Annotated in this window: 45 protein-coding genes; 30 read left to right on the forward strand and 15 right to left on the reverse strand. The window is 58.8% G+C overall.

The features are described 5' to 3' along the window. Positions 1 to 116: 116 nt before the first annotated feature. The gene (locus ACMX25_RS34635) at positions 117 to 443 is read right to left on the reverse strand and encodes a hypothetical protein (protein WP_414954395.1); all 327 of its coding nucleotides are present in this window, start codon (positions 441 to 443) and stop codon (positions 117 to 119) included. On the opposite strand from ACMX25_RS34635, the gene ACMX25_RS34640 reads away from it, so the two are divergent. From ACMX25_RS34640 to ACMX25_RS34650, 3 genes are all read left to right on the forward strand, one after another. Next, positions 442 to 1,689: an ISL3 family transposase gene (locus ACMX25_RS34640; RefSeq protein ID WP_414948675.1), complete on the forward strand. Its 1,248-nt coding sequence runs from the start codon at positions 442 to 444 to the stop codon at positions 1,687 to 1,689. The two genes, ACMX25_RS34635 and ACMX25_RS34640, sit on opposite strands and share 2 nt — an antisense overlap. Positions 1,690 to 1,716: 27 nt before the next feature. Beyond that, complete coding sequence (locus tag ACMX25_RS34645; RefSeq protein ID WP_414954396.1) at positions 1,717 to 2,580, forward strand: SDR family oxidoreductase; 864 nt, start codon at positions 1,717 to 1,719, stop codon at positions 2,578 to 2,580. Positions 2,581 to 2,669: 89 nt separating this feature from the next. Then, positions 2,670 to 3,635: an alpha/beta hydrolase gene (locus ACMX25_RS34650; protein ID WP_414954397.1), complete on the forward strand. Its 966-nt coding sequence runs from the start codon at positions 2,670 to 2,672 to the stop codon at positions 3,633 to 3,635. Positions 3,636 to 3,678: 43 nt separating this feature from the next. Here the strand turns inward: ACMX25_RS34650 and ACMX25_RS34655 are convergent, their stop codons facing one another. Beyond that, positions 3,679 to 4,509 (reverse strand): NRDE family protein, encoded by an 831-nt coding sequence (locus ACMX25_RS34655; protein ID WP_414954398.1) that lies wholly within the window; start codon positions 4,507 to 4,509, stop codon positions 3,679 to 3,681. 21 nt (positions 4,510 to 4,530) lie between these two features. Continuing rightward, on the reverse strand, positions 4,531 to 5,517 hold the full coding sequence (ygfZ, locus tag ACMX25_RS34660) for a CAF17-like 4Fe-4S cluster assembly/insertion protein YgfZ (protein ID WP_414954399.1): 987 nt from the start codon (positions 5,515 to 5,517) through the stop codon (positions 4,531 to 4,533). A gap of 61 nt (positions 5,518 to 5,578) precedes the next feature. Here ygfZ and mltG point away from each other — a divergent pair, with 61 nt between their 5' ends. The 10 genes from mltG to ACMX25_RS34710 all read left to right on the forward strand — a co-directional run bounded on the left by mltG (position 5,579) and on the right by ACMX25_RS34710 (position 15,823). Continuing rightward, on the forward strand, positions 5,579 to 6,595 hold the full coding sequence (gene mltG, locus ACMX25_RS34665) for an endolytic transglycosylase MltG (RefSeq protein ID WP_414954400.1): 1,017 nt from the start codon (positions 5,579 to 5,581) through the stop codon (positions 6,593 to 6,595). Then, positions 6,595 to 7,215, forward strand: a complete 621-nt coding sequence (gene tmk / locus ACMX25_RS34670) for a dTMP kinase (protein WP_414954433.1) — start codon at positions 6,595 to 6,597, stop codon at positions 7,213 to 7,215. Before mltG ends, tmk begins: the two co-directional genes overlap by 1 nt. Before the next feature lie 213 nt (positions 7,216 to 7,428). Next, a complete protein-coding gene (locus tag ACMX25_RS34675) occupies positions 7,429 to 8,451 on the forward strand; it encodes a DNA polymerase III subunit delta' (RefSeq protein ID WP_414954401.1) in 1,023 nt (340 codons plus the stop codon). A gap of 34 nt (positions 8,452 to 8,485) precedes the next feature. Next, positions 8,486 to 8,983: a GNAT family N-acetyltransferase gene (locus ACMX25_RS34680; protein WP_414954402.1), complete on the forward strand. Its 498-nt coding sequence runs from the start codon at positions 8,486 to 8,488 to the stop codon at positions 8,981 to 8,983. 51 nt (positions 8,984 to 9,034) lie between these two features. Continuing rightward, the gene (locus ACMX25_RS34685) at positions 9,035 to 9,832 is read left to right on the forward strand and encodes a TatD family hydrolase (RefSeq protein WP_414954403.1); all 798 of its coding nucleotides are present in this window, start codon (positions 9,035 to 9,037) and stop codon (positions 9,830 to 9,832) included. An 88-nt stretch (positions 9,833 to 9,920) separates the two neighbouring features. Then, entirely contained in the window at positions 9,921 to 10,679 is a 759-nt protein-coding gene (locus ACMX25_RS34690; protein ID WP_414954404.1) for an ankyrin repeat domain-containing protein, read from the forward strand. A 220-nt stretch (positions 10,680 to 10,899) separates the two neighbouring features. Continuing rightward, positions 10,900 to 11,256 carry a Rap1a/Tai family immunity protein gene (locus ACMX25_RS34695; RefSeq protein ID WP_031359334.1) on the forward strand — a complete coding sequence of 119 codons (357 nt, stop codon included), beginning with the start codon at positions 10,900 to 10,902 and terminating at the stop codon, positions 11,254 to 11,256. A 236-nt stretch (positions 11,257 to 11,492) separates the two neighbouring features. Next, the gene (locus tag ACMX25_RS34700) at positions 11,493 to 12,803 is read left to right on the forward strand and encodes a mechanosensitive ion channel family protein (RefSeq protein WP_414954405.1); all 1,311 of its coding nucleotides are present in this window, start codon (positions 11,493 to 11,495) and stop codon (positions 12,801 to 12,803) included. 268 nt (positions 12,804 to 13,071) lie between these two features. Then, positions 13,072 to 14,490: an alpha,alpha-trehalose-phosphate synthase (UDP-forming) gene (gene otsA, locus ACMX25_RS34705; RefSeq protein WP_414954406.1), complete on the forward strand. Its 1,419-nt coding sequence runs from the start codon at positions 13,072 to 13,074 to the stop codon at positions 14,488 to 14,490. Positions 14,491 to 14,755: 265 nt separating this feature from the next. After that, the gene (locus ACMX25_RS34710; protein WP_414954407.1) at positions 14,756 to 15,823 is read left to right on the forward strand and encodes a glycosyltransferase family 4 protein; all 1,068 of its coding nucleotides are present in this window, start codon (positions 14,756 to 14,758) and stop codon (positions 15,821 to 15,823) included. A 148-nt stretch (positions 15,824 to 15,971) separates the two neighbouring features. On the opposite strand, the gene ACMX25_RS34715 is transcribed toward ACMX25_RS34710, so the two are convergent. The 3 genes from ACMX25_RS34715 to ACMX25_RS34725 all read right to left on the reverse strand — a co-directional run bounded on the left by ACMX25_RS34715 (position 15,972) and on the right by ACMX25_RS34725 (position 18,012). Continuing rightward, positions 15,972 to 16,562 carry a BPSL1445 family SYLF domain-containing lipoprotein gene (locus ACMX25_RS34715; protein ID WP_414954408.1) on the reverse strand — a complete coding sequence of 197 codons (591 nt, stop codon included), beginning with the start codon at positions 16,560 to 16,562 and terminating at the stop codon, positions 15,972 to 15,974. Between the two features lie 380 nt (positions 16,563 to 16,942). Continuing rightward, the gene (locus tag ACMX25_RS34720) at positions 16,943 to 17,419 is read right to left on the reverse strand and encodes a hypothetical protein (RefSeq protein WP_414954409.1); all 477 of its coding nucleotides are present in this window, start codon (positions 17,417 to 17,419) and stop codon (positions 16,943 to 16,945) included. Positions 17,420 to 17,706: 287 nt separating this feature from the next. Continuing rightward, positions 17,707 to 18,012, reverse strand: a complete 306-nt coding sequence (locus tag ACMX25_RS34725; RefSeq protein WP_414954410.1) for a PsiF family protein — start codon at positions 18,010 to 18,012, stop codon at positions 17,707 to 17,709. Between the two features lie 619 nt (positions 18,013 to 18,631). Here ACMX25_RS34725 and ACMX25_RS34730 point away from each other — a divergent pair. The 9 genes from ACMX25_RS34730 (at position 18,632) to ACMX25_RS34770 (ending at position 32,858) form a co-directional block, all read left to right on the forward strand. Beyond that, positions 18,632 to 18,913, forward strand: a complete 282-nt coding sequence (locus tag ACMX25_RS34730; protein WP_414954411.1) for a hypothetical protein — start codon at positions 18,632 to 18,634, stop codon at positions 18,911 to 18,913. A 326-nt stretch (positions 18,914 to 19,239) separates the two neighbouring features. Beyond that, complete coding sequence (locus tag ACMX25_RS34735) at positions 19,240 to 20,232, forward strand: sugar ABC transporter substrate-binding protein (protein WP_414954412.1); 993 nt, start codon at positions 19,240 to 19,242, stop codon at positions 20,230 to 20,232. Positions 20,233 to 20,563: 331 nt separating this feature from the next. Next, on the forward strand, positions 20,564 to 22,198 hold the full coding sequence (locus ACMX25_RS34740; protein WP_414954413.1) for a sugar ABC transporter ATP-binding protein: 1,635 nt from the start codon (positions 20,564 to 20,566) through the stop codon (positions 22,196 to 22,198). Positions 22,199 to 22,484: 286 nt separating this feature from the next. After that, positions 22,485 to 23,582, forward strand: coding sequence for a LacI family DNA-binding transcriptional regulator (locus ACMX25_RS34745; protein ID WP_414954414.1), 1,098 nt, complete (start codon positions 22,485 to 22,487; stop codon positions 23,580 to 23,582). A gap of 455 nt (positions 23,583 to 24,037) precedes the next feature. After that, on the forward strand, positions 24,038 to 25,819 hold the full coding sequence (locus ACMX25_RS34750) for a methyl-accepting chemotaxis protein (protein WP_414954415.1): 1,782 nt from the start codon (positions 24,038 to 24,040) through the stop codon (positions 25,817 to 25,819). A 399-nt stretch (positions 25,820 to 26,218) separates the two neighbouring features. After that, positions 26,219 to 26,980, forward strand: coding sequence for a 2-keto-4-pentenoate hydratase (locus ACMX25_RS34755; RefSeq protein ID WP_414954416.1), 762 nt, complete (start codon positions 26,219 to 26,221; stop codon positions 26,978 to 26,980). 772 nt (positions 26,981 to 27,752) lie between these two features. After that, complete coding sequence (locus tag ACMX25_RS34760; RefSeq protein WP_299704361.1) at positions 27,753 to 29,675, forward strand: PrkA family serine protein kinase; 1,923 nt, start codon at positions 27,753 to 27,755, stop codon at positions 29,673 to 29,675. Positions 29,676 to 29,943: 268 nt separating this feature from the next. After that, positions 29,944 to 31,209 (forward strand): YeaH/YhbH family protein, encoded by a 1,266-nt coding sequence (locus tag ACMX25_RS34765; protein ID WP_299704364.1) that lies wholly within the window; start codon positions 29,944 to 29,946, stop codon positions 31,207 to 31,209. A gap of 128 nt (positions 31,210 to 31,337) precedes the next feature. Further along, a complete protein-coding gene (locus ACMX25_RS34770) occupies positions 31,338 to 32,858 on the forward strand; it encodes a SpoVR family protein (protein ID WP_414954417.1) in 1,521 nt (506 codons plus the stop codon). A gap of 84 nt (positions 32,859 to 32,942) precedes the next feature. On the opposite strand, the gene ACMX25_RS34775 is transcribed toward ACMX25_RS34770, so the two are convergent. Further along, the gene (locus tag ACMX25_RS34775; protein ID WP_414954418.1) at positions 32,943 to 34,010 is read right to left on the reverse strand and encodes an AI-2E family transporter; all 1,068 of its coding nucleotides are present in this window, start codon (positions 34,008 to 34,010) and stop codon (positions 32,943 to 32,945) included. A gap of 234 nt (positions 34,011 to 34,244) precedes the next feature. On the opposite strand from ACMX25_RS34775, the gene ACMX25_RS34780 reads away from it, so the two are divergent. From ACMX25_RS34780 to ACMX25_RS34790, 3 genes are all read left to right on the forward strand, one after another. After that, complete coding sequence (locus ACMX25_RS34780) at positions 34,245 to 34,829, forward strand: TetR/AcrR family transcriptional regulator (protein WP_414954419.1); 585 nt, start codon at positions 34,245 to 34,247, stop codon at positions 34,827 to 34,829. A gap of 95 nt (positions 34,830 to 34,924) precedes the next feature. Next, a complete protein-coding gene (locus tag ACMX25_RS34785; RefSeq protein WP_414954420.1) occupies positions 34,925 to 35,854 on the forward strand; it encodes an SDR family oxidoreductase in 930 nt (309 codons plus the stop codon). After that, entirely contained in the window at positions 35,851 to 36,510 is a 660-nt protein-coding gene (locus tag ACMX25_RS34790; protein ID WP_414954421.1) for an NAD-dependent epimerase/dehydratase family protein, read from the forward strand. Before ACMX25_RS34785 ends, ACMX25_RS34790 begins: the two co-directional genes overlap by 4 nt. 11 nt (positions 36,511 to 36,521) lie before the next feature. Here ACMX25_RS34790 and ACMX25_RS34795 read toward each other — a convergent pair whose 3' ends face one another. Both ACMX25_RS34795 and ACMX25_RS34800 read right to left on the reverse strand, forming a co-directional pair. Next, positions 36,522 to 37,526 (reverse strand): aldo/keto reductase, encoded by a 1,005-nt coding sequence (locus tag ACMX25_RS34795; RefSeq protein ID WP_414954422.1) that lies wholly within the window; start codon positions 37,524 to 37,526, stop codon positions 36,522 to 36,524. Positions 37,527 to 37,595: 69 nt separating this feature from the next. Then, positions 37,596 to 38,981, reverse strand: a complete 1,386-nt coding sequence (locus ACMX25_RS34800; protein WP_414954423.1) for a DHA2 family efflux MFS transporter permease subunit — start codon at positions 38,979 to 38,981, stop codon at positions 37,596 to 37,598. A gap of 124 nt (positions 38,982 to 39,105) precedes the next feature. Between ACMX25_RS34800 and ACMX25_RS34805 the strand changes: the two genes are divergently transcribed. Both ACMX25_RS34805 and ACMX25_RS34810 read left to right on the forward strand, forming a co-directional pair. Then, positions 39,106 to 39,966 (forward strand): LysR family transcriptional regulator, encoded by an 861-nt coding sequence (locus ACMX25_RS34805; RefSeq protein WP_414954424.1) that lies wholly within the window; start codon positions 39,106 to 39,108, stop codon positions 39,964 to 39,966. 289 nt (positions 39,967 to 40,255) lie between these two features. Then, on the forward strand, positions 40,256 to 41,899 hold the full coding sequence (locus tag ACMX25_RS34810; RefSeq protein WP_414954425.1) for a tannase/feruloyl esterase family alpha/beta hydrolase: 1,644 nt from the start codon (positions 40,256 to 40,258) through the stop codon (positions 41,897 to 41,899). 13 nt (positions 41,900 to 41,912) lie between these two features. Here ACMX25_RS34810 and ACMX25_RS34815 read toward each other — a convergent pair whose 3' ends face one another. After that, positions 41,913 to 42,311, reverse strand: coding sequence for a DUF3331 domain-containing protein (locus tag ACMX25_RS34815; protein ID WP_414954426.1), 399 nt, complete (start codon positions 42,309 to 42,311; stop codon positions 41,913 to 41,915). A 252-nt stretch (positions 42,312 to 42,563) separates the two neighbouring features. On the opposite strand from ACMX25_RS34815, the gene ACMX25_RS34820 reads away from it, so the two are divergent. After that, a complete protein-coding gene (locus ACMX25_RS34820) occupies positions 42,564 to 43,220 on the forward strand; it encodes a TetR/AcrR family transcriptional regulator (RefSeq protein ID WP_414954427.1) in 657 nt (218 codons plus the stop codon). Here ACMX25_RS34820 and deoA read toward each other — a convergent pair. Beyond that, positions 43,217 to 44,545: a thymidine phosphorylase gene (gene deoA, locus ACMX25_RS34825; protein WP_414954428.1), complete on the reverse strand. Its 1,329-nt coding sequence runs from the start codon at positions 44,543 to 44,545 to the stop codon at positions 43,217 to 43,219. The two genes, ACMX25_RS34820 and deoA, sit on opposite strands and share 4 nt — an antisense overlap. A 40-nt stretch (positions 44,546 to 44,585) precedes the next feature. Continuing rightward, positions 44,586 to 45,506 (reverse strand): LysR substrate-binding domain-containing protein, encoded by a 921-nt coding sequence (locus ACMX25_RS34830; protein ID WP_414954429.1) that lies wholly within the window; start codon positions 45,504 to 45,506, stop codon positions 44,586 to 44,588. 183 nt (positions 45,507 to 45,689) lie between these two features. Between ACMX25_RS34830 and ACMX25_RS34835 the strand changes: the two genes are divergently transcribed. Together ACMX25_RS34835 and ampC are read left to right on the forward strand one after the other, a co-directional pair. After that, entirely contained in the window at positions 45,690 to 46,094 is a 405-nt protein-coding gene (locus ACMX25_RS34835) for a cupin domain-containing protein (protein WP_414954430.1), read from the forward strand. 102 nt (positions 46,095 to 46,196) lie between these two features. Beyond that, positions 46,197 to 47,381, forward strand: a complete 1,185-nt coding sequence (gene ampC / locus ACMX25_RS34840) for a class C beta-lactamase (RefSeq protein ID WP_414954431.1) — start codon at positions 46,197 to 46,199, stop codon at positions 47,379 to 47,381. A 731-nt stretch (positions 47,382 to 48,112) separates the two neighbouring features. Here the strand turns inward: ampC and ACMX25_RS34845 are convergent. From ACMX25_RS34845 to ACMX25_RS34855, 3 genes are all read right to left on the reverse strand, one after another. Beyond that, entirely contained in the window at positions 48,113 to 48,607 is a 495-nt protein-coding gene (locus ACMX25_RS34845) for a hypothetical protein (RefSeq protein WP_414954432.1), read from the reverse strand. 172 nt (positions 48,608 to 48,779) lie between these two features. Beyond that, the gene (locus ACMX25_RS34850) at positions 48,780 to 49,805 is read right to left on the reverse strand and encodes a DNA-binding protein (protein ID WP_414954434.1); all 1,026 of its coding nucleotides are present in this window, start codon (positions 49,803 to 49,805) and stop codon (positions 48,780 to 48,782) included. 367 nt (positions 49,806 to 50,172) lie between these two features. Next, on the reverse strand, positions 50,173 to 51,429 hold a 1,257-nt coding region (locus ACMX25_RS34855; protein WP_414950301.1), incomplete at its 5' end, for an ISL3 family transposase.

Here is a 51,429-nt window from a genome sequence, read left to right on the forward strand (position 1 = left end):
TGTGGGTGAAATCGATGGATTCAGGCGGCGTTGAGGAAACGGCATAGCTTTCGGCAGGTGGCATCGAAGAGGCCTTGCTCGCGCTCAGAGCGGTCATCCAGGAGCGGGCCACCGTCTTACTCGTCGATATACCGTAACAGTATTGAGCGGGCGTCCAGCTTCCTGAGTTCGCGGTAAAGCTGCCGCTCTTCAACGAGACGACCACCGAGCATCCAGATGAAGTCCCGATGCTGGCGCAGGGTTTTCCGGCTGTAACCGCTGTCCAGAAGATGCAGGAGATACGGGGTGAATATCTTGACGAGATCCTGTCCGAACGGAATGTCCTGTTCCTCAAAGCTCCAGGACTTGGGCCAGTTTTGCAGGTCGGGAACGACTCGTTCAAGATCGCTTGATTCGGGTGTGACAATGGCGGTATTACCGACGATTTTTCGCTTGCTAGCCATGCTTTTGACCCGCTTGCTCAATTCCTGTCATCATTTCCGCGGTTTCGTTTATGAAGGGGCGCGGCTGTGCGAAAGGTCGCAGACCATTGAGATTGACGTGCGCCCACGTAAAGGATCCAAACCAGTTTGTTCGTGCTGCAACGAGCGCGCAAGCGGCTACGATACGCTCGGAGAACGTCGCTTCGAGTTCATCCCGATCTGGGGTTTTGCCGTCATCCTGCTGTATTCGATGCGTCGTGTCGATTGCCGTCAGTGCGGCGTAAAGGTTGAGACAGTACCGTGGGCCATCGGCAAGCATACGTTGACCAAGGCATACATGCTGTTTCTGGCCCAGTGGGCTCGTAAGCTGTCGTGCAAAGAAACCGCGCTGAGTTTCAGGACCAGTTGGGAGAAGGTCTTCAATGCCGTGGAATGGGTCGTCGACTGGGGGCTGAACCATCGTGAGCTCGGGACGATTCGCGCTTTCGGCGTTGACGAGATCCAGTATGGCCGAGGGCACCAGTACCTCACGCTCGTCTACCAGATCGAGGCCGGCTGCACGCGACTGCTCTGGGTCGGACAGGAACGTACTAAGGAAAGCTTCGCGAAGTTCTTTGACTTGATCGGCAAGCCGCTGTGCGAGAGGGTCGAATTCGTGTGTTCCGACATGTGGAAGCCCTATCTCGAAATGATTGCGCGTCATTGCCCGAACGCCCTGAACATCCTCGACCGTTTCCACATCGTTGCCAAGATGAACAAAGCGATCGATGAGGTGCGAGCCGATGAGGCCCGGCGCATGACGCGTGATGGCTATGAGCCTGTTCTCAAAAAATCCCGCTGGTGCCTGCTCGCGCGACGCGAGAACCTTACTAGCAAACAACGTGTTCGCCTGCGTGAGCTGCTCCAGTACAACTTACGTAGCGTACGTGCCTATCTGCTCAAAGAAGAATTCCAGCAACTCTGGGACTACATCTCTCCTGTCTGGGCGGGCAAGTTCCTCGACCAGTGGTGCAAGCAGGTGATGCGCTCACGCATCGAGCCGATGAAGAAGTTTGCCTGGACCGTGCGCTCGCACCGAGAGCTGATCCTCAACTACTTCCGTGCCAGAAAGCAATTCTCCAGCGGCGTCATCGAGGGGCTGAACAACAAGGCCAAAGTCACTATGAGAAAAGCGTACGGCTTCCGAACCTTCCGAGCCACAGAAATCGCGCTCTATCATGCACTTGGCAAGCTTCCCGAGCCTCCATCCACCCACACTTTTTACTGACGAACCAGAAAAAAGAAAGGAGACAGCGTGGATCAGCTCGACGGCAAAGTGGCCGTAATCACGGGTGCCGGCAGCGGCTTCGGCCGCGAGTTCGCACTGAAGGGCGCGGCGCTGGGCATGAAGCTCGTGCTCGCTGATGTCGATGTAAAAGGCCTCGTCGAAACCGTCGAGATGGCGCGCGGTTTGGGCGTCGAAGCGCTCGGCGTGCCGACTGATGTCTCCGATGCAGCGCAAGTCGATGCGCTCGCTCGGGCGACTATCGATACCTACGGCGCCGTGCATCTGCTCTTCAACAACGCAGGTGTTGGTACAGGTGGCTTTGTCTGGGAAAACAGCGCGAACGACTGGGCGTGGGTGTTTGGCGTCAACGTGATGGGCGTAGCGAACGGCGTGCGCGCGTTCACGCCGTTGATGCTCGCGCAGCAAGAGCCGGCGCATATTGTCAACACGGCGTCGGTGGCGGGCTTGCTGTCGGCGCCGGGAATGGGCGTCTATAACGCATCGAAGCACGCGGTCGTCGCGTTGACGGAAACGCTGTATCACGACTTGAAGATCACTGGTGGCCAGGTCGATTGTTCCTTGCTTTGCCCGGCATTCGTGCCAACGGGCATTGCGAACGCCGAGCGCGCGCGGCCGGAGGGTTTGCGCAATGATCAGCCTGTCACGACCTCCCAGCGCATGGCCTCCAGGCAGCTCACGAAGGCGGTGGAGAGCGGGAAGCTGAACGCGAAACAGGTGGCGGAACTGACCTTCGATGCAGTTCGCGAACGGCGGTTTTACGTGCTGACGCATCCGAAGATTCTGGCCTCGGTGCAACTGCGTTTCGATGACGTCGCGCAGCGGCGCAATCCGACCGATCCGTTGTCGTTGAAGCCGGAGGTGAAGGGGTAGGGTGCGAGGTTAGCGAACCAAATCGCATCGAATTCGCGGTGCCATGTCATCATTGCGGACTTCCAACGCTCGCAAATTCCCTGCTCCCCATGCCGCTGAATCCGACCATTGCACAGGTCCTTGAACTCATCGCGAAGGCCAAGCGGCCGCCGTTCCACACGCTTTCAGCTTCTGCCGCGCGCGCGTCCTACGAACGCAGCGCGCTGATTCTCGACATCGCGCCGGCCGCGATGTTCGACGTCCACGAGCTCACGATACCCACGCGCGATCAAGCGTCCATCCGTGCCCGCCTATATCACCCGGTCGAACCGAACTGGGCCGCCCCAACACCCATGCTGGTCTACTTTCACGGCGGTGGTTTTGTGATCGGCAGTATCGATACCCACGACTCCCTCTGCCGGCGCCTCGCCGCCGATTCAGGCTGCGCGGTGGCGTCGGTCGATTACCGGCTCGCGCCCGAGCATAAATTTCCAACCGCCGTGCACGATGCCTTCGACGCCCTCACGTGGCTTCACGCGCAAGCCGCGTCGCTGGGACTCGACGGCACGCGCTTCGCGGTTGGCGGCGACAGCGCGGGCGGCACGCTCGCCACGGTGTGCGCATTGCTCGCACGCGATGCCGGCATCCCGCTGCTCCTGCAACTGCTAATCTATCCCGGCGTCAGCGCGCGGCAGGACACGCCATCGTATGCGCGATTTGCCGAGGGATTCGTGTTGTCGGCGAAGACGGTCCAGTGGTTCTTCGCGCAGTATCTTCGTGACGATAAAGATCGCGACGACTGGCGTTTCGCTCCACTGGATGCGCGCGGGTCGGTGCCTGATTTCACCGGCGTTGCCCCTGCATGGATCGCCGCGGCGGATCACGATCCCCTCTTCGACGAAGACATTGCGTACGCGGCCAAGCTTGAAAAAGCGGACGTCCCGGTTGAACTGATCCGCTATGAAGGCATGACGCACGAGTTCTTCAAGATGGGCGGTTTTGTGCCAGAAGTGGCGAAAGCGCATGCGGACGCAGCAGATGCATTGCGTCGACATATGAACGTCGCAGAGGGATAAGAACCGGCGTCGAAAACTTTACGCGCACAAAGTTTCGGTTGCCTTAGGCAACTCGCACAATCGTGAACGCATCGCTTCGTTCGAACGTGCCGGGGCGGCTGATCTGATGTGAACCATCGTCGTCGCTGAGTTCCTTGATTTGCAGCGTCAGGACACCATCGACCGCCGTTACCCGCAAGGCCGTCGTACTGCGCGTGCCGTATCCCTCGGACTCGATAAAAGCCGCCGACAACACCCGCTCGCGCTCAAGCGAGAGTCCGGTAGACGGCAGCAGATGATCATCTGCGAGTTGGGGATTGCGCATGGTCTCGATCAGGCTATCGAGCGACGGCTGTTCATCGACGTGAAGCAGATCGCGCAATGCGTCGCGTTGCGCGACGAGCTTCGGCCAGGGTGTGTCGAGCAGACTATTCGACAACCCGTGAATGCCGGGGTCAAGCAGCGAAGGCGGGGCATCGGCACGATTGCCGTACCACGCAAGTTCGCGCCGCGTGAAGTCGCCCACAACCAGATTGAAGCCGTTGTACCTATGCCCATCGCGGGCGACCGCATCCAGATAAGCCATCGGCGCGACCGGTGTTCCAAGCAAAAAGTCACTGACCAGCGTACCGCGAGTCGGCGCATTGGGCTTCATTTCCGCCGGCGCCCGATAGTTCGTCAACGCGGCAAAACGGCCATCGCGCGTGACGCCGAGCCACGTTCCGCCGCCGGTCAGATCGCGTCCGGCGAGGACCTCCGGCGCGTTGTCCCACCAGTGCAAGGGCTCGGTTTCACGATGAAAAAACTCATCGCGATTGGCCGCGAGCGTGAGCAACGGGCGCTCAGCGTCAGACGCGGTCGCGTCCGGTTGCCAGTCGAAGACAATCAGGCACATGAGCGAACCGTCCGCAATAAATCAGACTTCAGTTGGCAATGTATAGGGCAACGGAGAGAACTTTAACGCGGGCCCCTCCGCCGAACCCACGTGCACGGAACCCTGTTCAAGCGCCGCGAGCTTGATTTCAACAAGCGCGTCGACGCCGCCATTAGGCGCAGGCGCCACGTTGACCACGAGGCCGCATGGCTGGCCGGGGTCATCGGAGTGGAATAGTTCGTCGCCAGGCTTGGCCGTTTCGGCGTAGGCCAGCGACGTGCGCCGCTTGATCGTGCCGCGATATTGGCTGCGCGCGACCACTTCCTGCCCGGGATAACACCCCTTCTTGAAGTTGACGCCGCCGAGGACGTCGAAATTGACCATCTGCGGGACGAATTGCTCGGACGTCGGCTGCGTAATGCGCGGTTCGCCCGCGTGAATGTCAAGCCAGTCCCATAACTCGGCCGGAGCGCGCGTGAGCTGCTTTTCGATATCGGCGAGGCGCGCTTCGACTTCGGCCTTCGGGCCAACCCACAGGAAACGCGGCCGGCCGGCGGCATCGGGAACGCGAATCAGCGAGCCGAGCGGACCGTCCACTTTCACATGCACGCCGTCGGGCATGGCGTCGAAGAGATGGGACAGCGTCTTGCGCACATCGCCGGCAAAACCCACGGCGGCGAGCGACGGCGTGGCATCGACGAGCTTCGCTTTCGCGCGCATCACGAACATCGACAAGCGTTTTTGCACCGATGCCTGGATGTCGGCGGCGAGCATCAGACGCACGGCTTCACCACATCGCCACATTAAAAACGACGCCAGCAAGCGGCCCTTCGGCGAGCAATAACCGGCGAGACGCGCACTCGATGCGTCCAGATGCTGGACGTCGCTCGTCAGTTGCGTGTGAAGAAAAGCAGCGGCGTCGTCGCCGGTGGTATCGATAATCCCGAACTGCGTCAGCGGCACGAATACGCCGGCGTGGAGGACAGCGTCGAAGGGGGAGGAAAGCGATGAGGCGGTCGAAGAATTCATGGACCTGACTTGGGCGATGGCGAACTTGTATTATATGGGTCTTACTTAGAGCGTGTTTCGCATGTCCCTTTTGAAGAAATGTTTGACCGTGGCTGTCGTCGCGGTCGTGGTTGCCGGTGCACTCGTTGGGGGCATGTTCAAGTGGGCGAATAGCCCGGTCGAGCTGACCTCACCCGAACTCGACATCACCATCAAATCCCATAGCACCTTACGCAGCGTGGCCCTCCAGCTGGACCGCGGCGGGGCGCACGTCCAGCAGCAGTTGTTCGTGCTGATGACGCGCGCGCTTGGTCTTTCGTCGCAGCTCAAGTCCGGTAATTACGCATTCAAGGAGGGCATCACGCCCTACGAGATGCTGCAGAAAATAGCCCGCGGCGACGTCAATGAATACGTGGCCACGGTGATCGAAGGGTGGACGTTCCAGAAAATGCGCAATGAACTGGACGGCAATCCGGCGCTGCAGCACGACACGGCCGGCATGACCGATACCGATTTGCTCAAGGCCATCGGCGCGCCGGACGCCGTGATTGCGCGGGCGAGCGCGGAGGGCCTGTTCTTCCCCGACACCTATCTCTTCGACAAAGGCACGAGCGACATCGCCGTCTACAAACGGGCGTACAAGCTGATGCAGCAACGTCTCGACGAAGCCTGGGCTACCCGTGCGCAGAATTTGCCGTACAAGACGCCTTACGACGCGCTGATCATGGCGTCGATAGTCGAAAAGGAAACGGGGCGCGCCGCCGACCGGCCGCTGGTCGCCGCCGTGTTCACGAACCGGCTGCGCATTGGCATGCCGCTGCAAACGGACCCCTCGGTGATCTACGGGCTCGGTTCGGCCTACGCTGGCCGGTTGCGTAAAAAAGACCTGCAAACCGACACTCCGTACAATACCTACACGCGCATGGGCCTTCCGCCCGGTCCGATCGCGCTGCCGGGCGTGGCGGCCCTCGCGGCGACGGTCAATCCTGCATCGAGCACGGCACTGTATTTTGTGTCGCGCGGCGACGGCAGCAGCTTCTTTTCAGACAATCTCGGCGACCACAATCGGGCCGTCGACAAGTACATTCGGGGACAATGATGGTGCGCGGCAAATTCATCACGTTTGAAGGCATCGACGGCGCGGGTAAGACGACGCACCTCGCGTGGTTTCGTCAGCGCCTGGAGGACAAGATTGCCGCCACGGGCCGCTCGGTCGTGGTCACGCGGGAGCCCGGCGGTACGACGCTGGGCGAAAGCCTGCGAGACCTGCTGCTCAACCAGCCGATGGACCTCGAAACCGAAGCATTGCTGATGTTTGCCGCACGCCGGGAACATCTGGCGCAAATTATTGAACCGGCGCTGGCCCGGGGCGACTGGGTTTTGTCGGACCGTTTCTCCGATGCCACCTTCGCGTATCAAGGCGGTGGGCGCGGTTTGCCGCGTGACAAGCTGGAAGCGCTCGAGCGCTGGGTGCAGGGCGGTTTTCAGCCGGACCTGACGGTGCTCTTTGACGTGCCGACGAACGTAGCCAGCGAACGGCGCGGCGCGGTTCGCTCACCGGACAAGTTCGAAAGCGAATCGGATTCGTTTTTCGGCCGCACGCGGGCTGAGTATTTGCGCCGGGCCGCGGAATCGCCGGAGCGATTTGTGATAATCGACGCAACGCATTCGATCGCCAATATTCAGAAACAACTTGAAGCAGTGATCACAAATATTTGATTTATCTATGAAATTAGAATCAAGAATTTACTTTAAGTCGCGCTGGGTGGCGGTTCTGGCCGCTGACGTTCATCGATCCCGCATCAGCTTAATAGTCGAAAAAGCTTCAATTATTGTCAATAACCAGTTGAATTTATTGAACTTTGCCGCTTACCTAAAGTAAATTAAGACTCGCAAGATTGCTTCGCAACCACCTGATCCAAAAGACTTTTCATGATCTATCCGTGGCAAACCGATGACTGGACCCGTCTTGAACAACTGCGTGCAAGCTGGCCGCACGCGTTGCTCCTGCACGGTCGCGCGGGCATCGGTAAATTGCAGTTCGCCCAGCATCTTGCCCAGAGCCTGCTCTGCGAAACCCCGACCGAGACTCGTGAACCGTGCGGCAAGTGCGTCGCCTGCCTGTGGTTCAGCCAGGGCAACCATCCCGACTATCGCGCGGTGTTGCCGGAAGCGCTCGCCGGGGAATTGATCAGTGACGACAAGGCCGATAAAGCAGACGAGGACGGCAAGAAAACGAAGGTGCTGAGCAAGGAGATCAAGATCGATCAAGTGCTCGGGCTGATGAATTTCTTCAGCCTCGGCTCGCACCGCGGCGGTTTGCGTGTCGTCCTGGTATATCCGGCTGAATCGATCAACGTGTTTGCCGCAAACGCCTTGCTCAAGACGCTGGAAGAACCGCCTGCGGGCGTGGTGTTCATCCTCGTCACGGCGCGCATAGACCGCTTGCTGCCAACCATCATCAGCCGATGCCGCCAGTGGCCAATGACCCTTCCGGCCACCGAGCCGGCCGTTGCGTGGCTCGCCCAACAGGGCGTGGAGCGTCCCGCAGCCGTGCTGGCGGAAGCGGGCGGCGCACCACTGACCGCGCTGGCGCTCGCCTCCGATGAAAACCGCGCGCTGCGTGATTTCGCGCTGGCGCAACTGGCTGCAGGCCCCGCTTGCGACGCGTTCGCGTGCGGAGAAAGCCTTCAAAAACTGCCCGTGCCCATGGTGCTCGGCTGGCTGCAGCGCTGGCTTTACGACTTGCTCGCGCAGAAAGCGGCAGGACGTCCGCGCTACTTTCCGGGGGCATCGAAGGCGCTAGAACGCTGCGCCGCGCAGATCGATACCGAGCGTTTCACCCGCTTTCAAAAGACGGTGACACGTCAGCGCGCGGTGGAAAATCATCCGCTGAATGCGCGGCTGGTGTTCGAAGAACTGTTCCTCGGCTATCGCGACATGTTCTCCGCCTGACCAACGATTCACTCTTTTTCCATACGACCGCACTATGAACCTCAGCTTCCGCGACGCTACGCTCGACGATCTTCCCGGCATCGTGGCCATCTACAATTCCACGGTGCCTTCGCGCCTTGTCACCGCCGACCTGGAACCGGTCACAGTCGACAGCCGGCTCGCATGGTTTCATGCGCATGGCCCGAAAGCGCGCCCGCTATGGGTGGTTGAAGAAAATGGCGGGATCATCGCGTGGCTGAGTTTCTCCGACTTCTACGGCCGTCCGGCTTATCTGCGAACGGCTGAGGTCAGCATCTATCTCGCCGAAAGCGCGCGTGGCAAGGGACTCGGCAAGCAATTGCTGCAAGTGGCGTTGGAACGTGCGCCGGCGTTGGGTATCGACACGCTGCTGGGCTTTATCTTTGGCCACAACGAAGCCAGTCTGCGCCTGTTCCAGCGCTTCGAATTCGAAACGTGGGGCACGCTGCCGCGCGTCGCCGTGCTTGACGGCGTTGAGAGAGACCTCGTGATCCTCGGGCGGCGGCTAGGCTGATCCGCTATCTAAATCTAGAACGCAACCCCATCCCGCTTTAACGGAATCTCCATGTTCGTCGATTCGCATTGCCACATCAATTTCGAGGGCCTGGCCGATCGTCTGCCCGAAGTGCTCGGGAAAATGCGCGAGCTGAAGGTGACGCATGCGCTGTGCGTCTCGGTTGATCTGGAAACGCTGCCGTCGGTGTTGAAGATCGCCGAGGAGAACGAGCATATCTACGCATCGGTTGGCGTGCATCCGGACCACGAAGACGCGCAAGAACCGAGCGTGGCGGAACTCGTGGAACTGGCGCGGCATCCGAAAGTGGTGGCTATCGGCGAAACGGGATTGGACTATTACCGCCTGGAAGGACGCAGCATCGCCGATATGGAATGGCAGCGCGAACGCTTCCGCACGCATATTCGCGCGGCGCACGCCACCGCCAAGCCGCTGATCATTCACACGCGTTCGTCGTGGGAAGACACGCTGCGCATCATGGCCGAGGAACGTGCAAGCGTGCCGGGCGGCGTGATGCATTGCTTCACGGAACCGTGGCATGTCGCCGAGGCGGCGCTCGCCCAGGACTTTTACATTTCGCTGTCGGGCATTGTCACGTTCAAGAGCGCGAAGGACGTGCAGGACGTCGCGCAGCGCGTGCCGCTCGAGCGTTTGCTGATTGAAACGGACTCGCCGTATCTGGCGCCGGTGCCGTATCGCGGGAAATCGAATGAACCTGCGTACGTAAGTTATGTCGGACGCTTCATCGCGCAATTGCGTGAGATGCCCGAAGACGCGCTGGCGGCAGCCACCACGCGCAATTTTTTCGAGCTGTTCAAGATCCCGCAGCCGCAGTCAGTCGAACACTGAACGCCGCGACGGTTTTTCGATCGCTTGCCTGGCAGATTCATTATTCGTGATTAGAACGCCAAGTCATTAAGTAATCCCCAAGGAACACATGCTTACATCTTCGACGGTTTCCTCTTCGACTTATTCGTCCCCCTTCACGCGCAAGACTTGGCGAACCCTGGTGACGGGGCTTGTGCTGACGGCCGCGGCCATTGCGCAACCGGCGTTCGCCACGCCGGCTGATTCCATGATCAAGGCCGTAAAGTTCGACGACATTTCTGCCGTTAAAAAGCTGTTGTCACAGGGCGTGGATCCTAATCTCGTTGATAACACCGGCACGCCGCTGCTCGTGATCGCGGCAAGGGAAAAGTCGGACAAGGTAGGCCAACTGCTCGCCGATAACCCGAACATCGACCTCGAAAAGCTCGATCCCGCTGGCGAAAACGCAATGATGCTGGCCGCGCTCAACGACGACCTTACGTTCGTGAACCTGCTGATCGCGAAAGACGCGGAAGTGAACAAGAAGGGCTGGACGCCGCTGCATTACGCCGCAACCAACGGTCATGACGACGTGGTCAAGGTGCTGCTCGATCATTCGGCTTACATCGACTCGGGTTCGCCCAACGGCACGACCCCGCTGATGATGGCGGCGCGCGGCGGCCATTTGTCGACGGTCAAGCTGTTGCTCGATGAAGGCGCTGATCTCCGGGTGAAGAACCAGATTGGCATGACGGCGGTGGACTTCGCCAATCAGTATCATGAGAAAGATGTGGCGGAAGGGCTGGCGGCACGGCTGGCATCGATGCAAAACCAGGGCGCAGCGGGCGCGTCCGGAGCACCGCAAAGCGGCGCAAACAGTGCAAAATGACGCTCTCGCGGACGAGTGCCTGACTTTGGTTTTGACTAATGACCGGTAACAGGTCCCGGCCGCGTGATACGAGGACGGAATATACGAGGAACAGCGGGTGTAATCCGGAACTGATAACCGGGTGCGCTCGCTGAAAAGACGGGTTTGGGCCTTCAAGACAGGATGTTTTCACCTGCGCATCCCGGCCGGCCCGCAACCGCCAACATAAGAAAGGACCATCATGCAGCGGGTTTTTGTCATGGCCAGTGTGCTCGCGTTTCCGCTTAGCGCGGCCGCGTTCACAGGCAACGATCTGAACATGCTTTGTACCAAGACGGACACGGCCTCACGCAGCGCATGTGCGGCTTATATAGAAGGCGCTGCTGACGGCATCTACAACACCATCGAAGCTATTGGCGGTACATCGGGACCGCAAATTGGCCAGTATTTTTGCCTGCCAGTCGATGTCAAACCGCAGGAACTGACGGACGCGGTACGCAAGTTCATCGCCGACAACCCCACGCGCGGCAACTTCAACGCCACGACCATGGTGTCGCTCGGGCTCGGCAAGGCTTTCCCCTGCAAAGCTGAAAAGTAAGCCGGCATTTGCATTAACCGGCTGATCCAGACCTGCCGGCCCAGCATATGCTGCAATGCAATAGAATAGTCATCTCATCACGCGGCTGACGGGTCAAACCGGCCAGCCGCGGGTGTCACTGAAGTCACTAACGTCACTGCGCTCCAGATGTCCCATGCGTGCGCGGACGCAATCGGGTTTTGCACATTCCCGTCGTATCCCCGATATCACCCCCCAAGGCTGATCCCACGACGACGATGATCTCTCTCGCTTCCTTCGACTTCGACTCCTTCGAGCGAATCGCTTCCGCTCCGCTCAGCACCTGGCCCGGCACGCTGGTCGTGGCGGCGCTTTCCGTGCTGTTTGCCATCGGCGTGCATCGTGTGGGCGCTCGTATTCTGGCGCGCATCGCGCGGCCGTACCCGTTGATGAGCGTGGTATTGCGTTTCATCGATAAACCCGCGCTCGCGCTGCTGATCATTCTCGGCCTGGGTTTCGTGCTGGTCGAAGCCCCCGATGCGCTCCCGTTCGCCGCCGCGCTGCGCGACCTGCTGACCGTGCTGCTGATCGTCTCGCTGACATGGCTTGCCGTGCGTTCAGTGGGCGCGGTGGCCGAAGCGCTGGTGCAGGCCCATCCGCTCGATAGCCAGGACAACCTGCAGGCGCGCCGCATCCACACACAGGCGCGTGTGCTGGCGCGTTCGGTGATGGTGGTGATCGTGATCATCGGCTTCGGCGGTGCGTTGATGACGTTTCCCGCCGTGCGGCAGGTCGGCGCGAGCTTGCTGGCGTCGGCGGGCGTCGCCGGGCTGGTCGCCGGTATTGCCGCGCGGCCGGTGCTGGGCAACCTGATCGCCGGATTGCAAATTGCGTTGTCGCAACCCATCCGGCTGGACGATGTCGTGGTAATCCAAGGCGAATGGGGCCGCGTCGAGGAGATCACCGGCACGTATGTGTCCGTCCGGATCTGGGACCAGCGGCGCCTGATCGTGCCGCTGCAATGGTTTATCGAGAATCCGTTCACCAACTGGACGCGCAACAGTTCGCAGATCATTGGCACGGTATTTTTCTTTGTCGATTACCGCATGCCGCTCGCCCCGCTGCGCGAAGAACTCGAGCGGATTTTGCAAAGCGCGCCGGAGTGGGATGAGCGTGTGCAGGTGCTTCAAGTCACCGATGCCACCGAAAAGTCGATGCAGCTTCGCGTGCTCGTCAGCTCGTTCGATTCCGGCTTGAACTGGGATCTTCGATGCCGGGTCCGCGAAGGCCTGCTGAACTTCATGCAATCGTCGTATCCGCAGTTCCTGCCGCGGACGCGCGCGGATATATCGCCGGAAGGGGAGCACGTCGATTTTGTGCCGCCGCTCGAACGTAGTCTCGCGGATGGCACGAACGGTGCAGCCGGAACGATCAGGCCGCCGGTGCACCGCGGGACGGCCAATACGGAAGCCGATCCGGTGGCGAGCCGGGGAGAGCGGAACGGCCCGGACGCATCGGCGAATTCCGCAGCGAGCACCGCGCCGAGCGCTCCTGGAGGTGGCGCAACCAATCCCGCTGGGCGGCGCTAAGGCGAGGTCATCTCCATGAGGTTGCCGACGGGCTCACAGTAAGCGACAGTGAAGGGCCACGAAGCCAAGCCATTGAAGCCATGCGATGAAGCACGGGTGACGCATCGGTAAACGCGTCAATGAAATTGAACTGACGCTCACGCCCGGAGCCGAACGAAGATCGTCGGCGAAAAACAAAATGGCCGCGACGCTCGCATAGCGCTCATTGATGCGGCCATGAAAACAATACACACACCTTGAAACAGAATCGCAAAAAAGGAAGCCAGTAATGACCCGCCTAGTCGTTGTATCGAACCGAGTAGCCTCTCCGACAGAAACCAAAGGCTCGGCCGGCGGACTCGCCGTGGGCGTCTTCGGCGCGCTGAAGGACAGCGGCGGTGTCTGGTTCGGCTGGAGCGGCGACGTAGTCAGCGACACCGTCGCGAACCAGGGACCGAAACTCGAACAGGACGGCGCGGTCACGTTTGCCACCGTGGGCTTGCCGAAGAAGGACTACGACCAGTATTACCGCGGGTTTTCGAACGCGACCTTATGGCCCGTCTTCCATTATCGGAACGACCTGGCCGTCTACGATCGCGACGAATACGCGGGATACAGGCGAGTCAATTCGTGGCTCGCCCATCGCGCCATCAAGCTGCTGCAACCCGACGATGTGATCTGGGTCCACGACTATCACCTGATCCCCTTTGGAGAAGCGCTGCGTTCGGAAGGCGTGACCAACCGGATGGGCTTTTTCCTGCATATCCCGTTTCCGTCGCCACAAATCCTGCTCAACATTCCGCCGCACGAGGAACTGGTCAAGTCGCTGTGCTGCTACGACGTCGTGGGTTTCCAGACGCCCGGCGACCAGGCTGCTTTCCACGATTACATCATCCGTCACGCACATGGAACCGCCACGGCCGATGGTGAAGTGGAGGCGTTCGGACGCAAGCTGAAAACAGGCGTGTACCGCATCGGCGTCTTCCCGGACGAAATCGCCGAACAAGCCACGCGTGGCGAAGCACGCCAGGACGTGATGGACCTGAAACAAAGCCTGGAAGGCCGCAAGCTCATCATGAGTGTGGATCGGCTGGACTATTCGAAAGGGCTGGTCGAGCGCTTCAAGGCGTTCGAGCATTTCCTCGAAAAATCGCCGGAATGGCGGGGCAATGTCACGCTGGTCCAGATCGCACCGCCCACGCGTTCAGACGTGGATACCTATCAGCAAATCCGCCATAACCTGGAATACGAAGCAGGACGTATCAACGGCCGTTATTCGGGCCTCGACTACACGCCGATCCGCTACATGAACCAGCGTTATGACCGGTGGAAGCTGATGTCGCTGTTTCGCGAGTCGCAGATCGGGCTGGTTACGCCGTTGCGCGACGGCATGAACCTAGTCGCGAAGGAGTATGTCGCAGCGCAAAATCCGGACGATCCCGGCGTGCTCGTACTGTCCCAGTTCGCCGGCGCCGCCGATGAAATGAAGGGCGCGTTGATGGTGAATCCGCACGATATAGTCGGCATGAGCGAGGCGATTGGTCGGGCACTTTCCATGCCGCTTGCCGAACGCCGCGAGCGCTACGAAACCAACATGGTGATGCTCCGCAAATACGACCTAGGGGTCTGGCGCGACTCGTTTCTCGGTGACCTGCGTGGCGTGAATCTGAACCAACCGGCGAGCAAACGTCCGGGGAGCAACAAATAACAACAGATTCAGCGCCGATGTAAAACATTACTTAAAAGCGGGATATCGGCCTGAAAACCGCGCTAATTCGACAATATTCGAGTGTTTCGCGACTGTAACAGGGTCGTGAAAGTGAAAGTTTTGCCAACTTTTAGGCTCCCACAGCCAATAATACGGTGTCGTTCTTGTGCGCCCAGTTTTGCGCGCGAGGACGTCCGGCGCCCGTGCCGATCAATATCACCGACTAAACATCACGGCGACGTAAGACCGAGTGGAGACGCGAATAATGAGAATTGCACAAATAGCACCGTTGACCGAATCAGTGCCGCCCAAGCTGTATGGCGGTACTGAGCGGGTTGTTTCATATATCACCGAGGCGCTGGTAGAGCTCGGGCATGACGTGACCTTGTTCGCTTCAGGCGACTCGCAAACCAAGGCGAAACTGGAAGCCGTGTGGCCACGCGCGTTGCGCCTGGACCCAGCTATCCGCGACCGGATTGCCCCGCACATGCTGCTGATGGAAATGGTGCGGCGCCGCGCTGACGAATTCGACGTGCTGCATTTTCACATGGATTACTACTCGTTCTCGCTGTTCAAACGCCAGGACACGCCGTTCGTGACCACGTTGCATGGCCGGCTTGATTTGCCGGAACAGCAGCCAATCTTCAACACGTTCAACACCGCGCCGGTCATCTCCATTTCGGACGCGCAACGTCATCCGTTGCCGCAGGCCAAATGGCTGACGACCGTGTATCACGGGCTACCGGAAAAACGCTACATGCCGCAGCCGGTCGAGCAAACTCACCTGGCGTTCCTTGGGCGGATATCGCCGGAAAAACGCGTCGATACCGCCATCCGGATTGCCGGCCGTTGCGGCATGAAGATCAAGATCGCGGCGAAGGTAGACGCCGCCGACCGCGAGTACTACGAACGCGAGATCGCGCCGCTGATGGAGTTGCCGTATGTTGAATTCATCGGTGAAATCGCCGATGACCAGAAGGCCGATTTCCTTTCCGGCGCCCACGCGTTGCTGTTCCCGATCGATTGGCCGGAACCCTTCGGACTGGTGATGATCGAGTCGATGGCATGCGGCACGCCAGTGATCGCGTTTAATCGCGGCTCGGTGCCGGAAGTGCTGGAAGAGGGCGTGACGGGGTTTATCGTCGAGGATGAGATTGGTGCCGTGGCGGCCGTGAACCGTCTGCATACCGTGTCGCGCCAAGGTGTGCGCAAGCGCTTCGAGGAACGCTTCACGTCGCATCGCATGGCGCAGCAATACGTTGATGCTTATCAAGCGGTCGTGCGCGCGCAAAAGCGTTCACGCCTCAAGCTGATCGATAGCGCAACCAGCTAAACGGCAGCAGCGCTCTACGCTACAAAGCGAAAAAGAAAACCGCCGCGCAGCACGACCTTCCGGTCATGCTGCGGGGCGGTTTTAACATGCGCGCTTGATTCAGCTTGATTCAGGATTCGGGCCTGAGCGTGCCGGCCTGAGACCCCGATCAGATCTTCAGACGCGATACCTTCGTGCCTTCAAGCGACAGGTTAGCCATCAGGCCAGCGTTCGTCAGCACGAACACTTCGACCGGCGCCGTAGCGGTATCCGAATCGATATTGCCGTTGGCGCCCATCTTGACCAGTGCAACCGATGCATCGCCGCCGACTGACCAGCCGTCGGTATTGCGGAATTTATCGAGGGCATCCTGCGTCATGAACAGGAACACGATTGCCTTCGATTGCGCGCCAGCTTGCAGGCCGATCGAACCCGACGTCGTGCTGTAGTAGCCGACCGAGCTGCCGCCCACTCGCAGCGCGCCCTTGCCGTACTGCGCACCGACGATAAAGCCTGCCTGGAGCACCGACGGGAACACGAGCACGCCACGTGCCTTGCCAACCAGCTCACGCGAGCCGCGAGCGGTCACGTAGAGGCGTTGCATCGTCGCGTCGATATCAGCGTCGATCGAACGGCGTGCGTCCGCGTCGCCGGCATTTTGTTGTGCGCCCTGGTTCGAGGTCGTCGTGCACCCTGCCAGTGCGAAGCCACCCATTGCAAGCGCGGCGGTCGTTTTGATCATGAAGTTTCGTCTTTGCATCGTTCTCTCCATCGTGGTTTTTTGGGAAACCCCATCTACTGGTGTTGCAGCATGGCGTTTTATAACACAGCACGTCCGTCAGCAACATGTCCAGAATTGTCGCGAAGCCTTACCCCGCTTGGCTTGCGCCGTGTCAGGCAAATGCAATGTGGTAATTTTGACCTGCCTGGCTGAAATGCCGTCCGCGTGAGAAAGCGCTTGTTTGCGCAAAACATTCGCCTCTCAGAACAGACAAAACCTATGGACGCAAACGGCGGGCCAGCTCGTCCGAATTCGTTAAATTCCGGTCAAACTTACCCGTCAAAATAAAATTAAAAATTGCGTGAGATAGTGCAAAAAGTCCCGCAGCGGTGTTGTCTCCGCGCTGCAACGCGTGGTTTTTACGGCTTTGCAATTCGCGCGGATTCATCGGTTTGCTTCGCTTTATCGTTTTTTGCGGGCGGCCGCCGAAGGGAACGTCGAATGATCCCAACCACTGCACCGAGCAAAAACAGCGCGATTGCCGGTACAACCCAATAACCGACAAACGCGTGCCATAGATAACCGAACAGCACGCTGCGGCGAGTCGAATACTCCTGCTGGGCGTCCTGGTTCTTCGCGGCGTTGGCTGCGACGATATCCGGCGGGCAGCCGGCTGCGCGCGCTTCGTCGAGCGAACCATGGCAGCGCGACACGGCTGGAGCGGCACGCTGCGCGTCGGTGAAGGTCCATGTGGAGAGAGAGTGCGCGAGATCCTGGGCATCGTACGCAAGTTGGTCGCGTAGCTCGTTTGCCGCAACGATCATGACCGGAACGGCCCAAAAAACAATCACGACCAGCCACCGCCTGAACCAGCGGTTTTTATATCGCCATACCATCCTGAATGCCTCCGTCCATTGCAGTGCTGCAAGCCGGCTAGACTGTGGCGGACCAATGGCGCATTAATAGTTCTGGTGGACCGCCTTCGCGTCATCTTATGAGATAAAACGCGCGTCGCGTTAGTAAGACCGTAGCTGCACTGCAATAAGACGGGGCGGGGTTTTCCCGTGTTCGGGACTTTACCTATGCGTGATTTATCGGCAAATTACGCTTGAAAAAGTCATAAAAAAGCCGCGTGGTTTATACACGCGGCTTTATCAAGCAATTGAGCGTCACCTCGCTCCGGTTAGCCCTTGTTGCTCAGACAGTCCTTCATGAAGGCCTTTCGATCATCACCTTTCTTGCCTTTCGCCGATTTGTTGCACGCCGTCATTTTCTGCTGCTGGGTCATCGGTGCGGCCGCTGCGGGCGTGGACGAGAGGCAATCTTTCATGAACGCCTTGCGGTCATCGCCTTTCTTGCCTGTTGCCTGCGCATTGCAGGTTGTCATTTTCGATTGCTGGCTGTTATCGGCGAACGCCGGCGCTGCAGCGAATGTCACGCTTAACGTGGCGCCCAATGTGAGCGCTGCGATGGTTGCCCGGATCTTCATGCGTTTTCTCCCTTTAAATGGATGTCGTGAAACGAGGTGAGGTGTTGCAAGCTCAGGCACGTATTAATACCGCTGCGGCGTTTGCCATTGTTTTTGCCATCGATACGATCTTTGCCATTGCTACGCGGCTTATTCAGACAACTAAGTCAGACTACTGAACCAAGGCAACTCATTATGGCAAAAAGCCATACAAATGCCGTACGGTTTCGAACCTACGGATAAACGATTAGTACCGTGCGCCCGCATGATTCGGAAGATGTCAGCTTTACTGATTCTTATTGTTCAAAAATGATCCAGCGTCTTCGTGTCCCTCTGATGCGCGCTTTGTAAGCTTTCTGTCGCCGATGACAACGGTTCCGCACAAGAGGCTTACAATTTTCGTTTTCGCGCGTGCGCGTGCCGCGTGCTTGAGGAGATCATGAGCACGATGATTCCATGGCCTGCAACGACCGGCACTCGCCGCTGTCTACGAGCAAAACCGCCGTTGTAGCATCGCAACATCTGTGTGAACGGTGTCATCGCCTCGACAAAGCGCGTTCACAGTTTTTCCCTACACTCTTTCGTGCGCAGCGTTGCAAAGCCGTGCGATCCTGTCGTCTACCGCTGAAAGGAGTTGCGTATGTCCCATCCTTTATCCGATCACTACAAGGGTTTCGAAATCACCGTCCAGGCGTTGCGCCGCGGAAAAGAACGCGACGAGCCGGACGATGGCCCGCGTCATTTCGATATCGTCGTCAATATTTCGCGCAGCGCCAGCGGCGAGGGTTCGAAATCGGAGATGTTTGGCGTGCCGGAGCAGGAAGCGTTTGACAGTCCTATCGATGCGACGCGCGCGGGTATTGAGTACGCACGGTCGATCATCGACAAGAAGGTGAAAGGCGAGTCTGTTGACGAGCTGTAAGCGCTCGACGGCATGGCAGCGCTGAGGAAGATTTCACTGCGGTTTTGCATGCGGACGTTTATTGGCGGCTAGGCGGCGAAGTTTCGCCGCATTTTCGTATTGCGTAAAAATCAGGGCCGACAGCAATTGCGGTCGGAAGCGGGAACGTCCACGCTCATCGGACCGAGGGCGCTTATAACAAAGCCAAAAACACGCAAGCGCGCACAGGGGATCCGGCGCGCTTCAACCCCATCCATATCGCCTAAGCCTCAACACCCCGCCACCCATCCTGTTTCATCCAATCACCGAACATCCGACAACTCAAAACGAACCAGGAGATCTGCCGCATGAAATCACATCACAAAGCTGTCAAACCCGCGCTGCGCCGCCAATTCTTGTCCGTCGCGCTGTCGTTGAGCGCATGCGCCGCGTTGCCGTTATCGCTCTATTCAGCAGATGCCGCCGCGCAAGCCGCGCACAAGCCGAAAGTTGCGCTGGTGATGAAATCACTGGCGAACGAGTTCTTCCTGACCATGGAAACCGGCGCCAAGGACTATCAGAAACATAACGCGAGCCAGTTTGACCTGATCACCAATGGCATCAAGGACGAAACCGATACCGCGAACCAGATTCGCATTGTCGAGCAGATGATCGTCTCGAAGGTCGACGCGCTCGTGATCGCGCCGGCCGATTCGAAAGCCCTCGTGCCGGTCGTCAAAAAGGCCGTGGATGCCGGGATTATCGTGGTGAATATCGATAACCGGCTAGATCCGGACGTGCTCAAGTCGAAGGGCCTGAACGTGCCGTTTGTCGGCCCGGACAACGCGAAGGGCGCGCGGCTAGTCGGCGATTACCTCGCCAAGCGGCTCAAGGCGGGCGACGAAGTTGCCATTATCGAAGGTGTATCGACCACGACGAACGCGCAGCAACGCACCGCCGGTTTCAAGGAAGCGATGCAAACTGGCGGCATGAAGGTCGTTGCGCTGCAATCCGGCGACTGGGAAATCGACAAGGGCAACGCGGTGGCATCGCAGATCCTGAACGCGAACCCGAACGTCAAGGCGCTGCTCTGCGGCAACGACAACATGGCGCTCGGCGCGGTGGCCGCGGTGCGGGCGGCCGGCAAGGCGGGCAAGGTGCAGGTGGTTGGTTACGACAACATCAACGCCATCAAGCCGATGCTTGCCGATGGCCGGGTGCTCGCGACTGCCGACCAGTACGCCGCGAAGCAGGCGGTATTTGGCATCGACACGGCTTTGAAGGCGATTTCCGAGCATAAGAAGCAGTCGGAATTGTCCGGGGTGGTGGAAACACCGGTTATCCTGATCACTAAAAAATAGGTACTTCAGGCATAGAATCTCAATTTGTCTGCTTAAAGTCTTAAGAAACAGGCGCCGCTGCCGATAAGAAGGACTGGGACGGTTAACTCGTTTTTTCGATGAACTGGCTAAGCGGAGTCCGTAATCGTGTATCTGAACTGGGTAAGTAGATTGGGTATTGGGACGGCAAAAGGCTAGTTAGGGCTTCGCGAGCCTGTTTCGCTGCAAACGATTGCGGCCGGACCCGCTCTGGAATTGGAGTTCGCCTTTTTGGTGGATCTCGGATACCAAAAATCCGCAGGCTGGTAGACCGGGTTGTGGCCAGCGCTGCGGCTTGTCGCCGGAGAAGAGGATGGACGACAGAGTGGAAACCGCGCCCGTTCTCACGGTGAGCGGGATAGGCAAGACCTACGTGGAACCGGTTTTATCCGATGTCACGCTGGACCTGCACGCCGGCGAAGTCCTCGCGTTGACCGGGGAAAACGGCGCCGGAAAAAGCACGCTGTCCAAGATCGTTGGCGGCCTGGTCGATCCGACCACCGGCACCATGACCCTGGGCGGCGCGCCTTACGCACCGGCCAGCCGGAAGGACGCGGAAGCGCTCGGCGTGCGCATGGTGATGCAGGAGCTGAACCTGCTGCCTACGCTCTCAGTGGCGGAAAACCTGTTCCTGAACCGCTTGCCGCAGCGCAAGGGATTCAAGTTCGGCTGGATCGACCGGGCGGCGCTGCGCGAGGATGCACGGCACGCGATGCAGCAGGTCGGACTTGATGCGATCGATCCGGATACACTCGTGGGCGAACTGGGGATCGGGCATCAACAGATGGTGGAAATCGCGCGGAATCTGATTGGCGATTGCCGCGTGCTGATTCTCGATGAACCGACCGCCATGCTGACGGCGCGCGAAGTGGACTTGCTGTTCGAGCAAGTCGAACGCCTGAAGAAGCGGGGCGTGGCGCTGGTGTATATCTCACACCGGCTGGAAGAATTAAGGCGGATCGCCGGGCGCGCAGCCGTGTTGCGCGACGGCAAGCTGGTTCATATCGACACCATGCAAAACCTGACGAGCGACCGTCTCGTCACACTCATGGTAGGACGCGACATTGGCGAGCGGATCGATCTGGGTGAGCGCCGGATTCGCGACGTCGCGCTGAAAGTGGCCGGCATGAGCCGCGGCCACGTAGTCCGCGATGTGTCGTTCGAAGTGAAGGCGGGCGAGATTTTCGGCATCAGCGGGTTGATTGGCGCGGGTCGCACGGAACTGATGCGGCTGATCTACGGCGCGGATCGGGCCGACAGCGGCGTGGTTTCAGTCGCGCACGAAGGCGCTGCGCTCATGCCGGTGAAGATTACGTCGCCAGCGGACGCGGTGAAGAACGGCATTGCGCTGATCACCGAAGATCGCAAGGGCGAGGGTTTGCTGCTGCCGCAGCCCATTGCCGCGAACATTTCGCTTGGCAATATCGGCGCGGTATCGAGCAACGGTTTTGTCGATGGACGGCGTGAAGCGGCGCTGGCGCAAAAACAGATCGACGCGATGCATATCCGTGCCGCGGGTCCGATGCAACCGGTGTCGGAGTTGTCGGGCGGCAACCAGCAAAAAGTGGTGATTGGCCGCTGGCTCGCCCGGGACTCAACCGTGCTGTTGTTCGATGAACCCACGCGCGGCATCGATATCGGCGCGAAATTCGATATCTATGCGTTGATGGGCGCGCTGGCGCTGAAAGGGCGGGCGTTGGTGGTGGTATCCAGCGATTTGCGCGAACTGATGCTTATTTGCGACCGGATCGGGGTGATGTCAGCGGGACGGATGACCGGAGTCTTCGAGAGAAATACCTGGTCGCAGGACGCGCTGTTGGCGGCGGCTTTTGCCGGCTATGCGAAACGCGACGAAATCCTCCAGGAGCCTATTGTCCCGGACGCCAAGGCGCCGCCTCCGGTTCCACCCCCGCCATCGAGCGGCGGCGAATCAGCAGTGGATCGGTGAGTCGGCAAACGCGATTGCATCAGGGTAGTGGGCTATGAAAGCAGGCACAAAATCAGCAAAAGCTGCAGTGCCCGCAAAGCATGAAAGCCGGCGCGGGGAAAACGCCGGCAGGCGGTCGTAATGCCTGCGTTAATGGCCGCACTAATGGCCGCGGGCAAATGATGTACGTTAGACAAGGCAGGCAACCGGCAACGCAAGGTTAGAGTGCAGCGCAGCGGGAGGCGCTTTGCGGGGGCCAATCAAGAAGAGCAAAAAGCAGGACTCAAGTCAGAGAGAAGGACCAAGTATGGCGACGATCAAAGATGTAGCAGCCATTGCGGGCGTTTCGTTCACGACGGTGTCTCATGTCGTGAACAACTCGCGGCCCGTGTCGGCAGAAGTGCGGCTGAAAGTGGAGCGCGCGATTCTCGAACTCGATTACGTGCCCTCGGCGGTGGCGCGTTCTCTCAAGGCGCGCAACACGCTCACTATCGGCCTGCTCGTGCCGAACGCGACCAACCCCTATTTCGCGGAACTGGCGCGAGGAGTGGAAGACGGCTGCGCGAAGAACGGCTATTGCATGTTCTTCTGCAATTCCGACGACGATCCCGCCAAGCAGCGCAGCTACTTGCGCGTGCTGCAGGAAAAGCGCATCGACGGGCTGGTGATTGCATCGGCGGGAGAAGATGCGGTGCTCGCGCAAAGCCTGGCCGGTTCGCGTGAACCGCTAGTGATCCTGGACCGGAATATTGAAGGTGTATCGGCGGATCTGGTGCAGATCGACCACGAGAAGGGCGGCTATCTGGCGACGCGCCACTTGCTGCAGCTTGGCCACTCGCGCGTCGGCTGTATCACGGGCCCGATCGCCACGGCGGTCAGCGCAATGCGCGTCCACGGATTTATCCGGGCCATGGCGGAGCGCGGCATCGAAATCGAGCCGAACGCCATTCAGCAGAGCGCATTTTCGGCGACCGGGGGTTACGAGGCAGCATCGCAACTCTTCGATACCCTCAAACCTACCGGTATTTTTGCGTGCAACGACATGATGGGCGTCGGTGCGTTGCGGGCGGCCGCGGAGCGGGGCATCAACGTGCCGCGTGACTGCTCGATCATCGGTTTCGACGATATCGAATTGAGCCGGTACACGTATCCGGCGTTATCGACGGTTGGGCAATCGGTACGTGAACTCGGCGAACTGGCGGCGCAGACGCTGATCGACCGGATCGCGGGCAAGGTGCCGGCGACCACGCGGCGGCGCGTTGTCACGCCGCGAATGATCTTGCGTGAATCGACGGCAGTCGTGCCGGAGGTGATGCCGCTGGTGTATCGGAAAGAGGCGGCGGCCGGGGCTGTTGCTGCGATGAATGGCGCAGCGCTCGGGCAAGGCCGTACCGAGAAGGCCTGAAGCAGGCAGAGGACACTCGCATTTGGGGTTTTGCCGGCATCGGCGGAACCCCGTTTCGTTTGTTAGCGCGCGGGCTCCGATGCGCGCGCACCATTCGCGGCAAGCACCAGAAATCTCGGGAGACAGGTTCCACGTCTCCAGCAAGATCACTTCCCCGTTCCTCCGTTTCTTCAAATCAAACCTCAATCGATTCCCCCTCCCGCTCATCAAGCACGATGGCGCGATTTATACTGAATCGTTTACAACAAAAGCATTAATGCGATCCTTTGCTGAACAATGCGCATCTAAAGTTCTCAGGGTAAATCATTAGACGAAATAACATTTCATGAATTTCCTCAAGTGCGCCGCGCGCACGCCGTAAAAGATGTCCAAGCAGGCGAATCTGGCCCCGCTCTTAATGGCGACTCCAGAACCGCGTCGAGCCGACATTTTTATCAGCAGCTCCGGGGAAAATCATGAATATGAGTTTAACGATCAAGGCGCGTCTCGGTCTGACGATGGCATTTCTCGGACTGCTGTTGGTGGCAATCGGCGGATTGGGGCTCTATGGGATGACGCAGTCGAACCGGTCGTATCGCGACACGTTCGAGAACCAGATGCCGAGCGCTAACGCGGTCAGCAACGCGGAGCTTTATACGGCCCGCGAGCGGCTCATATTCGACCGCGCCGCGTTTCTGGCCGGCACGCCGGAAGTCGCGGCGACCATCGAACGGGGCGGCATGATGCGCGGCCGCGCCAACGATTACTGGAAAAAGTACACCGAACTGCCGCAGGACCCGACCGAAAAGCAACTCGCCGATACCTCCAACGCCAAACGCCTCGCGCTGCAAAAGGTGATCGACAGCGGCTATGACGCCGTCAGGGCGAATGACCAGGCGCGGATCGTAGAAACGGCCAAAGCCATGCAGGTCGCTTACGGCGAGTTGTCGACGGCCAACGATGTGCTGCGCAAGTTCCAGTTCGACGGCGCCAGGCAAGGCTATGACGCAGCGCAATCGGCCGCGTCGGCTTTCCGCACGCTGAGCATGATCGCGATCTTGGCCGGGCTGGCCGCCGCGGTGTTTTCGTGGATTGCCCTGCGCCGCGCGATCGGCCGGCCGCTGGACGCCGCGCTCGAACACTTCGAAGCGATTGCGGCCGGCGATCTGCGCGGCAAGGTCGTTGCCACCTCGCGCGACGAAATGGGTCTGCTGATGCAGGGTCTTGCACGGATGCAGGCAAGTCTCGTCGGCACGGTTCGCAGCGTACGCTCGGGCACCGAATCCATCGCGACGGCGACCAAGGAGATCGCGGCGGGCAATATCGACTTGTCGTCGCGTACGGAAGAGCAGGCGTCGGCGTTGCAGGAAACGGCGTCGAGCATGGACGAATTGACCGGCACGGTGAAGCAGAACGCCGATAACGCCCGGCAAGCCAGTTCGCTGGCGGCCAACGCGTCGGAGATCGCGAACAAGGGCAGCCGCGTGGTGGCGCAAGTGGTCGACACCATGGGCGATATCAACCAGAGCTCGGCGAAGATCGCGGACATCATTACGATCATCGAAGGGATTGCGTTCCAGACCAATATCCTGGCGCTGAACGCGGCCGTGGAAGCGGCGCGCGCAGGCGAAGAAGGGCGCGGTTTCGCGGTCGTCGCCGGCGAAGTGCGCAATCTCGCGCAACGTTCATCGGCGGCGGCGAAGGAAATCAAGGGTCTTATCGATACCTCGGTCGAGCGCGTGCAATCGGGCACCTCGCTGGTCGATGAAGCCGGCCGCACGATGAACGAGATTATTGGCGCGGTGCAGCAGGTCACCGACATCATGGGTGAGATCGCGGCGGCCTCGCAGGAGCAGAGCAGCGGCATTGAGCAAGTCGCGCGCGCCGTCACGCAGATGGACGAGGTGACGCAGCAGAACGCGGCACTGGTCGAGGAGGCGGCGGCAGCGGCGCAATCGCTGGAAGATCAGGCGGCGAAGCTGCGCCAGGCCGTGGCGGTATTTCAACTCGATGACGACAGCGCGGCCGGGGCGGGTGTCAGCCATGCTGCTGCGCGGCCGGGATCATCGGCAACAGCAAAGTCGCGCGTGGCGGTTCAGGGGACGCCACGGCGCGCGGCGCCGGCGATGGCGATGGCATCTTCTGCCAAGGCGCCTGTTGCAGCGCGTCCGGCGGTGGCACGGCCAATCGCACCACGGCCGGCTGCGGTGTCGGCGGCAGCTGCGGCTGCGGCTACCGGTGATTGGCAAACCTTCTGATCGGTTGAGAAGGTCGATTGAGTCGAATGCGTTCCGCAAACCTGATCTGCGGGGCGCATTTCGGTCGCCGGATTAACCCCGGCTTTCACTACCGCCCCTAAACACCACTGATAACGCGCGGCCTATAGGAAATCCGGGCGGCCCGCGCGTATGTCCCTGCAAGCGAGTTTCAAGAGGGGTCCAATCGAAGCGTTCCCACCAGGCTCCGCCATAACCCTTCGTCAACCCAAGAACCCGCCAACGCCGCGACGCACTCAACAAGCAATCGCCATCTCAGAAAACTCCGGCTGACCTGACCCGAACTCGCGATCCATGCCAACTTCCCCGTACACTGGGCGGACTTCGTTCAACCTTCACGGGATTAGAACGCGTTTCGATCACCACCACAGGACGCTTGCCATGACCGGATCCACCCTTGCCGCACAGCTCGTTCAGGCCCGCCGCCAGCGCACGCAGATAGAAGACCTCGAGTCAGTCGATATCCCCGCCGACGCCGAAGCGGCGTACGCCATCCAGCACGAAGTTCTGACCCTTTCCGGCGCGCGGATTGGCGCATGGAAAGTCGGTGCCCGCGCGCCCGGCGCACTGGCGAACACGGCGCCCATCGATGCAGAACTTGTCCACACTTCGCCGGCGCGCATCGCGCACGCCTCATTTTTCCGCGCGCTGATTGAGCTGGAGATCGCGTTCCGTTTTTCGACCGCGTTACCGCCGCGTGACGAACCTTACAGCGGCAGCGAAGTGTTTGCGGCGATCGGCAGCATGGCCGTGGCGCTGGAGGTGGTCGATAGCCGCTTCGCGCAATGGCCGAACCTTGCGACGCTGGCACAACTTGCCGATTCGCAGAACAACGGGGCATTGGTGGTCGGCAAGATGGAGCCGTACGACGTGATTGCGCCTAACTTCGATTTTCTTTCCCCGCTGCTTGAGCTGTCCGTCGATGGCGTCTCGATCGTGCCGCCGAGCATCGGCAATCCGGCCGGCGATCCCCGGGAACTGCTGGTGTGGTTCGTCAACCATTGCAGTGCTCACGGACACACGGTCCAGCCGTTCTGGACCATCACCACCGGCTCGTACACAGGCGCGCGACGCGTCGACGGGCCAGGGGTGATCAGCGGCCGGGTGGACCGGATCGGCGATATTGAATTGACGCTGGATTGACATAGTTGCAGCAATGCAGGACACGGTGACAGCGCGTGAGCAAAACATTCATGCGCGCTTGTTACACCTACAAAAGCACTCGTCCGAGTGCTTTTTTTTCGAGTCTAAATCCATGATTGCCGAACGGGTATATAGGCCGGATATTGCCGGGGTATAAGCGGTCAACGGATGTGCGTGCGCGTCGTTTAGTAAGAGAGGCGCATGACGTTTGAGTCTGTTCATGAGCCTGCTGCCGAATGACATTGGAGATGTCCATGTCGAAAAAACGCATTACGCGTTGCATCGTTCCGGCGCTACGGCGCGTATATAGGAAAACCGGTGTGGGATAACTGGTGGATAACTTGTGGATGAGCTTGTGGATGAGCGGGGGGCAACACAGGGACAACTCAGCGTGGCGCACCATGGTTACAGGACACATACGGCATATCACCACTTATCTGCAACGCATCAGCGCCATAAGCGCTCAATGCATAAATGCGGGCAACGCTTGAGCGCCGGCAGCAGCAGTCAGGGGGTTAGGCTGCCAGCATGCGCATGGGTCCGGGGGCTTGTACAGCAAGGCTATGCAGCCAATACGGAAAACGTTTCGCGAGTCGGGACACTGATTGTAGGTGAACGAAAATATTCCACCAAGCTAGGAATACTTCGAAGCAAATCAACAACGCATTTGCATGAAAAAAAATTCGAATAGGTTTAGGATGAACTGAAGCGATGTTGTTCTGATTAGGCGCGCCGCGCACACATTGCTTTCTGACTTCGGCGAGGAGGTAGCATGGATATCTACAGCAGTTTCGCGACCCGCTTCGAAAAAACCCGCGAGGAGGAATTCTCGCTCGAAGAGTATCTCGCGCTCTGCAAAGACGATCCTGCAACGTATGCAACAGCGGGCGAACGGATGTTGTCGGCAATCGGGGAACCGGAGTCCGTCGACACTCGCACCGACCCGCGCTTATCGCGTGTGTTTGCAAACAAGGTCATCAAGGTGTATCCGGCATTCCGTGAGTTCTACGGAATGGAGGAAGTGATCGAGCAAGTGGTGTCGTATTTCAGGCATGCTGCTCAGGGTCTTGAAGAGAAGAAACAGATTCTGTATTTGCTGGGGCCGGTGGGCGGCGGCAAGTCTTCTATTGCCGAACGTCTGAAGCAACTCGCCGAGCGCGTTCCGTTCTATGCAATCAAGGGTTCACCGGTCAACGAATCACCCCTTGGGCTGTTCGACTACGACGAAGATGGCCCAATCCTCGAAGAGCAATACGGCATTCCGCGCCGGTATCTCAAGAGCATCCTGAGCCCGTGGGCCGTCAAGCGCCTTCACGAATTCAATGGCGACATCCGCAAGTTCCGCATCGTTCGCCGTTATCCTTCCATCCTGCGCCAGATCGGTATAGCCAAGACCGAACCGGGCGATGAGAACAATCAGGACATCTCGTCACTCGTTGGCAAGGTGGACATCCGCAAACTCGAAACCTTCTCGCAAGACGACGCTGACGCATACAGCTATTCCGGCGGTTTGTGTCTCGCGAACCAGGGCTTGCTTGAGTTCGTCGAAATGTTCAAGGCGCCGATCAAGGTGCTGCATCCGCTGCTGACTGCGACCCAGGAAGGCAACTTCAAGGGCACGGAAGGTTTTGGTGCAATTCCGTTCGACGGCGTGGTCCTGGCTCACTCGAACGAGTCGGAATGGAAGACGTTCCGCAATAACAAGAACAACGAAGCACTGCTCGATCGTATCTTCGTGGTCAAGGTGCCGTACTGCCTGCGCTATAGCGAAGAGATGAAGATCTACGAGAAGCTGCTGCGTAATTCTTCGTTGACGAACGCTGTTTGCGCGCCGGGTACGTTGAAGATGATGGCGCAAATGGCGGTGCTCACGCGCCTGCATGAGCCGGAAAATTCCAGCCTCTTTTCGAAGATGCAGGTCTATGACGGTGACAACCTGAAGGACACGGACCCGAAGGCAAAATCGTTCCAGGAATACCGCGATTTTGCGGGCGTCGATGAAGGCATGAACGGCGTTTCCACCCGGTTCGCATTCAAGATTCTTTCTCGCGTATTCAACTTCGATTCCACGGAAGTCGCGGCCAATCCGGTGCACCTGATGTACGTGCTGGAACAGCAGATTGAACGCGAGCAGTTCCCACCGGAGACGGAGCAGAAGTACCTGTCGTTCATCAAGGACGTGCTGGCGTCGCGGTATGCCGAGTTCATTGGCAAGGAGATCCAGACCGCGTACCTCGAGTCATATTCGGAGTATGGACAAAACATCTTCGACCGTTATGTGACTTATGCTGATTTCTGGATCCAGGACCAGGAATTCCGTGATCACGATACCGGCGAAAGTTTTGACCGCGCTTCGCTGAATGCGGAACTCGAGAAGATCGAGAAGCCGGCTGGCATCAGCAACCCGAAGGACTTCCGCAACGAGATCGTGAACTTCGTGTTGCGGGCGCGGGCTGCGAATGGCGGCAAGAATCCGGCGTGGATCAGCTACGAGAAGTTGCGCGTCGTGATCGAGAAGAAGATGTTCTCGAATACCGAAGAACTTCTGCCGGTGATCTCGTTCAATGCCAAGGGATCGGCGGAAGAACAACGCAAGCATGAAGATTTCGTCAACCGCATGGTCGCGAAGGGCTACACGCCGAAGCAAGTTCGCCTGCTCTGCGACTGGTATCTGCGGGTGCGTAAGTCGTCCTGATGCGTCGTTGTAATGCTGTCTGTGCAAGTGCGTTTTTTGATCGTTTTTAATGATTTTCGACAGGGAGATGAATGAGTTCTCAGCGAAGCCCCGTAAAACGTGATTGAATCGTAGTTGTGTTGTCAGTTTTATAGTCATACGTTCGCGTGATGCTGGCCTCCTGCAGCGGACGCGAACATCTTGGCGAGTGCCTTACGGTCTTGCGCCGCCGCGTGCGGTTCAGACCGCCAGCGCTTCGCTTCCTCGCCAATTACGCGGGAGACTGGATGTGCTGCATCAAATCATCGACCGCAGGTTAGCCGGTAAGAACAAGAGCATTGCCAACCGCGAACGCTTTTTGCGTCGTGTCAAAAACTATATTCGCCGGGCGGTGTCGGATGCCGTTCGGGATCGAAGCATCAAAGACATCCAGAGCACGCAAAGCATCACGATTCCGAAGAAGGACATTGCCGAACCGTCGTTCCGGCATGGCCCTGGCGGAAAGCGCGAGCTCGTGCATCCGGGTAATGCCGAATACATTCGTGGCGACAAGATCGCGCGCCCGAATGGCGGCGGCGGTGGCGGTGGCAAGACCGCGAGCAACGAGGGCGAAGGGCAGGACGACTTCGTGTTTGAATTGTCGCGTGAAGAGTTCATGCAGTATTTCTTCGATGACCTCGAGCTTCCGCGTCTCGTCAAAACTCAATTAGCCGCCGTGCCCACATGGAAGAATGTTCGGGCGGGCTTTTCGGCTGAAGGAACGCCAAACAATATCGATGTCGTCCGTTCGCTGCGCAGTGCGCTCGGTCGGCGGATCGCGCTTGGGTCGCCGTTATCGCGTCAGTTGCACGAGATGGAGCGTCAGTTGGAAGTGCTCCTGGACGAGAAAGGCGATCCCGAGGAAATCGCGCGGCTGGAAGCCGATATCGTGATCATGAAAGGGCGCATCACGCGCATTCCTTTCATCGACCCGTTCGACTTGCGGTATGTCAACCGGACCAAGCAGCCCACGCCTTCCAGCAAGGCCGTGATGTTCTGTCTGATGGACGTGTCCGGGTCCATGGACGAGCAGCGCAAGGATCTGTCGAAGCGGTTCTTCATTCTTCTATATCTGTTCCTTAACCGGAATTACGAAAAGATTGAAGTCGTTTTCATCCGGCATCACACGCGTGCCGAGGAAGTGGACGAAGAGACTTTCTTTCATTCGACCGAGAGCGGCGGCACGGTCGTGTCGAGCGCGCTCGAGTTGATGAAGAAGATCATGGATGAACGGTATTCACCAACGGAGTGGAATATCTACGGTGCGCAGGCGTCCGACGGCGACAACTGGACTGACGATTCGCCGAAGTGCCGCAAGCTTCTCGCCGAGGACATTTTGCCGAAGGTGCGCTATTTTGCTTATATTCAGGTTGCGCCTGAAGAGCAGAATCTCTGGGTGGAATATGCTCATCTGAAACAAAGCGCGCCTGAACTCGCGATGAAGAAAGTTGAATCGGCTGCGGATATTTATCCTGTCTTTCGCGAATTGTTTGAGAAACAACAGGCGGCTGCATGACAACACGGCATTTGGACAACGAAGCACGTGGGTATCACCTCAAACCTGGCGAAGAACTGAAAGCACAAGACAGCGCGCCACAAAAGTCCAGGAAGCCTCGCAAAAGCCCGGCGTCGGAAGGAGACACCATGAACGTGGCGGAAAAAAGGCCGTTGCCGTGTCCATCGGACTGGACCTTCGAGCTGATCGAGGAATACGACACCGAGATTGCCCGTGTCGCGCAGCGTTACGGGCTCGACGTCTACCCGATCCAGCTCGAACTCATCAGCGCCGAGCAAATGATGGACGCGTACGCGTCGGTCGGCATGCCGGTGAACTACCGGCACTGGTCGTTCGGCAAGCACTTCCTGTCCACCGAGAAGAGTTATCGGCGTGGACAAATGGGTCTCGCGTACGAGATCGTCATCAACTCGAATCCGTGCATTGCGTACCTGATGGAAGAAAACACGATGACGATGCAGGCGCTCGTCATCGCGCACGCGGCGTACGGGCACAACTCGTTTTTCAAGGGCAACTACCTGTTCCGGCTGTGGACGGACGCGCATGCCATTGTCGATTACCTGGTTTATGCGAAGAATTACATCGCGGAATGCGAGGAGCGTCATGGCATTGACCGGGTAGAGGAACTGCTCGACTCGTGTCACGCGCTGATGAATTACGGCGTCGACCGGTATAAGCGGCCGCAGAAATTATCGCTGGCGAAGGAAATGGCCGCGCGGCGCGAACGTGAAGCGTATTTGCAATCGCAGGTGAATGAACTCTGGCGCACGCTGCCGAACAAAAAGGCGACGACGACCGAGGAAATTGAAAGCCGTTTTCCGCCGGAACCGCAGGAAAACCTGCTGTATTTTGCGGAGAAAAATGCGCCGCTGCTCGAGCCGTGGGAGCGGGAAGTTATTCGCATTGTCCGCAAGGTCGGCCAGTATTTTTATCCGCAGCGGCAGACGCAAGTCATGAATGAAGGATGGGCTACGTTCTGGCATTACACGCTGCTCAACACACTGTATGCGGAAGGCCGTCTGGAAGATGGTTTCATGATGGAGTTCCTGCATTCGCACAGCAACGTGGTGTATCAACCGCCGGTGACGAAGCAGTATTACAGCGGTATCAATCCGTACGCGCTGGGTTTCTCCATGATGAGCGATATTCGCCGCATTTGTGAACACCCAACCGATGAAGACCGCGAATGGTTTCCGGAGCTGGCCGGCAGTGACTGGCTTGAGGCGCTGCATTACGCCATGCGCAACTTCAAGGACGAGAGTTTTATTGCGCAGTATTTGTCGCCGCATCTGATTCGCGAAATGCGTCTGTTCTCGATTCTCGACGACGATATGCGCGACTCGCTGGAAGTGTCGGCTATTCACGACGACAGCGGGTACCGCTACGTTCGCCAGGCTTTGTCGCGGCAGTACGACATGCATCATCGTGAGCCGAATATTCAGGTGTATTCGGTGAATACACGTGGCGATCGGAGCCTGACGCTACGCCATTTCATGACCGATAACCGTCACCTCACCAATGACAGCGAAGAGGTTCTCAAGCACATGGCGCGGCTGTGGCAATTCGACGTGTATCTTGAAAGCGTCGATGAAAATGGAACCGTGAGAAAGCGCTTCGATTGTAAATACACCGGGTCGGAGAAGCGCTAAGTTCTATCGTTTCTTGAAGACATAAAAAAACCGGCTCGCTGATTCACTCAGCGAGCCGGTTTTTTATTGAGCCAAACGAAAACCTTAAACTTTGTCGATTTTCCGGGCTTCTTCGTCTTGCGTGAACAAATCCCAGCTTGCCATGAACAGAGCAGCAATCAGCGGTCCGATCACGAAGCCGTTGATCCCGAACAATCCCATTCCGCCCAGCGTGGAAATCAGGACTACCCAGTCAGGCATCTTTGTATCCTTGCCGACCAGGATAGGGCGCAGCACGTTGTCGACCAAGCCGATCACCACCACGCAGAACAAGATCAAGATCACGCCGCGCCAGATATCGCCAGTCAGCAGGAAATAGGCGGCTGCCGGCGCCCAGACCAGCGCAGCGCCAATGGCCGGCAACAGCGACAGAAACGCCATGAGCACGCCCCACAGCAGGGAGCCCTGGATGCCCAGGAACATGAAGATCATGCCGCCGAGGAAACCCTGAACGGCCGCCACCGCGATGTTGCCCTTCACCGTTGCTCGAACGACGGTCGTGAACTTGGCGATCAGATGCTGTTTCGGTTCATCGTCGAGGGGCAGGGCGCGGCGAATACGCCGCCCGATTTCGCCGCCATCGCGCAGCAGGAAAAACACGAGATACAGCATCACGCCGAAGCTGATCAAGAACTGGAACGTGTTCTGGCCAATGCTCAACGCCTGCGAAGCCACGAACTGGCTGATCGCAGCCGCGCCGCTGGTCAGGCGTTGCTGAATGCTGGGGATATCGGTGAGACCAAAACGGCCAAGCAGCGTCTGCACCGAGCTCGGCAGTGCGTGAATGGCCTGCTGGAAGTAGGTCGTGAAATTGGGCTGACCCGCCTTGACCTGGGCGTATGCGAGACCGATTTCCTGGACGAGCGTGGCCGCGACGAAGCTGAGCGGCAGGATCACGATCACGATCGTCAAGCCCAGCGTGGCGAACGCCGCCAGATTGCGCCGCTTGCCGAACTTCGCGGCGAGATAACGCTGCAACGGCTGGAACAGGATGGCGAGAATCGTTCCCCAGAAGATCGCGCCGAAGAACGGCAGCAAGATCCAGCAGAGCGCGACCGTGACCACGAACAGCAAGAGGTGGAAGAAGTTTTGATGAACCGTGCTGTTATTCATGAGATCCCTGAAGTGAAACGGAGTCCAGGCAATGAGCGCGAGTTTCAGCGCCTGGTCACCCCGACTAATGCAATTGCCGGATGCTAGCACGGGCAAGTTTTGGTCCATCTAGCCGGTTTTGTAAGCTTATTTTTTAGCGCCAAGGGCCAGGTGCCTGCAGTTGTCCACCTGCTATCTCAAAAAAAGTTATAATTGAGTATTCACTCATTAATCATATTGATCCGATCAAGCACGATGGCCCGACCCAAAAGCGACGACAAACACAACGCACTGCTGCTCGCCGCGGAACAGGTTTTCGCCCAGCGCGGACTGGCGGCTGCGCCGACATCGGCCATTTCGAAGCAGGCTGGCGTCGCGGAAGGGACTTTGTTCACCTACTTCCGCACGAAGGACGAGCTGGTGAACGCGCTATACCGCTCGATCAAGCTCGATCTCGCCGATGCCCTGATGACCCGGTTTCCGCGCACGGGACCGGTGCGCGACCGGTTGGAGTATCTGTGGGACGCATTCGTGGATTGGGGTGTCGCCAATCCGCAGCGCCTGAATGTGCTCGACCAGTTATCGGTGGCGGATACGGTCAGTGAAGAGTCGAAGGCAGTCGGTTATGAACCGTTTGCCGAGATTGAGGCGCTTGCACAACACAGTATCGATACAGGCGTCTTGGAGGATTATCCGGTCGCGTTTATTGCGGCCAGCATGAAGTCGATGGCCGAAACCACCATGGCCTTCATGACGGTTTGTCCGGCAGAGGCCGGTCGGTACCGGAAGATTGGATTCGACGTGTTCTGGAACGGTATCGCCCGTAACGCACGTAGTTGAATGACGGATGGATCAAGCGGGCACATTTCGTCGTTCGTTTTTTTGACCGTTTTAATGACTGATTACTCACGCAAAAACACTTGGAGGACGAGCACATGAGCACATGGACCACGGCCAACATTCCCTCGCAATCGGGCAAACGCGCGTTGGTGACTGGCGCGACCGGTGGGTTAGGTTACGAGACATCGCTTGAACTGGCCCGGGCCGGCGCCGAAGTGATACTGACCGGGCGCAGCGACGCGAAAGGGCGCATCGCGCTTGAACGCATTCGCCGCGAAGTACCGAATGCCCAAATCCGTTTTGAAGCCATCGATCTCGCAAGCCTCGCGTCGATCTCTAAAGCGACGCAACACCTGCTTGACCAAGGCTCGGCGATTGATCTGCTCGTGAACAACGCCGGCGTGATGATGTTGCCCAAGCACGAAACAACCGCCGATGGCTTCGAGCGTCAGTTCGGCACCAACTATCTCGGTCACTTCGCGCTGACCGCGCAATTGCTGCCCTTGTTGCAGAAGAGCGCCGCGCCGCGCGTGGTGAACCTGAGCAGCATTGCGCATCGGCGAGGAAAAATTGCTTTCGATAACCTGCAAGGCGAGCGCGCGTATAAAGCGTGGCCGGCATACGAACAGTCCAAGCTCGCCATGCTGATGTTTGCACTGGAATTGCAACGCCGCAGCGACGCAAGCGGCTGGAGCCTCATGAGCAACGCGGCACATCCGGGTTTTGCACGGACGGATCTCATTGCAAACCAGCCGGGCAATGCGGGCGTATTAGCAATGCTCAGCCGCGCGATGATGCCGTTCCTGAGCCATAGCGCGGCAGAAGGCGCGTTGCCCACGCTGCTGGCCGCCACCTCACCCGAGGCACAGCCAGCCGCATATTACGGTCCAAAGGGTTTCCAGGAGATGACCGGCGCGCCCGCCGAGGCACGCATCTCTCCCCAGGCAAAGGACACCGCGGTTGCCGCTAAACTGTGGGATGTATCGGTGAAACTGACAGGCGCGTCCTGGCCGGGAAAATCATGAAAGTGCTTATTTTCGGCGCGACAGGAATGGTCGGGCAAGGCGTATTGCGCGAATGCCTGCTTGATAAGGATATCGAACGAGTGGTCACAGTGGGACGCAATGCGACGGGTCAGCAGGACCCAAAGCTCACCGAGATCGTGCATAAGGATCTCTTCGATCTCACCTCGATTGAATCGCAACTCAGCGGTTTCGATGCGTGCTTTTTCTGCCTGGGCGTGTCGTCGTTCAGGATGAGCGAGGCCAACTACACACATCTCACCTACGATCTGACGTTCGCCGTCGGCAAGACCTTGTCGCGTCTCAATCCAGGCATGACGTTTTCGTATGTGACGGGAGCAGGCACGGATACGACCGAGCGCGGACGCAGCATGTGGGCGCGCGTCAAAGGCCGCACGGAAAACGCGCTGCTACGCATGCCGTTCAAGGCTGCGTATATGTATCGTCCCGGGATGATCCAGCCGATGGACGGCATTCGCTCGAAGACGGCTGTATATCAGATGGCGATTTCTTTGCTGCGCCCCGTGTTTCCGCTTATGCGGCGCGCATTTCCGAACGCGATAACGACGACCAGCCAGCTAGGGCGCGCGATGATCGCCGTCGCCAAAGAAGGTGGCGCGTCCCGCGTGCTGGAGACGCGGGACATTACAAGGTACTAGCGGCGAACTACTTACCGCGCGGCATCGCCCCAGCGGTACTCCACCGTCGCGTCGTCCAGCTGCGCCTTGAGTTCGTCGTTCAGCACAAGATCCACTGCAGCCAGCGTATCCGTGAGCTGGTCGGGCCGGCTCGCACCAATAATCGCCGATGTAATCGCCGGGTTCGCCAGCACCCACGCCACCGATGTCTTCGTCAACGACTCACCGGTAGCGCCAACAATCTTCTTCAACTTTTCGATGGTTTCAAACTCGCGCTCATGCCAGTAGCGCTGGTGATACATCGCTCCCGCGCGGCCAACGGTCGACGTGAAGCGGCCCTCCGACGGCGCGGCATCATGCTTGTGTTTCCCCGTCAGCAACCCGCCCGCGAGCGGGTTGTACGGGATCACGGCGAGATGCTCATCGGTGGCAAGCGGCAGCAATTCACGCTCGATCTGCCGGAACAGCAGGTTGTATCGCGGCTGGACGGAAACGAAGCGCGCCACGCGCAAGAAATCCGAGCGGCCCAGCGCAGTGGCGAGCCGGTACGCCAGGAAATTCGATACTCCCACGTAACGCGCCTTGCCTTGGCGCACGATGGTGTCAAGCGCTTCCAGGGTTTCATCGAGCGGCGTGTTTTGATCGTCGGAATGCAGTTGGTAAATGTCGACGTAATCGGTATTGAGCCGTTTGAGCGATGCATCGATAGCGTCCAGCAAATGCTTGCGCGATGCGCCCTGGTCCCACGCCGCATGTCCCATCTTGCCGACCGCTTTCGTGGCCAGGATGAACTGGCTGCGGCGCGTGGGAGTGTCTTTCAGCCAGCGCCCGACTATCTCCTCCGTACGCCCGGCCACGTCTTCCGTGCTGCCGAGCGGATAGACGTCGGCGGTGTCGATAAAATTGACACCTGCTTCAGCCGCACGATCCATGATGCTGCGCGATACATCCTCTTCAGTCTGCAAACCGAAGGTCATTGTGCCAAGGCACAAACGCGAGACGTTCAGGCCGGTACGGCCAAATCTACGATACTGCATGGCGAACTCCTTGGGCGTGTTGAGTGTGCTTCAGCTTAAACGTTCAGGCGCGTGCCTGCATGCGCGCGCCTACGAGGTTGCGGCCTGCGGCGCCGCGCGCGGAGGCACGGCGTCGAGGAAACGGAACACAATAGCCGATGCCAGCGTCACGAGGCCCACGCAGACAAACGCGATCCGGAACGCGAGCGCTGCCGAGCCGAGGTTCGCTGAAAACACCGACACCAGGCCGCCGCCAATCGACACCCCGAGTCCGATGGCCAGCATCTGCACCATCGAGAAGAGGCTGTTGCCGCTGCCGGCGTCCTTGATCGACAGGCCCTTGAGCGTGACGCTGTTCATCGCGGCGAACTGCATGGAATTGCATGCGCCGAATACGGCAAGGATCGCAATTTCGATGGCAAGCGGCGTGCTCACCGAGAATGAAGCGAAGCCGACTATCGATGCACCGACCAGAATGGTGTTCCACAGCAGGAAGTTATCGTAGCCATAACGCTTCACCAGCGGCGAAATCCAGCCCTTCGCAACCGTGCCGGCGAACGCGGCGGGCAACATCATCAAGCCCGAATGCAGCGGCGTATAACCGAGTTGCAGTTGCATCAGCAGCGGCAGGAGAAACGGCACCGCGCTCGATCCGATCCGGCATAACAAGTTACCGATCAGGCCCACGCTGAAGTTCGGTTCGCTGAACAAGGACAGCTTGAAGAGCGGATCGCGCCGGCGTTTGGCGTAGGGAACGTAAGCAAGCGCCGCGACCGCGGACAACACGAACAGTCCGCCCGATACCAGCAGTTTGTGGGTTTGCGCGGGGCTGTCGAGCGCCATTGAAAACGCGACCATGCAAAGCGACAGCAACGCGCAGCCGATAAAGTCAAAAGGCGCGGCCTCGGTTATGGCATCGTTGGGAAGAAAGCGATGCACGGCAAACAGTCCCACTGCGCCAATGGGCACGTTGATCAGGAAAATCCAGTGCCATGTAAACGATTCGACGAACCATCCGCCGAGCGTCGGACCGAGGATCGGGCCTACCTGGCCGGCAATTGAAATGACCGCCAGCGCGGAAACGTACGCATCGCCCGTCACGCTGCGCAGCACGGCCAGCCGGCCGATCGGCAGCAGCATGGAGCCGCCGATTCCCTGGATCACGCGCGCCAAGATCAGTTGATTTAGCGACTGCGCGTGGGCGCAACACATCGACCCGATGACAAACAACAGGATGGCGACGAAGTAGACGCGGCGAGTGCCGAAGCGGTCGGCGAGCCAGCCGGATGCGGGTGTGAGGAGCGCCATGGTCAGCGTGTACGCGACCACGATTGGCTGCATCGCGAGCGGTTGCGCGTGGAGGCTGCGCGCAATGGAGGGCAGGGCGGTGTTGACGATGGTCGTGTCGAGCGCTTGCATGAAAAAGCCGACGGCCACGATCCACAAGAGCGCCGTGTGGGAGTTTTTAGAAGTCATCGATTACAGCAGAAACAATGTCGCGCGGGGTTGGCGCGATGTGACGATTTTAAGACTCTAAATGGCAATCGGGAACCCCGCTGGCCGCGTTGACTATCATCGGAAAACGCGATCACAATGCATCATGCTCAATCCAGTCTGGCTGAACACGTTCGCGACGGTGGCCGCGTCGCATAGTTTTACCGATGCCGGGCGCCAGCTCCGTCTCACGCAATCCAGTGTGAGCGAGCACATCCGGCGCCTGGAGGAACACGTCGGACGCCGGTTGCTCGTACGCGATACCCATTCGCTCGCGCTCACCGCCGACGGCGAAGCCATGCTGGTCCACGCGCGCATGATTCTGGACGCGATGACCCACGCCGAATTGCAGTTCCGCTCGCCGCGCCTCAGGGGCCGCGTGCGCCTGGGTTCCTCCGATGACCTCGCGCTCGGCCCTTTGCCCAGCGTGCTCGCGGCATTTCGCCGGACTCATCCGGATGTGGAACTGGAAATCACTATCGGCATGACGGGGCGGCTTTACGAGTTGCTTGAAGACGGGTCGATCGATTTGCTGATCGGCAAACGGCGCATTGGAGATCCGCGCGGCATTCCGCTGTTTTCCGGACAGCTCGAATGGCTTGGGCTCACGGGCACCGAGGTGGACCTCGATCAACCGCTGCCGCTGATTCTCGTCGCCGAGCCGAGCGTGACGCGCGCCGTGGTGCTCGACTCGCTGGCCGCGGTCGGCGCTCGCTGGCAAATGGTCTGCACAAGCAGTTCGTATGCAGGGTGCATCGCGGCCGCACGCGGTGGGCTGGGGCTCACCGTGCGGTCTCACTCCCTCGCGGGCAGGGGACTTTCGCCGCCGGTGAATCGCGCGGCGCTGCCCGAATTGCCGATGGTCGAATTCATCGCGTTAGGGGCGAAGCATTTGAGCCGCCCGGCTGAGACACTGCTGGAAATTCTGCAGAACAGCGATCTGAGGGGCGAATGGCCGGGAGAATGAGCGGCTGTTGTTCGGCCTGGCATGGCGCGTGCGGCAACGGCTGACATCATCGGGCGGGGTTTCATCGGATTAATTGCACTGCAGTGCCGAAGCGCAAACCGTGCAGCCCGGTTGTGCAAACGCAACGAACCAGGGCAATCGGATTTCTGCGGATAAGACGCTTCTTATATATTGTGCGGCGAAATTGTGCGGCAAATGCGCCGCACAGAACGCGCTGTCGGCTTTTCGCTTCAATCCTGGCAAAGCAGCTGATTGCAGTCAGGCACCGCAGCAATTCACTCACTAGGCGATGCCCCAAGCTACAACCCCTTTCCTGCGTGCATTCCTGCTCTTCGCCGCCTTGTTCGCGTGCAGCACCCACGCGAGCGCCGCGTCGTACGTCGTCAAGCATTGCGCCGAACTTGAAGGCCAGTCGGTGCCGGCATCGGTGATCGGTTTGCCTACCCGGGGCGCCACCATTCTGAGCGCGTCGGTGGTGGCCGCCGCCGCGCCGAAAAACCGCAATGGCGAATACTGCCGGCTGGTCGGCGTCATCAAGGCGCAACTCGATACCACGCCCGATATCCGCTTCGAAGTGAATTTACCGGCCCGCTGGAACGGTCGCGCCTTGCAGATGGGCGGCGGCGGTTATAACGGTGTGATCGTGAGCGGCACTGAGCCTACGGCTTTCGCGCCTTACGCTTCGCCGCTGGCCAACGGCTACGCGACCTTCGGCTCGGATTCCGGCCACGTAGGCAATTCCGGCCGCGCCGATTTCGCGATGAACGACGAAGCGGTGATCAACTTCGGCTACGGCCATCTCAAGAAAACCCATGACGTCGCGCTCGCGCTGATCATCATGGGCTACGGGCGCAAGCCCGAGCAAACCTACTTTGCCGGCGGCTCGACCGGCGGCCGCGAAGCGTTCACGGTGATCGAACGATATCCCGACGACTACGACGGCGTGATCGCCAACGCACCGGCGATCAACTTTTCGGGCGTGCGGCTGATGGGCGTGAAAGTAGGGCAGGCGGCGTATGGGACGCCCGGTGGTTTTGTGGGGCCGGTGCAGCAAAAACGCGTGGTGGAAACCGTGCTGCACGAATGCGACGGGCTGGACGGCGTGGTGGACGGCATCGTCTCGGACGTTGCGGCCTGCCGCGAACGCGAACCGCAAATCATCGCGCAACTGCGATGCGCAAACGGGCAACGGCCAACCTTACGGGACAGTTGCTTGTCCGAGGCGCAGCTTGCGACGCTCGAGGTTCTGCGCGATGGTTTTACGCTGCCGTATGGACTTGCCTATGGGGTCACGAAGTACTACGGCTACAACGTGTTCCAGGGCGTGGATTTTTCGAGCGGTCTGGGACTCGGCAATTCATCGGCGCTCACGCAGCCGTTGAGCTTCGACGCCAACGGCTATCTGTTCGCGCAAGGCGACAGTTACATGAAGTACTTCGTCTCGCATGACCTGCGCTTCAACACGCTCGGTTTCGACATCAACAATCCGGAAACCTACAAGTCTCGCCTGATCGATTTGTCGGCGACGGTCGGGGCGATGAACCCGGACATGTCAGCGTTCTTTGGGCACGGCGGCAAGCTGATCACCATGCACGGTCTCGCCGATGAGGTCATCAGCCCGAACCAGACCATCGCTTTCTACGAATCGCTGGTTGAGAAGTACGGTCAGAGTATTGTCGATTCCTTCATGCGGCTTTACATGGTGCCGGGATTCCAGCACGGCAACGGCGTGTTCATTCCCGCGTGGGACGAACTGGGCGCGCTCGACCGGTGGGTCACGATGAACATCGCGCCGGAGACGCTGGTCGGGACCGACATAGCGAGCGCGACCAATGGCCGGACCCGGCCGCTGTGCCGTTATCCCGGTTACCCGAGGTACATGGGTAAGGGCAACATCAACAACGCCGCGAGTTTTCGATGCGAGAACCCGTGAGCGGACGCTTACGTTATGAGTGAGTGCTCGTGCCTTGCGGCACCAGCTCTGACGCGATGATCATTGCGCCCGCATTGCCAGGCGGTGGCTGACAAGTTGCCGGCCGATAGATGAAATCACCCCGCTTGATGGACTTGCCGCTGACCACGCATTCGCCACCTTGCTTGGCCAATGCGACGCGCCATGTCTGATGCCCGTAATAGCCTGAAAGGGGGTCGCACCATGAGACCGTGGCAGTGCGTGGAGTGGGAAGTTCGATTACGCTGACCGTCAATGCTGCGTGATCGGCCCAGATGGTTTTTGCCGGGCGCCGCCGGGCAATTCGTGTGGCTTCATCGGCGACTTGCTGGGCGCGTGTGTTGTCGAGTAACGCGACGGTTTGAGACCATGCACTGGCATGTTGCTTGAGCATCTCACCTTTCCTTTACAAGAAATTCCGGACAGCCGGGCATCCCCGGCCTCACGACGAGGCAACCGCGTCATGCTGAATGGCGATTGCGCGAAGCGTCTGTTACGGAATATTATTCAACGAGTGATGAATTAGTGAGATAGTAGGCACTCAGGCGGTCGATGTCAAACGCCGCGTGAATCGATGCAGAAGCGGGGCACATTGCGTCGGTTAAACTTCGGGCCCACCTTACAGCTTTAGAATTCGGATCGAATCATGACAGCTTCAACCTCACGCCCAATGCAAGCCGGCAAGGAGAAACGCTCGCGCGGACGCCCCGCTTGCAGCGAGATCGCCGGCTCCGACGCATTGCTCAAAAGCGCGCGGCAGGCGTTCGTCAAGCGCGGGTTTGAGTCGACGAGTGTGCGTGAAATCGCACGGGACTCGGGTGTGGATCCAGCGCTCATTTCGCATCACTTTGGCTCGAAAGAGGCGTTGTGGATCGCAGTTGTCGAGCAGATAGCGCTGCATGCCACACCCATGATCGAAGCTACGGGGAAGCTACGTACTTCTGATCTGACGAAACGTCAGCGCGTCGAGCGGGCGCTGGCGCTTTTTATCGACAAGGTGTTCAGCGATCCGGATGTCGGGATATTTTTTTCGACAACGGCAACCGAGCAGGGCGAGCGGCTGGATGTACTGATGGACCGTCTTCTGCGTCCTTACCACGATGTGTTTGTCCCCCTTCTCGCCGATGCAATCGATTCAGGTGAACTGCCGCCCAACGACCCGGATGTATTGTTCGCGATGCTAACTAATGGCGTTGGCAAGACGGTGTCGTACAGTCACCTGCTGGCGGTATTTTCACCGCTGCCGAAAGACCCGGTGAAGTTCAAAGAGACGGTACTAGCCACCGCGCTGAGCATGCTTTAAAGCGGCTGGTCCATGAGGCAATACACCGTCGGCGGCACGGCCAGACCGTTCTCCGCGAACGAATACGCGGCCTGAATTTCGCTCGCGGCGCTTTGTGCGGCCGCCACGTCCCGAGCGTGCACAACCGCAAGCGGCTGGCCGGCATCGACATGCTGTCCAAGCTCGACGAGTTCCGTCAAACCGACCTGATAATCGATTTTGTCCTCGGGGCGGCGCCGTCCGCCACCCAGGCCAACGACCGTCAGACCCATTGCCCGGCAATCGATATGCGCAACACGCCCCGCACGCAGCGCGGCAACGGGCAAGACAACTGGCGCATGTCCCAAGTGACGATCGGGCACATCGAGCAAGTCACTCGGGCCGCCTAATGCGCTGATCATCCGCGCGAATCGTTCCGCGGCAGCGCCCGAGTCGAGTACCGCATTCAGCTTTACCCGAGCCTGAGCGAGATCATTGGCGAGACCGCCGAGCACGAGCATCTGTGCGGCCAACGCGAGCGTGACGTCATGTAGACGCGCCGGTCGAACGCGCCCCGCCAGGTAGTCAAGCGCGCACCGGATCTCCAGCGCGTTGCCCGCGCAGCACGCCAACGGCTGGTTCATATCGGTCAGCGCGGCGGTTGTCTTCAACCCGGCGCCGTTACCCACATCGACGATACTTCTCGCCAGTTCAACCGATTTCTCATAGGTCGGCATGAACGCACCTGATCCCACCTTGATGTCCATCGTCAGGCCTTCGAGACCCGCTGCGAGCTTCTTCGAGAGGATCGATGCAGTGATCATGGCGACCGATTCGACCGTCGCGGTGATGTCGCGGATGGCGTAGATTCGCTGATCGGCAGGCGCCAATTGCGCCGTTTGACCGATGATCGCGACGCCGGTGTCTCGCACGATGCGCTGAAATACATCGACGTCGGGCGCGATGTTGTAGCCGGGAATCGCGGCGAGCTTGTCGAGTGTGCCGCCGGTGTGACCGAGGCCGCGGCCGGAGATCATTGGCACGAAGCCGCCGCAGGCCGCGACCATAGGACCGAGCAGCAACGACGTCAGGTCGCCGACGCCACCCGTCGAATGCTTGTCGAGAACGGGACCCGGCAGATCGAACGAACGCCATTGCAGCACTTGCCCCGAGTCGCGCTGTGCGAGCGTGAGCGCCACGCGTTCGTCGATGCTCATGTCGTTGAAATACACGGCCATCGCGAAGGCAGCGACTTGCCCCTCGGTTACGCTGCCCTCGGTAATGCCACGCACGAAACCGGCGACGTCCTCCTGCGAGAGCGCTTGTCCATCGCGCTTTTTACGAACGATTTCCTGTGGCAAGAACATGGCTGGTTCCTTCGGAGGAGGGTCACGGTCGAATGGTCAGTCAAATTGCCGGGGATTCTTTCGTACTCGTACTTTCGGCCGTCGTTCCATCGGCGGCTTCCGCGACAATCCAGTGACGGAACAATTCAGTGGCGGGCGACATTCGCTTCGATTTCAGCCATGTCAGCCAGTAGCTGCCCGTTCTGACTTCGGTATCGAAAGGGCGAACGAGCAATTCTGCCTGAAGTTCACGGACAAACATCACAGGCGGTGCCAGCGCGATCCCCGCACCTTGTACGGCGGCCTCCACCATCAGGCGCGACGAGTCAAAAACCGGACCGTTGACTGCCCATGGATCAAGCCCGGCCGCGCTGAACCAGCCAATCCATTCGTCGGTGCGATACGAACGAAGCAAGGTCTCCTTAGCAAGATCACACGGCGTGGCAAGCCTTCTCGCAATGTCCGGTGCGCAAAGCACGGTCAGCGGAGCGTCGAGCAACATGACGTTGTGTGTCGCAGGCCAGGTTCCATCGCCAAAGCGGATTGCAAAATCCAGTCCCTCGGCTGCAAGGTCGACCAGGTTGTTATGGGTCAAGAGCCGCAACTCCACGAAGGGATGTGTCTCGCGAAACGATTTGAGCCGTGACAGCAACCAGCCGACCGCGAAAGTCCCGACCACGCCGACCGTCAGCACTTCGTGAAAATGCCCACCCTCGAATTGCTTGAGCACGCCCTCGATGCGACCGAATGCGTCGGTCAGGACGGGGAGGAGGGCGCGGCTTTCGTCGGTCATGCCGAGTCCACGCGGTAGACGTTTGAACAGCGTGGTTCCGAGCCGCTCTTCGAGCATTCGAACTTGCTGGCTGACGGCAGCCTGCGTCACGTTGAGTTCGAGCGCAGCGCGCGTGAAGCTGAGGTGCCGTGCCGACGATTCGAATGCGCGCAAGGCGTTCAACGGAAGATGAGGACGAATAGAGGACATGACATTAGTTTTTCTTTACCCAAACAGAAATTATGCTCGCTTGTAGAGGACTCGCAAAGAGACGATATTCTGCTCGGCACTGGTTATTTCCGCCCATGAATCTACTCGGCAGAGAAGGGGTCAATGACCCTTTCTGGATCCGCTGCAGTCGTTGTGGTTTCGATTTTGAACTGAAGAACACTTGTGAAATTGTGTCTTTCTGCTCCCAGGGTTCTTGGCGCCTTGTTGATTGCAATGCAATCTGCGACGACCGCCTATGCGGCGCCTTCTGCGAAGGAGACGCAGGTGCTGGAAAGAGTCAATGTGAACGGGACAAATCGCGAGATGGGAATGGGAATGTCCGAGTTTCCGCCTGGAGCCGAAAAACCGCGCCACATGGCGACGGGACCCGAGGTCTGCTACGTCGTGAAAGGCGAGATAATCTTGCAGGTACAAGGCCAACCGACGAAAGTCATTCGCGCGGGAGGGAGCTTCCAGATCGCGGCTAATGCGATTCACGTCACCAAGGCTGGGTTCCAAGGCGCGACAGTTATTGCAACCTGGGTGTCCACGCCCGGGGAGCCGTTTAACGTCAGTTTTCCTAAGTAAGCGCTAATGCGTGGCTCACGCGGTGCTCAAAATATCCAATTTTCAATGCGAAAGGTCGAGATAATTTTCGCCCTGTATCCAAGCTATTAACAAGGAGATTGCATGCGTCGCTGTTTTTTCAAACGCCTTTTGATTTCGACTTCGGTGTTGTCCTGCTTTATTGCTTCCGGCACATACGGGGAAAGTAGTCACAAACGAAAAGAGATCGCTGCTGTGATGGACGGCGTGATACGTCCGCTAATGCAGGAAAATCAGATTCCAGGCATGGCGGTCGCAGTGATCGTCAATGGCGAGAGTTACGTTTATAACTACGGTGTGGCATCACTGAAAACCCGGCAACCGATTACCGATAAAACTCTTTTCGAGATTGGGTCAGCTAGCAAGACGTTTACGGCGACGTTGGCTTCTTACGCTCAGGTCAAGGGCAACCTTGCGTTGACTGACAGCACCAGCAAATATTTGCCGTCTCTGCGCGGTAGCCACTTTGATAGCGTCAGTTTGCTGAATCTGGGAACGCACACCGCCGGCGGCTTGCCGTTGCAGGTGCCGGATGCTGTTCACAATGACGATCAACTGATGGATTATTTCCGGCAGTGGAAACCGTCTTACGCTCCCAGCAGCTACAGGGTGTATTCGAACCCGAGTATTGGCATGCTGGGCATGATCGCCGCGAAGAGCATGAATGAGCCTTTCGATGACGCTATCGAAAAGAAATTATTCCCTATGCTCGGAATAACGCACAGCTATATCAATGTGCCGGCGGAGATGAAGGACTATGCGCAAGGCTACACGAAGCAGGGCGCTCCGATCAGGCTGAGTGTGGGCGCTCTTTCTTCGGAAGCATATGGAATCAAAGCCAGTGCGCCAGACATGATTCGATTTGTGGCTGCCAACATGCAGATGATTAAGATTGACAGCGATCTGCAGCGCGCGATCAGCGACACGCATACCGGATATTTCAAGGCGGGTGAAATCACGCAGGACCTGATATGGGAACAGTATCCGTATCCCGTGGAACTGAAAACGCTGCTGGCGGGTAATTCCGACGCCATGGCTTATCAGGCGACGAAAGCGACTGAAATTAACCCTCCGCTGCAGCCGCAAGCGAATGCGTTGATCAACAAGACTGGGTCGACTAATGGTTTTGCAACTTACGTCGCTTTTGTTCCTGCGCGGAGATTGGGGATTGTCATGCTCGCTAATAAGAATTACCCCATCGCTCAACGCGTGACTGCTGCGTATCAGATACTGACGCGGCTTGGCGGGCAGATAAGGTCTAAGAACTGAGCGACTTTCTGCGTAGGTTGGCTGGATGATTGTTCAGCGGCTTGGAGCGTGGGCGGAACGTGTGAGCGACTGTGGAGTCGGCTTGGAGCTGGGAACTCCAAAGCCGCGCTTCCGTCCAGCAGATGTTTTCCATCGGCTAGATACGACAGGATCACGCGATATATTCACTTCGACTAAAACCGTGGGAAGCCGCGGGCTCGAGGACGCTGTGAGGACCGTGCTGCTTACGGCACGGTTCGACTGTTCGAGGCGAGAAGTTGTGGGGTTGCGGCGTCAAAAGGCATGTTTAAGGATGTCAATTTTGTATTTGACATAACATAAATTATCAACATTTTGTTTGTATCGGCAATATCCTAATGTCGTGTTTGAGCAAGATAGAAATGTCGTGTTTTGGTGCTGGAGTCCGAGAACCTAAAGTTCTAACCTTTTTATCGTTTTGGCGGCACTTTCACCAAAACTGTGCGATTCCGAGTTAGGTTCGTGAATTACTTCCACGAGAGGTCTGCCTCGAGAAAGTATGAGTTTTACGTCCAGCAATGAAAATGTCCTATGGTGGAAACGAGAGCCGTCGGGAATGCTCCAGCCTCCACCACAGAGCGCGACGCCGGGGTATATGGAAGTATCCCGCGCAAGCCTGTCTACTGCACTCCGACCATTTTTGAGGAAACCATGGAAGACGAGGCGTTTTTCTTCGAATGTGATGGATGCGGATTGAGGTTTTCGGCAGTGTTCTATGAAATTGCGCGGCAACTAGAGCGAGTCGATTTAGCATCGGAGATGCCGTCGATCCTCTCACCATCGAAGTTGACTCGGCGCTTAACGCTTAGCTCGAAAGGGCCACCTTTCTGGGTGAGAATCAGCCGCGTGCGAGGCAGGAGGCCGCGATACTCGCGCCGATCGAGATCCGTGCCTGCGCCGCGCGGGTAGCGCCATTCGACATAGCGGTCGAACGAATCGATTGTGCGCGCGTGTGACAGGTAGATACAGCGAGGACGCCAGCCCTTTGTGATCGGGCCTTGCAAGCTGACCTCCTCGCGGCGCACTCCCGATTTGGCAAGGACATCACCAACTTCAATACGTGCAATCTCGGTTATTCGCATCCCGCAAGTGACGCCCAGCAGCAGGATCAGCGTGTCGCGCTCCGGAAACCGGCTTGTCGCCTCAGTAACTCGCAGGAGGTGGCGGAATTTGGCGGCGGTAAGGACTTTGGCGTGTTTGGGTTCCATGTTTCCTTTCTCGGAATACGCTCGAAAATCGAGCCTGTTACGAGAGAAAAAACGTTGGGCGCTCCTTCCCAATATATCGCCCGCTGTGCCTCACTTCCTCGGAAAACCCGATGGCACAGCGGCGGGCGCCGCATGGCATCGGTCCAGCGACGTAACGGGGTCGACACTGAAGTCAGGATGCAGATCGCTTCCTCGTCGCGACCTTGGGTGTAGCGCGGCGAGGCTTGCTGGTCTCGACGGAGGGTAGCGGGCGCTTCCGCGTCGCCGCTTGGTTCGCGACGGTGGTCGCGAGTTGCAATCTCAGCGCGTCGAGTTCCCTGAGGTATGCCACATTCGAGCTGCGAAGCGCTTCCAGATTTCCCTCCACGACGCCTGCGCGATGACGCGCGTCGCCAACCTGAATCTGCAGCGCCTGGATTTCCTGCCGGTGCCGGGTCTCGCCCTGGTCCGCCCTGCGCGCGGCCGCTTCAAGCTCCTTCTGGGACCGTGCGTTCATGCCCCGCTCACGCTCGATCTCAAGGAGCGCCCGCTTCTCGGCTGCCCGCAAACGCTCTTCCGCGAGCTCAGCGCTGCTCCGCAGTTTGTCGAGTTCACCCGAAAAATCCCCCCTCGCCTGCACCAGTGCCCGGTCGCGCGCGCCGATCTCATCTTGCTGTCGGCTGATCTCGGTCTCAAGCGCCTGACGCTTCGCCTCGCCCGCGGCCTGCGCCTGCTCAAGGTCACGAATGCGCACCTGCGCGGCCAGCAGTGCGCTGGTGCGCTGTTCCAGTGCGGTCTCGGTGCGGCCCAGTTCCGCCTGCAGGGAAGTAACTGCACCCTGCGCGGCGACCTTCTCCGCTTCAGTCTCCGCGCGCAACGTCTCGAGCGCCGCTTGCGCCGAAGCGGTCGACCGGGTCCACAGCGTCGCGACCAGTTCGCCGGCGGCCGCCTGCAGGTCAGTCGGTAGATCAGGATGGTCGATCCGTACGCGGCTTTTCTGGCGCAGTTCGGCCCAGAACTCGCCAAGTACCTGAGTCGGCGTGCTCATGCTGCCGCGCTTGACCAACTGATACAGGCGGTTTGCGGTCGGCGTGACACCGTGCCGGAAGAACAGCAGCGCGCAGACCTCGCGATAGAGCTCGCGGGTCTTCGGCAATTCGGCCTTTAGGCGCTCGATTTCAGCAGTGATGCGGCTTTCGTCTGGCAGGACATCGGACACGGGATCGGTTTTCAGGAGGATATAGTAAATAATATAACGTAAACCGACCAATTTATAATCAATGAAAACATAATTTAGACATTATGACTATAATGTCGAGTAAAATAGCGCATTGTGTGAATTGACTACGTCCTCCGTTGGTTAAAGCAAATTTGTATCCATTCTTAAAGACTTTTTGTTCCCAGCCCCCTGGGCCGACATCGTCGTGCTGATGCGCCCGGCAGCTGGTGTTGCGCTCAACCGCCGCCCAGCAACGCGGAATATGATGGGCACGAACCAAGCAAAGATGATCCGGGACGCCGGCAACCCTACAAAATTGCTTAAAGTGTCAGCCGAAGGAACAATTTTGGTTAAAACTTTTGGTCCGTCAGTAAAATCTATGGGCGAGTTCTGGCTCAGGAAGTTTGCCAAGTACGTGATATAGCGAGAGTTCCGTCATTTTGAAGGTGCGATATCCATAGGCTTTTCTCATAGTGACTTTGGCTTTGTTGTTCAGTCCCTCAACGATGCCACTGGAGAACGCCTTTCGCGCCCGGAAATAGTTGAGCAACAGCTCTCGATGGGTGCGTACTGTGCGAGCGAATTTCTTGAGCGGGTCGATGCGCGAGCGCATGACCTCGCTGCACCACTGATCCAGGAATTTGCCTGCCCATGCGGGTGACTCGTAGTCCCAGAATTGCTGGAAGTATTCTTTGAAGAGGTAGGCCCGTACGCTCTTGAGGTTATAGCGCAGCACCTCACGCAGCTTGATGCGCTGGGAGTCGGTCAGGTTCCCCGGGCGCTTGAGCAGACACCAGCGCGACTTCTTAAGCACCGGCTCGTAGCCGTCCTTGACCAGTTGGCGTGCTTCGCCCGCACGGACCTCGTCGATGGCAAGATTGAGTTTAGCGACGATGTGAAAGCGGTCCAGAATGTTCAGCGCCCCTGTGCAATGCAGTTTGATCATGTCCAGATAGGGTTTCCACATGTCCGAACACACAAACTCGATGCCCTGCGCCAGTTCCGTGCCGATCATATCGAAGAACTTCTGGAACGCTTCTTTGGTGCGCTTCTCGCCCACCCAGAGCAGGCGCGTGCAGCCCGCCTCGATCTGGTAGACCAGTGTCAGATACTCATGACCACGACCGTAGGCGATTTCGTCCACGCCGATGGCCCGGATATGCCCCAGCTCGCGATGCTCCAGACCCCATTGCACGACATAGGCCACGGCCTGTTGGACCTTCTCCCAACTGGTGTGGAAGGACTGTGCCGTGTCCTTCCATGAAAGCTTGCGCGCCCAGTGCGCCAAGTACAGCATGTACGCCCTGGTCAACTGGTGCTTGCCCATTGCCCAGGGCACCTCCTCTACCTTGACCCCACATCGCCTGCATTCCACGCGCCTCATGCTGTACAGTAAAAACACCGCAAAGCCCCAGATCGGGATGAACTCGAAGCGGCGTTGGGGCAGTTGGTCGTAGCCCCTGGCGGGTTGATGGCATCCTGAGCAGCACGCTCTGGAGCCTTTGCGCGGGCGCACATCGATCTCGATAGTATTGCTATGCATGCACAAGCGCGCGGTACCGTAGACGAAGCCAGGGAAATGGTGGCAGGCATTAAGCAGACGAGTCAAAAGCATGAGCAACAA

The sequence above is a fragment of the Caballeronia eucalypticola genome, from assembly GCF_047608185.1.
Lineage (GTDB): Bacteria > Pseudomonadota > Gammaproteobacteria > Burkholderiales > Burkholderiaceae > Caballeronia.

Excerpts from the sequence above, each read along its gene's own strand:
- ACMX25_RS34640 (WP_414948675.1), top strand. The coding sequence starts at position 442 with ATGCTTTTGACCCGCTTGCTCAATTCCTGTCATCATTTCCGCGGTTTC.
- ACMX25_RS34635 (WP_414954395.1), bottom strand. The coding sequence starts at position 443 with ATGGCTAGCAAGCGAAAAATCGTCGGTAATACCGCCATTGTCACACCC.
- ACMX25_RS34650 (WP_414954397.1), top strand. The coding sequence starts at position 2,670 with ATGCCGCTGAATCCGACCATTGCACAGGTCCTTGAACTCATCGCGAAG.
- ACMX25_RS34655 (WP_414954398.1), bottom strand. The coding sequence starts at position 4,509 with ATGTGCCTGATTGTCTTCGACTGGCAACCGGACGCGACCGCGTCTGAC.
- ygfZ (WP_414954399.1), bottom strand. The coding sequence starts at position 5,517 with ATGAATTCTTCGACCGCCTCATCGCTTTCCTCCCCCTTCGACGCTGTC.
- mltG (WP_414954400.1), top strand. The coding sequence starts at position 5,579 with ATGTCCCTTTTGAAGAAATGTTTGACCGTGGCTGTCGTCGCGGTCGTG.
- tmk (WP_414954433.1), top strand. The coding sequence starts at position 6,595 with ATGGTGCGCGGCAAATTCATCACGTTTGAAGGCATCGACGGCGCGGGT.
- ACMX25_RS34675 (WP_414954401.1), top strand. The coding sequence starts at position 7,429 with ATGATCTATCCGTGGCAAACCGATGACTGGACCCGTCTTGAACAACTG.
- ACMX25_RS34680 (WP_414954402.1), top strand. The coding sequence starts at position 8,486 with ATGAACCTCAGCTTCCGCGACGCTACGCTCGACGATCTTCCCGGCATC.
- ACMX25_RS34685 (WP_414954403.1), top strand. The coding sequence starts at position 9,035 with ATGTTCGTCGATTCGCATTGCCACATCAATTTCGAGGGCCTGGCCGAT.
- ACMX25_RS34690 (WP_414954404.1), top strand. The coding sequence starts at position 9,921 with ATGCTTACATCTTCGACGGTTTCCTCTTCGACTTATTCGTCCCCCTTC.
- ACMX25_RS34695 (WP_031359334.1), top strand. The coding sequence starts at position 10,900 with ATGCAGCGGGTTTTTGTCATGGCCAGTGTGCTCGCGTTTCCGCTTAGC.
- ACMX25_RS34700 (WP_414954405.1), top strand. The coding sequence starts at position 11,493 with ATGATCTCTCTCGCTTCCTTCGACTTCGACTCCTTCGAGCGAATCGCT.
- otsA (WP_414954406.1), top strand. The coding sequence starts at position 13,072 with ATGACCCGCCTAGTCGTTGTATCGAACCGAGTAGCCTCTCCGACAGAA.
- ACMX25_RS34710 (WP_414954407.1), top strand. The coding sequence starts at position 14,756 with ATGAGAATTGCACAAATAGCACCGTTGACCGAATCAGTGCCGCCCAAG.
- ACMX25_RS34715 (WP_414954408.1), bottom strand. The coding sequence starts at position 16,562 with ATGCAAAGACGAAACTTCATGATCAAAACGACCGCCGCGCTTGCAATG.
- ACMX25_RS34720 (WP_414954409.1), bottom strand. The coding sequence starts at position 17,419 with ATGGTATGGCGATATAAAAACCGCTGGTTCAGGCGGTGGCTGGTCGTG.
- ACMX25_RS34725 (WP_414954410.1), bottom strand. The coding sequence starts at position 18,012 with ATGAAGATCCGGGCAACCATCGCAGCGCTCACATTGGGCGCCACGTTA.
- ACMX25_RS34730 (WP_414954411.1), top strand. The coding sequence starts at position 18,632 with ATGTCCCATCCTTTATCCGATCACTACAAGGGTTTCGAAATCACCGTC.
- ACMX25_RS34735 (WP_414954412.1), top strand. The coding sequence starts at position 19,240 with ATGAAATCACATCACAAAGCTGTCAAACCCGCGCTGCGCCGCCAATTC.
- ACMX25_RS34740 (WP_414954413.1), top strand. The coding sequence starts at position 20,564 with ATGGACGACAGAGTGGAAACCGCGCCCGTTCTCACGGTGAGCGGGATA.
- ACMX25_RS34745 (WP_414954414.1), top strand. The coding sequence starts at position 22,485 with ATGGCGACGATCAAAGATGTAGCAGCCATTGCGGGCGTTTCGTTCACG.
- ACMX25_RS34750 (WP_414954415.1), top strand. The coding sequence starts at position 24,038 with ATGAATATGAGTTTAACGATCAAGGCGCGTCTCGGTCTGACGATGGCA.
- ACMX25_RS34755 (WP_414954416.1), top strand. The coding sequence starts at position 26,219 with ATGACCGGATCCACCCTTGCCGCACAGCTCGTTCAGGCCCGCCGCCAG.
- ACMX25_RS34760 (WP_299704361.1), top strand. The coding sequence starts at position 27,753 with ATGGATATCTACAGCAGTTTCGCGACCCGCTTCGAAAAAACCCGCGAG.
- ACMX25_RS34770 (WP_414954417.1), top strand. The coding sequence starts at position 31,338 with ATGAACGTGGCGGAAAAAAGGCCGTTGCCGTGTCCATCGGACTGGACC.
- ACMX25_RS34775 (WP_414954418.1), bottom strand. The coding sequence starts at position 34,010 with ATGAATAACAGCACGGTTCATCAAAACTTCTTCCACCTCTTGCTGTTC.
- ACMX25_RS34780 (WP_414954419.1), top strand. The coding sequence starts at position 34,245 with ATGGCCCGACCCAAAAGCGACGACAAACACAACGCACTGCTGCTCGCC.
- ACMX25_RS34785 (WP_414954420.1), top strand. The coding sequence starts at position 34,925 with ATGAGCACATGGACCACGGCCAACATTCCCTCGCAATCGGGCAAACGC.
- ACMX25_RS34790 (WP_414954421.1), top strand. The coding sequence starts at position 35,851 with ATGAAAGTGCTTATTTTCGGCGCGACAGGAATGGTCGGGCAAGGCGTA.
- ACMX25_RS34795 (WP_414954422.1), bottom strand. The coding sequence starts at position 37,526 with ATGCAGTATCGTAGATTTGGCCGTACCGGCCTGAACGTCTCGCGTTTG.
- ACMX25_RS34800 (WP_414954423.1), bottom strand. The coding sequence starts at position 38,981 with ATGACTTCTAAAAACTCCCACACGGCGCTCTTGTGGATCGTGGCCGTC.
- ACMX25_RS34805 (WP_414954424.1), top strand. The coding sequence starts at position 39,106 with ATGCTCAATCCAGTCTGGCTGAACACGTTCGCGACGGTGGCCGCGTCG.
- ACMX25_RS34810 (WP_414954425.1), top strand. The coding sequence starts at position 40,256 with ATGCCCCAAGCTACAACCCCTTTCCTGCGTGCATTCCTGCTCTTCGCC.
- ACMX25_RS34815 (WP_414954426.1), bottom strand. The coding sequence starts at position 42,311 with ATGCTCAAGCAACATGCCAGTGCATGGTCTCAAACCGTCGCGTTACTC.
- ACMX25_RS34820 (WP_414954427.1), top strand. The coding sequence starts at position 42,564 with ATGACAGCTTCAACCTCACGCCCAATGCAAGCCGGCAAGGAGAAACGC.
- deoA (WP_414954428.1), bottom strand. The coding sequence starts at position 44,545 with ATGTTCTTGCCACAGGAAATCGTTCGTAAAAAGCGCGATGGACAAGCG.
- ACMX25_RS34830 (WP_414954429.1), bottom strand. The coding sequence starts at position 45,506 with ATGTCCTCTATTCGTCCTCATCTTCCGTTGAACGCCTTGCGCGCATTC.
- ampC (WP_414954431.1), top strand. The coding sequence starts at position 46,197 with ATGCGTCGCTGTTTTTTCAAACGCCTTTTGATTTCGACTTCGGTGTTG.
- ACMX25_RS34845 (WP_414954432.1), bottom strand. The coding sequence starts at position 48,607 with ATGGAACCCAAACACGCCAAAGTCCTTACCGCCGCCAAATTCCGCCAC.